This window comes from Actinophytocola sediminis (genome assembly GCF_054779715.1).
The window spans coordinates 1-52,865 of the sequence record NZ_BAAGXS010000045.1; the positions used below are offsets into that span (position 1 = coordinate 1).

Genomic DNA, 52,865 nt, shown 5'->3' on the forward strand with positions numbered 1-52,865 from the left:
CCTGGCCGGTGGCGCGGGGACCGCGACCGGTGCCCGCGCTACGCCGCCGATGATGCCGCCGCAGTCCGGCGCGGCCGGTGCCGCGGCCGCCAGGACGGCTGGCGGGATCAAGCCGGGGAACAGCGACCGCACCGAGTCCCGGCCACGACCGCGTCGTGGCGCGGTGACCGGTCCGGTGACCCCGGGCGTCGCGCTGGCCGGCCGGGCGGGCGCGAGCCAACCCAGGCCGGCGGCGCGACGCGGCTGGGACAGCGACAACGACGCACTGCGGGTGCTCGACGAGCACCTGTGGCAGGTGACCCCTCCAGAGGAGCAGACCGATGAACAAGATCGACGGCGACCCGGCCGCGATGGCCATGACCGCCCAGCAGCTCACCGCGCCCCCGATGCCGGGCTCGTTGGGCCGGGTGGGCGCGCCGATCAACCCACCAGGGCTCGTTGAGGGCTTCGCGATGTCCATTGTGGACAAGATGGCGTCGGTGGCCGCGGCGGACTACCTGACCAGGGTCACCAACGACATCATCAGCCACGCCACGAACGTGCACCACATCTCGCTGGAGTACAAGTGGGCCGACCTGGCCTCGGCCGCCGAGATCGTCGGCGCGGGGACCAAGGTCGCCAACCAGGGGATCAGCCTGGTCAAGACCGTGACCGGCGCCGGCGCCGGTGGCGCCGTGCCCGACACCACCCCCGCCGAAGCCGACCCGGCCGCCGGCACCGCCTGACCGCAGGACGAACCCGAACAGGAGTGACGGCCATGGCCATCCCGTACAACCTGCTGCCGATGGAGATGCTCGTCGCGATGAGCACCGCCGAGGTCGCCAACGCCCCGGGTTACCTCGACGCGGCGCGGATGTGGACCGAGGTGCGCGGCTGGATCGACAGCGCGCGCACCGAGTTGCGCACCAGGTCGGAGTCGCTGCTGCCGCACTGGCAGGACCAGGCGGCCCAGGACTGGGCGACCAGGGTCCAGGCCGACGACGCCGAGCTGGCCTCGTGGGGCGCGCGGATCGACGCCTCCCAGGTGTCCGCGACGCTGACCACGCTCTCCGGCGCGATCGCCAGGACCCACCAGGAGGTGCTGGCCCTGCAGACGCAGTACTACGCCGCGCTGTCCTCCCCGCTGACCCAGTGGGCCGCGTTGGGGTTCCAGCAGGCGGCGGGCGCGGTGATGACCGCGCTCGGCGCGGAGTTCGACATGGCGATCGCGAAGACCGCGTCGGCGGCCGGGGTCAAGCGGCCGGACATCCCGACCGTGGACATCAAGCCGTCGGCCGATGGCAACTCGCCGGAGGACATCGTCAAGGCGCTCACGGCGACCTCGGGCGCGATGTCGGAACTGGAGACGCTGGCCACCACCATGGGTTTCGGCCAGGCGGGCGGTGGTGGCGGCGCCGCCGGGGACTACGCCGGGAGCTATGGCGGCGGGGGCATGCCGTCGCTGGCCGGGTTGGACACCATGTCGGCGACCGGGGCCAACCTGACCTCCGGCGCCGGCGCGCCCGGTGCGGGCAACGCGCCGACGCTCAGCGGCTCGTCGCTGCCCTACGGCACGCTCGGCGGGAGCGGGCTGCCGGGGGTCGGCAAATCGCTGGCCGCCAAACGCGCGCCGGTCGCCGCGGCGGATGTCAGCCCGGGGGTGCAGACCGCGTCCGGCGGGGCGGCGGCCAAGACCGGGCCGGCCGGGTCGCCGATGATGCCGCCGATGGCCGGGCAGGCGGCGGGCACCGCGGTGCGGCCGGCCAGTGGCACCAGCCCGACCGGCCGCGCGCGCACGACCAGGAAGTCGACCGACGCGACCGACGCCGTGCCGACCGGCCTGCGTGGCCGCTCCACCGCGACCCCCTGACACCTGCCCTGAATGGGTCATTGAGGACGTTGAGCGTCCCCAATGGCCCATTCAGGGCATGGGTGTGGCTGTCGCACTAACAGGTGACATTCCGGTGTTCACCGGTAACGGAGACGTGGGTGGTGACGACTTGCTCGCCAGTAGGAACTACTGGGGAGGAAACGTGACCAATTACCCGCAACAACCGCAGGGCTACCCGGCGCCTGGACACTATGTGCCGCCCACCAACGGGATGGGGGTCGCGTCGCTGGTGCTCGGCATTGTCGGGTTGCTGTTCTCGTTTCTCCCGTGGATCGGCGTGCTCGCCTGGCCGATGGTGATTCTCGGGACCATCTTCGGCGGGGTCGGCATCTCCAAGGCCGGCCGCACGCCGGGAATGCCCAAGGGCCTGGCCATCGCCGGACTGGTCTGCTCACTGGTCGGGCTCGTGATCTGCGTGCTCTGGGCCTCCGCCTTCGCCTCGGTGAGCTGACCACCTACCCGGGGTCGAGTACGTACCTGAGTGCCGCCCTGGCCGCCGTCGCGGACGTGTCCGTGGCGACGGCCAGGAGCGCGGCCCGCCACGCCGCGGCGAGCACGTCCGCGGCGGGGGCCTTGTGTTTGGTCAGCAACGGTCGCAGCGCGCCGGCGACCGGATCGGCGCGCTCCACCGGCGGCCGCTCGCCCAGGATCCGGCACACGGTGAACCGGACGGCGGCGTCGAAGGCCACCAGGAGCGCGGCCCGTACCGCGGGGTGCCCACGATCCCCCGCGGTCGCCGCGGCGCCCGCCATGCGTTCGACGATCCGCTTCTCCATGTCCTCACGGACGGTCAGGTAGAGGCCGAGCTTCGAGCCGAAGTGGTGGTACAGCGCGCCGGTGGTGACGCCGGCCTTGCTGGCCAGGTCGACGACGTTGACCGCGTCGTAGCCGGTGACCTCGAACTGGTGGATGGCCGCCTCGATGAGCCTGGCCTTGACCGAACCGGGGATGGGGACCCATTCGCGCATCCCCCGAGCATAACCGGTTGACGGGTTTCCGTAATGCGATTACGGTCATCCACATGAAGCTGACGTTCCTGTACCAGCCGGTCAAGGACATCGGGGCGTCGGTCGCCTTCTACCGGGACACCCTCGGGTTCGACGAGTCCTGGCGGGAGGGTGAGTCGACCGCCGCGTTCGCCCTCCCCGGCACCGAGGTCGAGCTGATGCTCGACGTGCCGCCGGAGGCCGGACCCCGCTGGGGCGCTGGCGGTTTCTACGCCGTGGACAGTGTGGACGCCTTCCGCGAGGCGCACCCCGAGCTCGACTGGCAGGGCGAGATCGACATGCCGGGCGGCAAGGGTGCGACCTTCCTCGACCCGAGCGGCAACGCGGTCCACCTGTTCGACCAGAGCGCCCCCGAGTAGCCACCGCCGGCCGCGGCGTCGAGGACGTGACCGGCTCGCACGTGACGCACCCGCCGGAGGACGTCCTCCCGCACGTCAGGCCGGAGTCGGCGCTCGCGCGTCCCGACCCGGTCCCTCCGGCCAGGGAGATCAGACCGGGCGCCGGCGAACTCGGGTCATGATCACTGCCCGTCGTCACTGCCCGTCGCCGGCGCCGTCCAGCTCGCGGAAGGTCTGACCAGCTCCTCGGTCGTCGACGTGGCGACAGCAGCTTCAGGCAAATACCGATGTTTCTTTACACACCGCGCCCGGACGATGACATAATCCGCCCTTGATCCTCATCAGACGGATCCCTACGGTCGCCACGAACCCGTCGTCGGGATCACTCAAGCCGAAGGAGATCCCGTGAGCGCGGCGCACAACCGACAACCGCACGTGTCGCGCTGGCGCGCCTTCAGGAACCGAATCGTACAGTGGCGCAACTGGCCACTGCTCGTGAAGCTGGGCATGGTGCTGGTCCTGCCAGTGGTCGGTGCGCTGGTGCTCGGCGTGCTGCGAGTCACCGCCGACGTCCAGCTCGCCAACTCCTACGACGACATCGAACGTGTCGCCAACCTGCGGGTGGAGCTGGTGCGGACCCTGTCCGCCGTGCAGCGCGAACGCAACGCGGCCGTATGGCCGGACGGCGACTTCACGGCCGTGACCCGCACGACGGACACCGCTCTGGCCACCATGCGGGACACCGTCCGGGACACGCCCAACCTCGGCGAGAACGCGTCGCAGCGCTACCGCGAACTGTCCGGGATGATCAGCGTGCTCGGCTACGCACGCCAGCAGTTGACCGGCGACGACGAGCAGAGTGCGCTGAACGCGCAGGACGCCTACGCCGGGCTGACCGGTGCGGTGTTGGAGTTCGACCGCTCCCTGGTCGGGCGGTTCCCCGACGAGTCGCTGGCCAACACGGCCATCGCGCTCAACGAGCTCCAGTCCGCCCGGGAGCAGGTCAGCCTCCAGCAGGCCACGGGGCTCCTCGGCATGGACGACGGCTCGCTGTCGGACAACGGCAAGGAGACCCTCGCCGAGGCCGAGATCCAGCTGAACACCAACCTCGAGGAGTTCCAGTCGGTCGCCCCCCAGCAGTTCCTCGACCGGTACGACGGGACGGTGACCGGCTCCGCCCAAACCGAGCGGACGCTGCTGGTGGTCGAGGCCCGCGGCTCCGAGGAGGTCGGCCTGCCGTTCACCCCGGAGCAGTGGCGTGACACGTTCGGCACCTCCGCGAGCCTGACCACCGAGGTCACCGGGTACGTGGCGACCGAGCTGCGTTCGGAGTCGGCCAGGCTGGCCAACAGCTACCAGGTTCGCTGGGTCATCGTGTCGGTACTGCTGGTCCTGGTGGTCCTGCTCGCCGTGGGCATCGGCGGCGGGCTCGGCCGGTACCTGCTGCGGTCGGTCGGCCAGCTGCGCCGAACCGCGCTGGACGTGGCGGACAAACAGCTGCCGGCCGCGGTGCGGTCCATCCGGGCCGGACAGAACGTCACGATCCCCCCGGTGCCGCTGCGCACCACCGAGGAGTTCGGCCAGCTCGCCAGGGCGTTCGACACCGTGCTCGGCCAGGCGGTCAGCTCGGCGGGTGAGGAGGCGCGCCTGCGCGGCACCCTGAGCGACATCCTCACCAACCTGTCCCGCCGCAGCCAGAGCCTTGTGCAACGCCAGCTGCGGCTGATGGAACAGCTGGAACAGGGCGAGGAGGATCCCGACAAGCTGTCGAACCTGTTCAAGGTCGACCACCTCGCCACCCGAATGCGGCGCAACAACGAGAACCTGATGATTCTGTCCGATGGCGCGCTGCACCGGCAGTTCGCCGACCCGGTGCCGCTTGGCGACGTGTTGCGCGCCGCGGTCTCGGAGATCGAGCACTACGAGCGCACGATCATCCAGTCCGCGCCGCAGGATCGGATCGCGGCGTTCGCCGTTGGCGACCTGATCCGGTCGATCTCCGAGCTGATCGACAACGCCGCGGCGTTCTCGCCGCCGGACAGCCAGGTCGTCATCTCCGGCTGGGTGACCGATGACGGCGGGGCGGTCGTCGAGATCCTCGACGAGGGCTTCGGCATGGCGGAGGCTGAGCTGCGCGAGGCGAACCGTCGCGTCGCCATCAGTGGGACCGACGTGCCGGCGTCGCGGCAGCTGGGCCTGTTCGTGGTGGGCCGGCTGACCGCCAAGTACCGCATTCGGGTGCACCTGGCCCCGCGTCAGGACGGCATGTCCGGCCTGCGGGCGAGCGTGCTGGTACCGACCGAGCTGGTGATCGTGGCCGGCCAGGCGCCCGACCGCCGGGCCGACCGACCGGCCGGCCCGGCGGCGAAGCCCGTCGCCGCCGTGGTCGGCCAGCTCGAGTCGGCGGGGATCAACGTGCGGCTGCCGGAGTTCCCGTCGGCCCGCACCCCCGCTTCCGTCCTCTTCGCCGCGCATGTCCCGGCCGAGCCCGAGCCGGCGGAGTTCACCTGGCTCAGGCAGCGGTCCGGCACGCCGAGGGGGGCGACCGCGCGGCCGGTCACCACCCAGCCCTCGACGGGCCCGCCATCGACGGGCCCGAACGGACTGCCCAAGCGAGTGCCGAAGGGGCAGCTACTCGCCAGCCCGGCAAGCGAGCCGCCGGCCACGCCGTCCAGGGACGCCGCGCGGAATCGCGGCTTCCTGAGCGGTTTCCAGTCCGGGATCCGTAGTGGGCAAAGGGAAGAGGGGGACAGTAGGAGATGACCGAGGCCGGGAAGCAAGACGACCGCCAGGTGGGCCGCTTCGGCTGGCTGATAGACACCTTCGCCGACAACGTGCCCGGTGTCGCGCACGCGTTGGTGATCTCCGTTGACGGCCTGGTGCTGGCCTTGTCCGCCCGGCTGCCGGCGGAGCGAGCGGACGAGTTGGCCGCGATCTCCGCGGGCATCACCAGCCTGAACCTCGGCGCGTCCAGGACCTTCGACGCCGGCCGGGTGGTGCGCACGATCGTGCAGATGGACGAGGGCTCGTTATTGATCACGTCGATCCGCGACGCCGCAGCCCTCGCGGTACTGGCCGAGCGTGACTGCGATATCGCGCAGTTGGCCTACGAGATGACCGTGCTGGTTGACCAGGTCGGCCAGATCCTCACCCCGCAGCTGCGTGCCGAGCTAGCCGCCGGCTGATGAACGCCGGCGACTGGACGGCTCGTGACGATGAGGAGCCATCGGCCGTCCGCGCGTATGCGTGGACCGGCGGGCGGACGAGGTCCCGGAGCGACCGGAGCGAACTGGGGATCGAGACCCTGGTGTCCACGTCGGCGCGCGCCGAGGAGCTGCTGGACACCCTGCGCAGCGAGCACCGGTCGATCGCCGTGCTGTGCCGCCGATCCAGGTCCGTCGCCGAGGTCGGTGCGCTGATGTCCCTGCCGCTCGGCGTGGTGCGGGTGCTGCTGGATGACATGGCCGGCCTCGGTCTGATCGACGTGCACCGCAACCAGGTCGACTACGCCGCCCGCCCCGACCTGCCGCTACTCGACCGTGTCCTACGTGGACTGCAGAACCTGCCCGTATAGCAGCCTGTCCGTCGAATCTTTGCGCGAAGTCCGGCCCTGATCAGCAGTTACCTCAGGGAACGTGACGCAATCCAGCCACCATCCACCTCGACAACCGCAGCCCGCGCTGGGACGCAACCAACACCTAAAAATCCCGGGGAGGCGGACCAGTGGTCGCGATCAGCGTGGCGACGTCGTCGAGTTCGGCGACCCGCCAGGCCAGCGCGGCCAGCTCCGTGGCCCGGCCGGCGCCGAGCACGGGGACGGCGACGTCGAGCAGCTTGCGTTCCAGCTCGTCGTCGGTCATCGGGTTGTCCGGCGTGCCCCGGTTGTCCCGCACCGACTCGCGGAGCACCCGGCCGTCGGCGAGCACGACCTCGACGGTCGCCGACCGCTTGCCGCCGTCCTGGTCGACGACCGGCTCGACCAGGCCGCGCAGCCGGACCACCTCGGGGTCGCCGACCACGTCGGGCTCGAAGTCGGCCGGGGTCAGCCTGCCGGACCGCACGGCGACCGCGACGCAGTGCTGCAGGCTGAACTTCGCCTGTGTCTTGGTCGTCGGCGCCGGGTTGCCGGTCACCGTCGCGGCGTAGGGGTGCACCGTCGCGACGACCCGGACCACGTCGCCGGCGGCGAAGCCGTCGCGCGCACGGATGGCGAGCACGGCGTCGACCGCCGGATGCGTGAGCGAGCCGCTGGCGTAGGCCTTGTACCCGTTGGCCGCCAGGTGCCACGACGAGCCGAGCCCCTCGGTCAGCCACGCCGGATCGGGGTCCGGGCTCAACACCCGCAGCAGGCCTCTTGCGCCCTCGATGCTGGTCGGGGTCGCGGTGAAGCCCTCCTGTGCCAGCAGTGCGGAGACCAGCCCGTCCATCCCGGCCTTGGCGGGGTGCAGTGCCTTGCAGTCGCTGCCGTACAGCTCCTTGAGGCCGGCCGCCTGGGTGGCAGACGTGCCGAGCGCGTGCACGGTCGGCGCCGCGTCCAGCCCGAGCACGCGGGCGGCGGCGGCCGCGGCACCGACGTGGCCCGCGGTGCCGGTGACGTGCCAGCCGACCTCGTAGTGGGCCGGGCCGGCCGCGGCCGCCACCCGCGCGGTGGTCTCGAACCCCGCCACGTACGCGGTGACCGCGAGCCTCCCGTCCACTGTGGACTCATCCTCGCTCAGCGCGAAGATCACCGGCCAGGTGACCGAGCCGCCGTGGATTGTGGTGCGCGCCGGGTTGTACGTGTCGTCGAAGTCCAGCACGTGCGCCGCGTACCCGTTGAGCAGCGCGGCGTACGGCACGGTGGTCCGCTCGGTCGTGCCGACCACGGTGGCCCTCGGCACCGGCGCCACCCGCCGCGCCACCGCACGCAACCGGGCCGACCCCGGCTCCGCCGCCCCGGCGAGGGTGACCGCGAGCCAGTCGACCAGCGAGCGGGCGACCTCGTGCCGGACGTCGTCCGGGACGTCGCCGTAGGCCAGGCCGGCGGCGAACTCGGCGAGGGTGGCGGTCGGGGTGGTCACGCTGTCATTGGTCCTTCCGCAGGCCCAGGTCCTCGAGCAGCCCACCGAGCACCTCGCGCTGCTGGGTGAGGTACTCCCCGAAGTCCTTGCTGTTGCGGTAGTCGGTCACCAGGCCCTCCTCCGCCGCGTGCTCCTTCCACGCCTCGGTGTCGAGCATCTTCTTGAAGACCTTCTCGTAGTAGGCGATCGCTTCCTTGCTCACGCCGGGCGCGCCGAGGATGCCGCGGAACTGCAGCGGCAGATCGCCGGTCGAGATGCCGACGTCCTTCGCGGTCGGCGCGTCCGGGAACTCCGGCAGTTTGTCGTCGGTCAGGACGGTGATCACCTTCAGCTTGCCGGCCCGCACCTGCTCGCTGAAGTCACCCGGGCTGCCGAGCATCATGTCCGCGTCGCCACGCAGCAGCGCCGTGAGGCGCGAGCCGGTCTCCTCGAAGGACAGGAACTTCCACTTCGCCTCGGTCGACTTCTGCAGCGCCAGGCCGGTGAGCGAGTCGCTCGCGGTGGTCGAGCCGCCGGTCTGGATCAGCGTGCTCGGGTCTTCCTTGGCCGCGTCGACGAAGTCGCTGAGCGATTCGTACGGCGCGTCCGCCCGCACCGCGACCACGGTCGGCTCGTTGACCAGGCCGACGATCGGGGTCAGGCCGTCGATCGACACGTCACTGTCCGCCACGGTCATCGGGGTGACGATCCAGGTCGGGGTCATCGTGGCGATCTCGTTGTCCTGACCCTCCTGGGCGACGAGGTAGGACATCGCGCCGATGCCGTCGCCCGCCGGCACGTTGCGCACCGGCCAGTTCGCCGAGATCACCTGCTCGTCATACATGATCTTGAGAACGCCTCGGATGAACTCGTCGCTGCCGCCGCCCGCCTTGGTGTGGCACACCACCTCCACCCGGTCGGGCTCGCCGGTTTTCGCGTCGCTACCGCCTTCCGCGGTGCTACACGCGGTCGGCGCGAGCAGTGCCACGCTCGCGAGCGCGGCGGTCACGGTCTTCTTGCGCATCTGGACTCTCCTTGTTGGAGCTGATCAGTCGTCGTTCTCCAGTACCCGGCGCCGCAACCGACGCGACTTCCCCAGCAAGAGACTGGCCAACACCAGCACCGCGAGTCCGATGAAGACGGCGGAGATCGGGCGCTGGAGGTAGATGAGCGGGCTGTTCGAGGAGATGATCAGGGACTGGCGGATCGAGTCCTCGGCGATCGGTCCGAGCACGAACGCGAGTACCAGCGGTGCCGGCGGGATCGCCAGCTTCTTCAGCACATAGCCGAGCAGGCCGAAGAACGCGAGCATCCACACGTCGAACAGCGACTGGTTCACGCTGTACACGCCGACCACGGAGATCACCAGGATGCCCGGGTAGATCACCCAGTACGGCAGCTTCAGCAACCGCGCGAAAAACGGCACCAGCGGCAGGTTGAGTACCAGCAGCGCCACGTTGCCGAGGTACATGCTGGCGATCACCGGCCAGACCACCTCGGGGTTCTCGGTGAACAGCAGGGGGCCGGGCTGGAGTCCGTAGAGGATCAGGGCGCCGAGCAGGACGGCGCCGGTGCTCGAACCCGGGATGCCGAGCGTGAGCAGCGGGATCATCGCGCCGCCGGTCTCGGCGTTGTTCGCCGACTCGGGAGCCGCGACGCCCTCGATCGCGCCCTTGCCGAACTCCTTGCGCCGCTTGGAGGTGTTCCGCGCGATCGTGTAGGAGACGAACGAGGCCACAGTGGATCCGGCGCCCGGCAGCAGGCCGACGAAGAAGCCGGTGACCGAGCCCTGCGCGATCGGGCCGCGGGAGCGACGCAGGTCCTCCCGGCTCGGCAACAGCTCACGGAGCTTGGTCGGCACCGTAAAGATCGACCGGCCGGTCTTCTCCTCCACGTTGACCAGCACCTCGCCGATCGCGAACAACCCGATCGACAGCGCGATGAACTCCAGCCCGCCGGCCAGCTCGATGGTGCCGAAGGTGTAGCGCTGCTCGCCGGAGAACAGGTCGACACCGACGGTGGACAGCAGCAGGCCGATCGCCATCGAGATGAAGCCCTTGAGCAGCGACTCGCCGGCCAGCATGATCACCAGGATCAGCGCGAACAGCATCAGCGCCGAGTACTCCGGCGGACCGAACTCGATCGCCACGTCCGCCACCACCGGCGCGAGGAACGTCAGTCCGAGCACGCCGATCGTGCCGGCGACGAACGAGCCGATCGCGGCGATGCCAAGGGCCGGCCCGGCTCGGCCCTGCTTGGCCATCTCGTAGCCGTCCAGGCAGGTCACCACGGACGAGGACTCACCGGGGATGTTCAACAGGATCGACGTGGTCGAGCCGCCGTACTTCGCGCCGTAGTAGATGCCCGCCATCATGATCAGACCGGTGGACGGGTCGAGGTTGGTGGCCAGCGGCAGCAGGATCGCGATCGTCGCTGGTGGACCGAGGCCGGGCAGGATGCCGACCAGCGTGCCGGTGATCACGCCGATCATCAGCCAGAACAGGTTGACCGGGCTGAACGCCGTACCGAAGCCGTCGAGGAGGCCCTGCATCGCGCTCATGTGGCGAATCCCCACACCGGAAGCGGGACCTCGAGTGCGACCGCGAAGACCAGGTAGATGGCCACCGGCAGCACCAGCACGGCGGCGATCGCCTTGACGTTACGCTGTTTCTCCATCGCCAGTACGAGGACGCCGACCAGGAGCAGTGTCGCCGGCAGGAACCCCACGAGGGGCAGTAGCACCACCATGATCACGAAGCACGCCCAGACGACAGTCGCCCGACCCATCCGCGTGCGATCGAGGTCGAGCCGCTCCATATGCTCCACGTGGCGCCGGTTGCCGATCAGGTAGCTCGCGGACAGCGCGAGCCCGAGCAGGATCAGCAACCCGGAGAGCAGCGCCGGAAAGAGGCCCGGTCCCGGCTCGCCGTTCGTGCCGACAAAGGCGAGGCTCAGCGCCTGGAGCAGCGCCAGCAGTCCGACGAGCGCGACCACCCCGCCGGTGGCCACGTGCACGAGGCGCACTACACCATCACCTTATGTCTGTCATAGAGACAAGATGTCCGATAAGAGGACGCCTACTGTAGGAATTGGGTGATCATCTGTCAACACTCTGTGCCCACAGTTCGCCGCAGATGCGTATTGGTCTTACGATGCGTCTGTTATGCAGACGCAGAGTCCGGATAGCGACCCGTCACCGCCGAACTATCCGATGTCGTCGGTGAACAACGCGCTGCGGTTGATCCTGCTGTTCCGGGAGCAGCCGTCGGTGCGGCTGATGGAGGCGCGCGAGTACCTCGGCGTCGCGCACTCTACGGCGCACCGGCTGCTGGCGATGCTCGCCTACCACGGCTTCGTGCGGCAGGACCCCGAGTCTCGGGCGTACCACGCCGGCCCGGCGCTGATCGAGGTCGGCCTCACGGTGGTGCGGAAGCTGGACGTCCGCGAGCAGGCGCGGCCGTATCTGGAGAAACTCGCCAAACGTTTCGGCGAGACCGCGCACCTCGCCGTGCTCGAGGGGCGGTTGGTCCGGTACCTGGACGCGGTGGAGAGCGACAAGGCGCTGCGGGTGACCGCGCGCACCGGGGCGCTGCTGCCGGCGCACTGCACGTCGCTGGGCAAGACGCTGCTCGCCGAGCTGGACGAGGCGGCGCTCGGCCGAAGCTATCCGCCGGACACGGAGCTCGAGCGGATCACCGAGCACTCGATCGCGACGGTCGACGAGCTGCGCCGCGAGCTGGCCCAGGTGCGCCGGCGCGGGTACGCGGTGAACTCGTCGGAGTCGGAGGAGGGCGTCGGCTCGGTGGCCATGGCCTTCCGCGACGCGACCAACCGGTGGGCGGCGATCGCGATCGCGGCCCCGTTGAACCGGCTCTCCCTCAAGCGAACCGAGGAGATGGCCGACGCGTTGCGCGATACTCTTCCGCCTCCCCGGGATTTTTGAGTGTTGGTTGCGTCCCAGCGCGGGCTGGGGTTGTCGAAGTGGATAGTGGCTGGATTGCGTCACGTTCCCCTGAGGTGGCTGTTGGGTGGGTGGGGACTTCGCACAGGGATTCATGGGGCGGGGTTGGTTCTTGGGTCCTGGCCGTGGCGGGCCACTGTGGCGGCGCTGACCGCGAGCACGGCGGCGAGCAGGTAGAACACCGGTGAGATGCCGGCCGCCCCGGCGAGCAGCCCCGCGAGGCTCGGCACCGCGACCTGGCCGAGCCGGTTGCCGGCCAGCCGCAGGCCGAGCGCGCTGCCCCGGCTGTCCGCCGGCACCAGCGCGACGACCCAGACCATCGTGATCGTCTGGGTGAGCGCGAGCAGGAATCCCAGCACCGCCATCGGTGCGGCGAGCAGGACCGGCACGCCGCCGAGCGGCAGCAGCGCCACACACACCGCGCTCACCGCCATGCTCACCACGACCAGTCGCACCCACGCCACCCGACGCACCAGCCACGGCATGGCCGCCCGCGACAGCAACGACGCCGCGGCGTGCACGCTCAGCAACACCCCGACGCCCGTCGCGCCGATGCCCAACGCCGCGCCGAGCAGCGGCAGGTACGCGAGCAGCAGGTCGGCGGTGCCCTTCGACGCGAAGCTCACGAGCAGTGCGGCCGGCATCCCGGCGATGCGCACCATGCGGTTGGCCGGCAGCGGCCGCTGCCGCTGCCGGCCAACCGGCGCGCGGGCGAGCAGCAGCGTGGCCACCGCGGCCGGCAGCGCGACGAGCCCAACCAACCCGCCGACGGTGAGGCTGCGTGAAGTCGACGCGAGGTCAGCGCCGCCGGCCAGCAGGCCGCCCAGCAGCGGGCCGGCCATCTGGCCGAGGGCGGCGGACAGCGTCAGCAGGCCGAACCGGTTGACCCCTTCGTCCACAGTGGATCTCTTGGCGACGAGGCTCTGCGTGGCGACCACCGTGCCGAGGTGGCCGAGGCCGAGCACCGCCGTGCACACGCCGATCCCGACCACGGACGTCGCGGTCGCGGCCAGCAGCGTCGCGCCGCTCGCGAGGGCCACGCTCACGATGAGCATCAGGCCCGGGTGCGAGTGGTCCGACCACCGGCCGAGCCGCACCGCGAGCAGGAGCGGCGGCAACGCGAAGGCGGCCGCGACGACACCCACCGCGGTGGCGTCCGCGTCGACAGCGAGCAGGCGGTAGGTGGACATCGGCCGGGCAAGCGTGACCGCGACTTGTACCAGCGCGTTGCTGGCGAAGGTCGCGGCCAACCACGCGACGGGCCGGGCCGGCACCCGGCGTCAGGCGATGCGCCAGCTGCGGTCCGGCGTCGCGACGTCGACCTCGACACCGTCCGGGTCGCGGAACTTGAAGAACCGGGGTGGGTCGGCCCGCTCGGCGCCGTAGATCTCCACGCCGAGTTCAGCGAGCACCTCGACCACCCGGCCCGTGTCCTCGATCTCCACGCCGACGTGGTTGGGCCCCATCGCGCCCTGCGACCACGCCGACCGCTCGATGTCCTCCCGCGGTTGCAGCAGGGAGTAGTTGATCTCGCCGTCGGTCAGGTCGAGCGCCTTGCCTGGAAAGTGGCCGGGAGTGCGGACGTCGCCCAGCCGCTTGAAGCCGAAGACCCTCTCGTAGAACGTCGCGCTGCGCTCGAGGTCCGCGGTGACGATGCCGATGTGCCGGATCCGCACGATGTCCTCCATACAGACGGATAGTCCGTTATATGGACGTGAGGATAGCCATCGCCGAAAACCACCGTCAATCAGACGCGATGTCTGTATAGCAGAAATCGCGGCGCCGTCAGGCGCCGAGGTGGATGCCGCCGTTGACGTTCAGCGTCTGGCCGGTGACGAATGCCGCCTCGGGAGAGGCGAGGTAACACACCGCCGCGGCCACCTCGTCCGGAGTACCCTGCCTGCCGACCGGGATGTGCTTTTCCTTGTGGTGGTGGGGAACGCCGGTCCGGACGGTGTCGATCAGGCCGGGGGACACCGCGTTCACCGTGACCCCGCTCGCGGCGTACTCGACCGCGAGTGCCTTGGTGAGGCCGATGATCCCGGCCTTCGCGGTCACCACGTGCGCCCGCATCGCCGCGCCGGTCTGCCCGGTGACACCGGCGATGTTCACGATCCGCCCGTCCCCGCGCTCCACCATGCCGGGCAGCACCGCCGCGCTGCAGTGGAACGCGCCGTCGAGCACGATGCCCAGGATCTCGTGCCAGTCCTCGATGCCGATCTCGCCGAACGGCTGCTCCCGCCGCACCGCCGCGTTGTTCACCAGCACCCCGATCGGACCGAGCGCACCGGCCACTGTGGACACCGCGGACCGGACAGCGGCGCCGTCGCGGACATCGGCGAGCGACACGTGCGCCCGCCTGCCCATCGCCGCCACCTCGGCCGCCACCCGTTCGGCGCCCTCCCGGTCCGTGCGCACGAGCAGCGCGACGTCGTGGCCGACGCGGGCGAGGCCGAGCGCGATCGCGCGGCCGATGTTGCGGCCGGCTCCGGTCACCAGTGCGGTCATGATGGGCTCCCTCGGTCGAACCGGGCCCGACGGCCTGGCGGCGACCAGCTCTTCACGCGGCCGGGGTTCCGGCGGTGAGCAGCTCGGCCACGGAGGCGGCCGTCGGATCGAAGGCAAGAGCCACGAAGTCCGCTGCCCGGTCGCCGAGCACCGGCTCGGTCAGCCCGAGAGCCATGCGCTGGACCCCGGCCGCGTCCAGGATCGCGTGGCCGGCCACACCGCACGCGTACGGCCTGGTCTCGTCGCGTGCCAGCTCCCAGCGAACACCCAGCCCGTCGACCATCGCCACCGGGTCGACCCGACCCACGTGCAGCGCGAGCAACCCCCGGCGCCCTTCGATCGGCGCCGTCGGCCCGTCGAGCCCGTGCTCGGCGAGGACCGCGGCCTCGAACCCCACCGCCGCCGCCTTGCCGGGCGGGAGGGACTTCGCCATCGTGCCGAACGCCTCGACGAGCCCGGCGGACTGGGTCGCCGCGAGCCCGACCGCCGCGCGGAGCCGGGCCGGGTCGAGCCCGAGCAGCCGACCGGCCGCCACCGCGGCCCCGACCGGCCCAGCGACGCCGGTCAGGTGCCACCCCCGGTCCCGCGCCTCGGGCACGAGCGCGCGCCCGACCCGCAGCGTGACCTCGACCCCGGCGGCGACCGCCGCGAGCAGCTCCACGCCCGTGGAGCCGGACCGCGCAGCCGCCGAGAGGGCGGCCGCGACCACCGGCGCTCCGGGATGGACGACCATCGTCGGGTGGGTGTCCTCAGAGTCCTCAGAGTCCTCCACGTGCCCGGCGATCCCGTGCGCGAGCGCGGCCCACATGCCGGGCAGCCGCTCGCGCCGACCGAGCAACGGAACGGAGCCCGGTCCGGACAGCACCCCGAGCGCGTCGACCGCGGCGTCGACGGCCGGCTGCCGGGCTGCGCCGACCATGAGGCACAGCGCGCTGCCGGTGGTGGTCGCGGTGGCCGAACGCGCACCAGCCGGCAGGTCGGCAAACCGCAGCTCGTACGCGAACTCGCACAGCGCGGCGCTCACGCCGCGCGAGTCCCCACCGCCGAACCCGCGAGTCCCCACGCCGCGACCCACGAGTCCCGGTGTCGTGACCCGCGCGGGGGCGGCGGCGTCCAGGAGGGGCTTGAGGCTCGGCGCGTCCGGCAGGGCGTGCACGGCGGCGGCGAGGCCGGCTGCCCGGGTCCCGAGCACCGGCTCGGCGAGGCGGCGGCCCTTGTCGGCCAGTTCCTCGTCGGTCATGGGGCGGGCGAGGCTGCCGCGGGCGTGCTCGACGTGGCGGCGGTGGGTGGTGCCGTCCTCCAGCGTCACGGTCAGCATCGCTTCGTCGCGGCGGCAGGCTCCGTCCGGGGCGACGGTGATCGCGCGCCGTAGGGCGGCGACCTCCGGCGCGGTCGCCCGCTCGTCGCTGTACTGCGGCAGGCCGACCGCACCGTCCAGCAGGCCGGTCGCCACCCCGTGCACGGTGCTGAACCGTGCCTGTAAGCCGGTCCCGGGGTCCGGGTTGCCGGTCAGCTCCGGCACCAGCGGGTGACAGCGCAGCTCCCCGGCCACCACCCGCCGGCCGGCCAGCACGGGGTGCAGCTCGATCGCCGCGTCGATCGCCGGGTGGCAGACGATCCCGCACGGGTAGGGCTTGTAGGTGTTGTCGAGCAGGTGCCACCGGGTACCGAACCCGTCCAGCACGATCGCTCGCGCGGCACTGCTCGTCAGCACCGCGAAGAACCCGCGCGGTCCGTCGAGGCTCGTGGCCGGTGCGGTGAAGCCGGTGCGGGCGAGGAGCACCGACAGCACTCCGTTCGCCGCGGCCTTGCCCGCGTTGATCGGCTTCACGGAGCTGCCGAAACCCTCGCGGTGGCCGACCGTCTGGCTGACCGCGAGGTCGATCGCCCTGGTGAGCAGCTGCTCGTCGAGGCCGGCGAGCAGGCCGGCGGTGACCGCGGCGCCTACCACGCCGCAGGTGCCGGTGATGTGCCAACCGGCGTCGTAGTGCGCCTCGGTGAGCGCGAGCCCGAGCCGCAGCTGGACCTCGACGCCGAGGCCGACCGCGTGCAGGAGCTCCGGCCCGCTCACGTCACGGCCGAGGCCGATGGCGAGCCCGGCGCCCAGGCAGGCCGCGCCGGGGTGGATGACCGTCGCCAGATGGGTGTCGTCGTAGTCGTCGAGGTGCGCGGCGGTGCCGACGGCCAGCGCGGCGGCGTGCGGGTCCAGTCTTTCGGTCCGGCCGAGCACGGGCACGCCGCCGGTGCTCGGCTCGTGGGTGCGCACCACGCCGTCGACGATCGGGTGCCCGGCCGCGCCGACCGTCGTGTGCACCACGTTGAACACGGTGCGCAGGGTCTCGGCCCTGATCGGCGGCGGCAGCCTCGTCGCGAGGACCACCGAGGCAAGCTCGCCCGACATGTTCCGGATCAGGGGATCTGTGACCACGTGGACAGGCTAGGTGACGAGTTGACCGGAGTACGACGTCGCCGTCGGGATCTCGGTCAACTCGCGCGGGACAGCCGGGCGGCCAGGGTGGCGATGTGCGCGACGAGTTCTGGCGGCTCGTGCACCTGGAAGTCGAAGCCCTTGGTCGTCACGTAGATGGCCAGCTCGTCCAGGGAGTTCGACCCGGTGCGCAGCGTGCAGCGGTGCTCGTCGATCGGTTCCAGCGCGCCGGTGGTCGGCGTGATCCGCTCCGCCGCCGTCTCGGCGCTGACGTGCAGGGTGAACCTGGCCTGGTAGCGGTAGGCCGAGGTGGAGATCGCCCGTGAGGTGTAGCCGCTGAGGTCGGGGTCGGGCGGGGTGCGCGGGGTGAACCGGGGACCGGTCGGGGTGCGCGGGTCCAGGCGGTCCACCCGGTAGGTCCGCCAGTCCTCCCGGTCGACGTCCCAGCCGATGAGGTACCAGCGCCTGCCGGTGTGCACCAGGCGGTGCGGCTCGGTGACGCGCATCCCGGTCCGCCCGTCGTGGGCGCGGTAGTCGAACCGCAGGCGCAGCGAGTCGCGGCAGGCGGCGGCGATGGCGGTGAGCGTGCTCGGGTCGACGGTGGGGCCGGTGTTGGCCAGCGGCACGGTCACCGACTGTAAGGCGTTCACCCGGTGGCGCAGCCGGGACGGCAGTACCTGTTCGAGTTTGGCCAGCGCCCGCACCGACGTCTCCTCGATCCCGGTGATCGACCCGCCCGCCGCCGTGCGCAACCCCATCGCGACCGCGACGGCCTCGTCGTCGTCCAGCAGCAGTGGCGGCAGGTCCGCGCCCGCCGCCAGCCGGTAGCCGGCGGTGCCCGCGCTGGCCAGCACGGGATAGCCGAGGTCGCGCAATCGGTCGACGTCGCGGCGGACGGTTCTGGTCGTCACGTCCAACCGGTCGGCCAGTTCGGCACCCGACCAGTCACGGCGGGTCTGCAGCAGCGAGAGCAGGCGTAACAGGCGCGCCGAGGTTTCCAACATGGGTACAGCCTGCCAGCCGCCTAGGACCGAACCTGTCCTAAGTGGTCCGTACGGTCGACGGCATGGAGCACAACAGCGAGATCCGGCCCTTCACCATCGACATCCCCCAGGCCGACCTGGACGATCTGCGGGACCGGCTCGCCAGGACCCGGTGGGGCACCGACCTGCCGGACGTCGGCTGGAGCCGAGGGGTGCCGGTGAGCTACCTCAGGGACCTGGCCGAGTACTGGCGCGACGGCTACGACTGGCGCGTCCACGAGCGGGCACTGAACGACTACCCGCAGTTCACCACCGAGATCGACGGGCAGCTCATCCACTTCCTGCACGTGCGCTCCCCCGAGCCGGACGCGCTGCCGCTGATCGTGAGCCACGGCTGGCCGGGCTCGATCGTGGAGTTCATGAAGATCATCGGCCCGCTGACCGACCCGAGGGCCCACGGCGGCGACCCGGCGGACGCGTTCCACCTGGTCATCCCGTCCATCCCGGGCACCGGGTTCTCCGGGCCGACCACCGCCACCGGCTGGGACACCAACCGGGTGACCAGGGCCTTCGCCGAGCTGATGGACCGGCTCGGCTACGACCGCTACGGCGCGCAGGGCGGCGACACCGGCGCGGTCATCTCCCCCGGGCTCGGCCGGCTCAACCCGGACAAGGTCATCGGCGTGCACGCCAACGGGCTGTCCGCGTTCAGCGATGTCCGCGCGGACGAGGTGGCCGAGCTGACCGACGCCGAGCGGACCCGGCTGGACACCATGACCTACATGAAGACCGAGCAGTCCGGCTACGTGATGATCCAGATCTCCCGTCCGCAGACCCTGGCGCACGGGCTGACCGACTCGCCGGTCGGCCAGCTGGCCTGGATCGTGGAGAAGTTCCAGGAGTGGACCGACCCGGCCGCGAAGCTGCCGGAGGACGCGGTCGACCGCGACCAACTGCTCACCAACGTGACGCTGTACTGGCTGACCGGCACCGCCGGCTCGTCGGCCAACAGCTACTACGAGACCGCGCACGCCGGCGCCTGGGGCGCGAGCGCCCGGTCGACGGTGCCCACCGGGGTCGCGGTGTTCCCGATGGACGTGTCGATCCGGCGCACGATCGAGCTGGAGCACACCGTCACACACTGGTCGGAGTTCGACCGTGGCGGCCACTTCGCCGCCATGGAGGCCCCCGACCTGCTCGTCGAGGACGTCCGGACATTCTTCGGCACGCTGCGCTGAGCTACCCCGTCGCGGCGCGCCAGAAGTCGGCGTAGCGGCCACCACGACCGAGCAGCTCGTGGTGGCCGCCATCGGCCACCACCCGGCCGCCGTCGAGGAGGACCACCCGGTCGGCCCGTTCGACGGCCAGGAGCCGGTGGGCCACCAGCACCACCGTCCGGCCGACCAGCAGGCGCTCGATCCCGTCGTGCACGGCCGCCTCGTTGACCGGGTCCAGCGCGGAGGTCACCTCGTCGAGCAGCACGACCGGGGCGTCCTTGAGCAGCGCACGGGCGATCGAGATGCGCTGGCGCTCGCCGCCGGACAGCAGCGCGCCGCCCTCACCGACCTCGGTGGCCCACCCGCCGGGCAGCCGGTCGATCACCTCGTCCAGCCGCGCGGCGGTCGCGGCCGCCCGGACCTCGGCCTCGCCGGCGTCCGGGCGGCCGAGCCGGACGTTCTCCGCGATCGTGCCGGCGAACAGGTAGACGTCCTGGAATACGATCGCGACCCGCGACATCAGCACGTCGGTGGCGATCGACCGCACGTCCACCCCGCCAAGGCGCACCGCGCCGGCCGACACGTCGTGGAACCGGGCGAGCAGCCGCAGCACCGTGCTCTTGCCGGCGCCGGACGGCCCGACGACGGCGATCCGCTGTCCCGCCGGCACGGACAGCGACACGCCGTCGAGCACCGTGCGATCGCCGTGGCCGAAGACGACGGACTCGAACTCCAGGTCGTGGCCGCGCGGCTGGACCGGGTCGGGCGGTTCTGGCAGCGGCTCGGTGGCCAGGATGGCGTCCAGGCGCGCCAGCACCGACCGCGCGCCGCGCAGCCTGCCGCCGATCTCGGCCAGCGACAGCAGCGGGTCGGCGGTGCGGGCGGCCAGGACCAGCGCCGCGAGCAGCTCCACCGCGCCGAGGTGCCCGCCGAGCGCGAGGACGGCGCCCAGGACCAGCACCATGGTGAACATCGCCTGCACCACGATGGTCAGGCCGACGACACCGGGCAGGGTCGCCAGCGTCGCCCGGCGGGACGCGCGCCGGACCGCGCGCAGCGAGTCGTCGAGCAGCCGGAAGCGTTCCTCGGTCCGGCCGCCGGTGCGCAGGACCGGCTGGGCCTGGAGGTACTCGATGACGCGCGCGGCGGCGTCCTGATCGCGGGCGGTGGTGTCCGCGTCGCCGGCGGCGGTCGCGCGGCTGGTCCAGACCTGGATCATGGCCACGACCGGCGCGGCGGCCAGCGCGGCCAGCCCGAGCTGCCAGCTGACCACGAGCAGCACGACGACGATCGTCAGCGGAGTCACGCAGGCGGAGATGAGTGGTGCCAACAGATGCGCCAGCACACTCATCGCCTGCAGCAGGCCGCGGCCGGCCAGCACGGAGACCTCGCCGACCCGGCCTGCGCTGTGCCAGCCGATGGGTAACCGGGCCACATGGTCGCCGAAGCGGTAGTACAGGCCGCGCAGCATGGTGCTGCCGACGCGGAAGCCGGCCAGATCACTGCGGTAGCGCAGTACCGCGTACCCGGCGACCGCGGCCCCGAAGGCACCGAGCCAGGGCCAGGCGGCCGCGGGATCGGACCCGAACAGGGCACCCAGCACGGGAACCAGCAGTGCGTAGGACAGGCCCTCGGCGATCGCGGCCGAGGTCATCAGCGCGATGGTGCGCCGAACCGGCCGGGCGTGTTCGCGCCCCAGAATCCTGGTCAACGTGTAGATCATCGCTCTCCCCCACGGCCGGCAATGCCCTGAATGGGGCATTCGGGACGCTCAACGTCCTGAATGGACCATTCGGGGCGTTCGCGGCTTCGCCAGAAGGCGGCGAACTTTCCGTTCTGTGCCAGCAGGGTGGCCGGCGGGCCGTGTTCGGCGATGGTGCCGTTTTCCAGTAGCACCACGGTGTCCGCGTCGGCGACGGTCTCCAGGCGGTGGGCGATGACCAGGATCGTGCGATCGGCCGGCAGGGTCGCCAGCGCGTCCCGCAGCGCATGTTCGGTCACCGGGTCGGCGAAGGCGGTCGCCTCGTCGAGCACCAGCACGGGTGCGTCGGCGAGCAGCGCGCGGGCCAGCGAGATCCGCTGCGCCTCGCCGCCGGACAACGCGGTCTCCTCGCCGAGCACTGTGTCGTAGCCCCGGGGCAGCTCGAGAATCCGGTCGTGGATCCTCGCCAGCCTGGCCGCGCGCACGACCGCGTCGACGTCGGCCGCTGGCACCGCGAGCGCGATGTTGTCCAGCACCGACGCACGCACCAGCCGGACATCCTGGAAGACGAAGGACACCGTCCGGTACAACGCCCGGCTGCCCAGTGCACGCAGCTCGACCCCGCCGAGGGTGATCGAACCGCTCGTCGGGTCGAAGAACCGGGGCAGCAGCCGCACCAGCGTCGACTTCCCGCTGCCCGACGGCCCGACGACCGCGGTCACCGTCCCCGGTGCCAGCACCAGATCGATCCCGCGCAGCACCTCGTGCCCGTCCGCATAGCCGAACCGCACCCCCCGCAGCTCGACCCGATGCCCCCTCGGCGACTCCGGCCGCGCCGGCTCGGGCAGCGGCGCCACCGCGAGCACGTCCCGGATCCGGCCGACCGCGCGCCGGGCGGCGGCCAGCTCGTCGAAACCGTGGCCGAGCGCGGCCACCGGCGCGGTCAATCCCAGGCCGAGCACCAGGAACGGCAGCAGGTCGACGGGCGCGAGCCCACCGCTGGTGATCAGCCAGGTACCGCCGAGCAGCACGACCAACAACACGAACGGCGGCGACAACGCCAACTGCATCCCCGCGGCGATCCCGGAGATACCGCGCACCCACCGGAGAAAGACCTCGACGAAACCGTCCACCGCCGAGGTGAACCTGCGGTGCGCCCGCCCGGACTCCCCGAACGCCTTGACCACCGCGATCCCCTGCACGAACTCGACCACCGAACTCGAGATCCGCCCCATCGCGGCGTCGAACTCCTCCTGCTCGCGCAGGCGCGGTGGCCGCATCATCAGCGGCACCAGCGCCACCGCCAGCACCACCGGGACCAACGTGATCAGCGTCAGCCGCCAGTCCACGGTGACCAGATAGGCCAGCGACACCACCGGCACCACGAACGCGGACACCAACTCCCCCGGACTGTGGGCGATGAACGGATGCACCGCGTGCACGTCCTCGCCGACGACCTTCGCCAGCTCACCGGTCCGCCGCCGGGAGAACCAGCCGATCGGCACCCGCCCGAGGTGGGCCGCCAGCCGCCGGCGCACCGCCAGCTGCACCCGGCCGTCCAGCAGATGCCCGACCCCGGCCGACGCGGCGGTGAACACCAGCCGGACGAACAGCCCGGTCGCGCCGACGAGCACCGCGAACCAGACACGGTCCTCATCGACGGGACCTGGCGCGAGCAGCACCCGGCCGAGCTCGACCACCGCCAGCAGCGGCGCCAACCCCGCGATGGCGCCGATGACCTGCAGGATCACCACGACCGCGAAACTTCCCGCGAACGGCCGCAGCAGCCCGGCGGTACCGCTCACGGCACCAGTGCGCGGCGCAGGGCCGCGCCGAGCGCGGCGAGCTGCCGCTGGGACACCTCGGCGGACACGATCGCCTGCGACCCGTGGAACGTGCCGGCCCACTGGTGCAGCTCGACCGACACCCCCGCCTGCAGCAGCCGCTGCGCGTAGGCGATGTTCTCGTCCCGGTTCGGGCAGTACTCCGCGGCGGCGATGTAGGCGGGCGGCAGGCCCGACAGGTCCTCGGCCAGCGCGGGCGCGGCGTAGGGCGTCGCCGGCGACGAGCCGAGGTAGTGGCGCCACGCGGTGGCGGCCTTCTCGCTGGTCATCCAGGGCGTGTCGGTGAAGTTCCTCGCCGACCAGGTCACCTGCCGGTTGTCCAGGCCGGGCTCGTTGAGCAGTTGGAAGCAGATCGCCGGCCCCTGCTGGTCCCGCGCCCGCAACGCCACCCCGGCCGCGATCCCGCCACCGGCGCTGTGCCCGCCGACCGCGATCCTGGCCGGGTCGATGCCCAGCTCGGTGGCGTTGTCGGCGGCCCAGGTCAGTACCGCGTAGACGTCGTCAAGCGCGGCGGGGAACGGGTTCTCCGGGGCCAGGCGGTAGGCGACCGAGATCACCACCGCGCCGGAGTTGTCCGCGAGCCGGGTGGCCCACGGGTGTTCGGTGTCCAGGTCACCCATGACCCAGCCGCCACCGTGCAGCCAGATGATGGCGCCGCCCTGCGCGTCCCGAGGGCGGTAGACGCGCACCGGCACGTCCGGCTCGGAGGGCACCGTGTGGTCGGTGATCTCCAGGCCGGGGATGGCCGGCGTCGGCACCCCGGCCGCCAGCGCGGCCATGCCCTTGCGCGCGGCGGGCGGGTCGGTCAGGTCGGCCTTCGGGAACAGCGGGACGAATGCGGCCAGTTCGGGATCCATGCCGACCATACTCCGGACCGCCGCCCCCGAGATCACCCGCCACCCGTCGGGCATCCCGCCGATTTGCGCGCCGATCGTCGCCTACCCTCGGCAGGATGGAGGTCCTGATCCAACGACTGTCACAGCTGGACGCGCACGCCGAGGGCGCGATCAGGGTGGTGATGTTCTACGACACCCTGATGCGCAGCCGGGTGGACCTGCCGGCCCTGGCCAGGGCGTCGGCCAGCCTGGCCGAGTGCGTCGCCGGCATCCGGCTGCACGGCACCGGCCAGGCGATCCGGGTCGCGCCCAACGGCGGGGAGACCGACGCCCCGCACCAACCAGCGTCCACCTCGATGCCGATCACCCTCGACGAGGAGGAGATCGGCACCGTCTGGCTGGAACGCCCCACCGAGCCGCGCGCGCTCGACGAGACGCTGCTCGAGCGGCTGGCCATCGCCGCGGCGACCGTCGTCGAGCGCTACGCCCCCGCCCGCACCACCATGGCCGACCCGGCTCTGGTCGAGCTGGTGATCAGCGCCGATGGCGACGAGGCGGCCAGGGCGCGGGCGCTGCGGCTGCTCGGGTTCGCCGCCGGGCCGCCGGTCCGGGTCCTCGCCGTGCGCTCGGCGCTGCCGCTCGACCAGATCGCCAGCGCGGTCTGCCCGGCCCGGCTGGTGAAGGCGGCCCCGCTGGCCGGTGTCGGGGTCATCCTGGCCGCCGCCATGGACCCGGCGACGCTGCCGGCGGGCGTCCGCGCGGGCATCGGCGCCGCCGAGCGTCCCGACCTGTCCTGGCGGGAGGCCCGCACCGCGCTGCGCTTCACCACCGCGCGCCAACCGGTCGTGCACTACGCCGACCTCGGCGCGTTGACGCTGCTGGCCGACGTGCCCCAGGAGGTCGTACGGGACAACGCCGACGTGGCCGCGATCGCCGCCCTGGCCGCCAACCCCGACGAGCTGGACACGCTGGACGCCTACTGCGCCACCGGCTCGGTTCGCCAGGCCGCCACCCGGCTCCACCTGCACCACAGCAGCGTCGCCCGCAGACTCGACCAGCTCAGCCGAACCACCGGCATCCACCTCACCACCCCCACCGGCCTCCTCCGCGCCAACCTCGCCCTCACCACCTGGCGCCTACTCGATCCACCGCAGTGAAGGGACCCTTCGCTGCGTCTACCGCAGTGAAGGAGCCCTTCGCTGCGGTGGGCGGGCCCGGGCGGCGGGGCCTCAGTCGAGGAGGTCGAGGTCCTTGGGGGTCAGGGCGGTGGAGCGGACGAGTTCGCGGAGCAGGTTGTCGTTGAGGGTGTTGCCGACCGGTTCGCCGACCTCTTCCCTGGTCAGCTGCGGCACGCCACGGCGGGACAGCCGGTCGCGCACGCCGCTGACCCGGCGCTCCAGCTTCTTGGGCGTCCACTCCGCTTCCGGCCGCAGCTCGGCCAGTTGGCGGGCGGCTTCCTTCCACGTCAACGGTTTCGGGTTGGGTTCGCGCAGCAGGTAGTGCTGGCCGAGGATCACCAGCATCAGCTTCTCGTCCTGGCTGAGCGCGTAGGGCTGCGGCGGGTCGGTGTCGTCGCCGTGGCGCGACCGGGGCTGGTCGCCGTCCGCGCCGGTCACGTAGATCTCCAGCAGGTGCTCGCGGTCACGCGAGCCCGGCACGTGCAGCGGGGTGTAGCCCTCGGCCAGCGGGATCGCGCCCTCCTCGGCGAACAGCCACTGCGCGCGCGGCAACCGGATCGGCCGCCGGCCCGCGTTGCGTAACCACCACTGGCCCCGGTAGTGGGTCAGCTCGCCGTGTCGGCGGCTGACCTGTTGGTCGTCCTCGCCGATGCAGACGTGCACCAGTGGCCGGTTGCGTCCGAAGTAGACGGTTCGACCCTCGCGCGGGCCGACGGTGTACCCACCGCCGAGGGCGAGCGCGTGCACCGACCCCGGCACCGCGCGCGCCACGCCGCGCGCGAGACTGTCGTGTCCCTTGGGCAGCAGCAGGCCACCCGAGTGCTGCAGTTCCCGCTCCACACCGGCCTCCTTACTCGTGGCAGACCGCGCCTCGTACGGACCTGGTCTGGCTTTCGTGAATCTCCGGACCGTTGGTGCCCCGCACCAGGAAGCAGTACCTGCTCGCCGGCGCCGGATCGACGGGCACGGTCATCGTGTGGCCGTACTTGGCGACCACCGGCTCGCGCTCCGGCTCGCCCTCTTCCCAGTACACGACGGCGAAGTACAGCTCGTCGTCGTTGGCCGTCCAGGTGAGCTCCACCCGGTCCTTCAGGTCGGTCGGCGCGTGCAGCTCCACCACGGTGCCCGCCGTCCTGGTGATCGGCGGGGGCGCCGCCGCTGGCGTCTCCGGTGGCGGGTCGGCCGGCCAGAGCACGACCGCAAGCACGACGGCCAGCGCCACCACCGCGGCCGCGGCCGTCGCGTACCAGCGGCCCCGCCCGGACCTGGCGGGCGCGCGCTCGGCGGTGACCTCGGACGTGGACGGCAACGAGCGCAGCTGCGGATCGGGCGCCAGCATTCGACCGATCACAGTGGACAGTCCAACCGGGACATCCGGCCGGCTGATCGCGGGCACCGGATCGCTGAGCACGCGCAGCAGCCGCTCGCTGGTCGGCTCCCCGATCCGCTTGGGATGCGGCGACTGCCCGGTCAGCGCGAAGTGCAGCACCGCGCCGAGGCCGTACACGTCGGTCGGCGCCGCCCGCTCGCCCGAGCGCAACGACTCCGGCGACACCCACTCGATGCCGGCCAGCGCGTCGCGGCGGAACTCCTGCCGCTGGGCCACCCCGAAGTCGGCCAGCACGGCCATGCCGTTCGCGCGGAACAGCACGTTCGCCGGGCTGACCCCGCCGTGCAGCACGCCGCGCGCGTGGACGGCGGCCAGCGCGTGCGACAGCGACGCGCACAGCGCGGCCACCTCCTCCGACGGCAGCGGCCCGTCGCGGCGCACCCGGCTGGCCAGCGAGTCGACGCACAACTCCATCCGCAGCGCGTGCCGGCTGCCGCCGAGCACCTCGATCCCGTCGAAGGGCAGTACCGGCACCGCCAGGTCGGCGAGCTTGACCCGTTCCCGTTCGATCGTGGCCAGCGTGCGCCGGTCGAACTTGCCGGGAAAGACCTTCAGCGCGCGGCCGTCGACGGCGTACACCTCGGCCACCGGGCCACTGCCAAGCAAGTGGTTCATCGGAACACGAACACCGCCCGCAGGCGGGCGCCGAACGACCGTCTGGCGAGCGTGCCTCGGATCTCCTTCACCGCCGTCCATGCCGCCGCCACCGTGCCGTCGTTGGCCCCGAAACCGGACCACAAAGCCAGGTCCAACTGAACCGCCAACCGCTGCAGACTGTCCACAACGGACCCGTCGGAGACCGAGGCGAGGTCGCGGGCGGTCATCCCCGGGGTGATCCGCGCGCCGTGTGCGGCCAACAGGTCCCTGGCCTCCCACCAGGCGCCGACCACCCCTCGGGTGCCGGAGAACCGCCTGCGCCGCACGGTACGCACGAGTTTGGCCACCGGAATGGCCAGCACCAGCAACACCATCAGCGCACCGAGACCGGCCGCGCCCCACAGCACCACCGGCCAGGCGTCGAACCCCGGACCGCCGGCCGTGTCCTGCTCCGGCTCGGCCACCGGCGGGTCGGGCAGTTCCTTGTCCGGTGCCGGCAACTCGGCCCGCGCCCTGGCCGTGGCCTCCGCCAGTGTGGACGGCGCCGCCCCGGCACCGCTGGCCGTGCCGACCGGGTCCAGCGGCACCCAGCCGAACCCGTCCACCGCGACCTCCGGCCAGGCGAGCACGTCCTCGTTGCGCACCACCAGTTCGCCGTCGCCCGGCCCGCCAGGGGCGCGATAGCCGACGGCCAGCCGCGCCGGGATGCCGACGATCCGCGCGAGGACCACATAGGACGCGGCGAACTGCTCGCTGGTCCCCCGCTTGTCCCCGAGCAGGAACTCCCGCAGCTGCGGCCAGCCGCTCCCGGTCGGCAACGAGTCGCCGGTGGCGACCTTGTAGTTGTCGCTGAGGTACTGCGCCAGCGTGAGCGCCGTACGGAACGTCGGCCGCGCCTCCCTGGTCGCCTTGTGCGCCAGCTCGATGACCTCCGGTGGCACGTCGCCGAGGTCGCCAAGCGGCACGTCGGCGGACACCGCCGCGTCGGCCAGGCCGGACAGGTCGCCGGCGTGTTCCCACCAGCGCAGGTCGTACTCCAGCTGCCCGCCGGGCTCGGCCAGCAGCAACGTGCCGGTGTCCTGGACGATCAGCGGCGCGGCACCGGTCACCGACGCCGGCATGGCCTGGCTCGGCAGCCAGCGCTCGCCGTCGGGGACGGTCAGCCGCGCGGTGTGCGACTCGGTCGGCACGGTCACCTCGGCCGGCGGCCCGACCTCGGCGCCGAGCCGGCGGAACTGGTCGCTGGCCGTCCACCGCACGCCGTCGAAGGCGTCGAGCACCACCATCCGCCAGCGGTCGACCGGCACGTCGCTGGTGTAGCTGAACACCGGGGCGTCCGGGTCGGCCAGTCGGCCGGCGAGCTCGCTCAGCGGGTTGACCTGCCTGCTCAGCGGCACGTGCGCGGACTGGTTGCGCTGCACGGAGTACGCCGATCCGGTCTGCACCACGACGGTGGCCGCCCCCGCCACCACGCTCAGCGCGACGGTCAGCGCGACCGCGGTGCGCACGCGGGAGACGAACAGCCCGGCAAGGCAGGCCGCGTAGACCAGCCCCACGCCGGTGGCCACCGCGCCGGACACCGCGACGAAGGCCTGGCTGACCAACAACAGCGCGAGGCTGGGCAACGCGGCCACCGCGGGCCAGCGCAGCAGCTCGACGCCGATCATGGCGGTGAACAACACCAGCAACGGCACGAACAGCAGCAGCTCGGCCTCCGGGCGCACCGGCCAGGTCGACTGCAGGGTCAGCTCCCACGAGTCGGTCACCCCGGCGAGCAGCGCCCGCAGGCTGTCCATTGTGGGCAGTCCGCTGATCGTGGTGTCGAACAACGCCACCTCGACCAACGCGAGCGCGCCGACCAGCAGCGCGAGCACCGGCCGCCACGGCCGCAGCGCGGGAAACCGTTGACACAGCTCGAAAACCAGATAACAGGCGACCAGCACGGCGGCGATCGGCGCCACCAGCGCCCACACGTCGAACACCGGGGCGAACAACATCCCCGGCACCGCGGTGGCCAGCAGTACCCAGATCGCGAGTCCCCGGTTCACGCGATCACCGTCTGCCACTGCCGAATGGCGTCCACGGCGGTGGGCGCGCCAAGCACCCGAACCCCGGGAACCGGTGGCGTGCCCCGGCCGATCGCCAGCACGATCACATCTCCGTATCTCGGTCGCATCCCGACCAGCGCCGCGCCGTCAGCGGCCGAGACCACCGAGGAGATCACCACGAGCGTCCCGCCGCCCGCCCCCGCCAGCGCGCCGGGCACCAACGGCAGCCCGGTCCGCTCGGCCTGGGTCACGACACACAGCTCCTCCAGGTACCTCGGCATGGCGTCGGGCCCCGAGGTGGTGACCACGTCGACCCCGTTCGGGGTCGCCAGCTGACACCGGTGGTCGGCGTTGACCGCGGCGACCACCAGCGAGGCCGCGAGCTCCACCGCCTCCTCGAAGTCCGGCCCGCCGATCTCCGGCCGGTCGTCGAGCAGCACGGTGAACCGCGGCTGGTGCGGGTCGGCGTAGTCGCGGATCATCAGCTGCCCGGTGCGCGCGGTCGCCTTCCAGTGCAGGTGACGGACCTCGTCGCCGGGCTGGTAGGGCCGCACCTCGCGCAGGTCCAGCGACCCGCGCGGCGAGGTCTCGGTCGCCTCGCCGTCGTGGTGGTGCAGGGGAAGCCCGCCGGCCAGCGCCCGGACCGCGTGCGTGCGCGGGTAGACCCACAGCGTCGCCAGGTCGCCGAGGGACAGCTCCGAGCGGCCGAGCCCGAGCGCGTCGGCCCGGAACAGCGTCAGCGGCCCGACCTCGTGCCGGCCGCGCCGCCTGGTCGGCAACTCGTTGATATAGGGCTGTTCCGCGCCGGCCGCCAGCGGTCGCACCGAGACGGTCACCCGGTCCTCGCCGACCCGGTCGACCGCGATGAACCCGGCCTGGCGCCGCGAGCCGGGGTTGTGCACCCGCAACGTGATCACCGCCCGCGCGTCCCGCTCGACCCGGTCGGGGAACAGCTCCCGGATGACCTCCACCCGAGGCTTGCGCCCGGCGACCAGCAGCGCGGCGACCACCGCGCCGACCGCGACCGCGCCGAGCGTGACCAGCACCGGGTACCCCGCGACCAGCCCGAGGGTCACCAGCACGGCCGCGGCCGCGAGGGTGCACCCACCACGCCGGGTCAGCCGCATGCTCAGGCTCCCTGCGGGCTCGTCACCGCGACCGGGACCGGGATCTCGGCCAGCAGGTCGGTCACGATGTGCTCGCCAGTGCGCTGGCGCAGCTCGGCCTCCGGCCTGAGGATCAGCCGGTGGTCGAGCACCGAGTGCGCGACCTCCTTGATGTCGTCCACGGTCACGAACGGCCGGCCGTAGGTGGCCGCGATCGCCTGTGCCGCGCGGACGAGCGCGATCGTGCCGCGCGGGCTCGCGCCGTACCTGACCTCCGAGTGCTGCCGGGTCGCGGAGGTGATGCTGGCCGCGTAGTCGACCACCGCGTGGTCGATCCGTGCGTCCCGCACCTGCTCCACGGTGGCCCGCAGCGTGGGGATGTCCACCACCGCCGGCAGCTCGTCCGGGTCGACCCCGGCGCAGTCGCTCATCACCACCATCACCTCGGACGCCCGGTCCGGGTAGCCCATCCGCAACCGCATCAGGAACCGGTCCAGCTGCGCCTCGGGCAGCCGGTAGGTGCCCGCCATCTCGATCGGGTTCTGGGTGGCGATCACCAGGAACGGCCGGGGCACCTCGTGGCGCACCGAGTCGACGGTCACCTTGCGCTCGGCCATCACCTCCAGCAGCGCCGACTGGGTCTTCGGCGTGCCGCGGTTGATCTCGTCGGCCAGCACCACGTTCGCGAACACCGCGCCCTGGTGGAAGGCGAACTTCTCCTCGTTCTGGTGGTAGATCTGCACTCCGGTGATGTCGCCTGGCAGCAGGTCCGGGGTGAACTGGATGCGGTTCCAGCTACCGCCGATGCTGCGCGCCAGACAGCGCGCCAACGTGGTCTTGCCGAGCCCCGGCACGTCCTCGATGAGCAGGTGTCCCTCAGAGAACAGCGCGGCCACGGCCAGCCGGACGACCTGCGGCTTGCCGCGCACGACCCGCTGCACGTTGGCGGCGATCCGCTCGTACACCTGACCGGGTGTCTGATTCACGATTTCCCTTTCCCCCTCAACACTCACCACACCAGTGGATTCGACTCGACCGGGCCGTAACCCGGAACGTCCACCGTGACCCAGACCGTCTCGCCGGGACCGGCGTAGGCGAAGGCCTCCAGATCGCCGCCGCCGTCGGCGTCGGTCGTCTTCGTGTGGCCCTCGTTGAAGTAACCGCCCTCGCGGTCGCTGTGCGGGATGAAGAGGTACTCGGTCCCGGGCGCGAAGCCCGACAACACGAGATACATCCAGGCGCAGCCGTCGTACTCCCCGCAGTGGTCCTCGGTGAGCGGGCCCTTGCTCAGGTTGATGGCCGGCGCCATCCGGGTCCCGCCCTCCCAGGTGATCGGGTCGGACTCGATCCAGCCGCTTGACGTTTCCACCGAGACCCACACCTGGTTGCCCGGCACGTCATAGTTCAGCTGGTTGTAGGTGCCAGCTCCGCTGGCGTCGGTGGTGAAGTTCTCGGTCACCACGTTCTCGTTGTCCTGTGAACTCAACCTGATGCGGTGGCTGGTGTTCGCCTCGAACCCGGACATCGTGGCGTTGACCCAGAAACAGTTCGGGGGACCGCAGTTGCCCGTGCTGGACTCCCCGCCCTGGGCGATCTGGACCACCGGAGTTGGCACCTCGTCCTCGTGGGTCGCCGTCGCCGGGGCGCCGACGAGGGTCTGCCCGGACGGGGACTTGGTCACCGCGCGAACGGTGAACGTGATGACCTCGGTCGCCTCCACGTTCGGGTATTCGTGCGTGGTCGCGGTCACCGTCTCCATGGGCCGGCCGCCGGTCGCGCTGACCTGGTAGTGCACTAGCGTGCCGCCGCCGAGCGCGGGCTGGTCCCAGGTGAGCGTGACGGTCCTGGTCGGCCGGTCGTCCACGTCGAAGGTGGCGACCAGGTTGACCGGCGGCGCGGCCGGGGAGACCGGCGTGGTCGGGGTCACCGGGGCGGCCGCCGCGGCCGGGCCGGCGCCCATCCGGTTCGTCGCGGCCACCGAGATCACGTAGCGGACGCCGTCGGTCAGGCCGGGGACCGGCGCGCTGCGCACGCCCCCGCCGACGGTCACCGACCCGGTCTGGCCGTTGCTTCCCCGCCAGGACACCACGTAGCCGGTGATCGGGGCGCGGTTGTCCGCCGCGGCGCCCCAGGTGACGGTCGCCGAGCCCTGTCCCGGCCGGGCGGTGACCCCGGGCGGCGCGCCGGGCCGGCTTGGCGGCAGCGGGGGCGGGGTGACCGTCTCCTCGTCGGGTGGGCGGGGATTGACCGGCGGTGGGCCGGCCGGCCCTCGGGCGTCCTCGTCCGGCGCGTCGGTCTCGTCGGGCACCCCCGGACCCCGCTCCGGCGTGCCTTCCGGCTTGGCGTCCGGCTTGGGCGTCGCCGGCTTGCCGACCACGTCGACGTCGGTCACGTCGCCGTCCTCGTCAACCACCAGCACCTGGCTGCCGTCGGCGTCCTCGACGTAGATCCGCTCGTCCTCGCCCTGGGACAGTCGCGGCTCGCCGTCCTTGTCCTTGAGCGGCTTCTCGTCCTTCTTCTCACCGTCGGTGTCGAAGGTCAGCACGGTGCCCTGCTGGCGGTCCACCAGGGCGATGACCTCACCGGTGGACACCGGGCCGTCGAAGTCACCCGAGCGCAGCGTCACCGTCTTCGACGTGGCCGGGGAGGTCCGCAGGTCCACCAGCACCAGGCTGCTCTGCGCCGGGCCCTGGTCCAGGATCGCCAGCCGGCCGTCGGTGTCCCTGGCGGCCGGGCGGGCGTTGGGCGAGAGCGGCACACCGAGCTCGACCCCCTGGTCGAGCGTGTCGCCGTCGATGGTGTGCAGCGTGCGGGTGAACAGGTCCAGGAAGGCCGGCCGCTCGCCCACGATGGTCATCGCGCCGGGGTGGTCGGGCTGCGCGGACACCGGGCAGCCGGCGAGCGTGACCCCATCCAGCTCGACCGTGCAGATCTGGTTCCTGCCGACGCGGTGGAACCACAGCGTGCCGTCCTCGGTGACCACCGGGTCGCCGATCGGGCCGTCGGTGGGGATCGACGCGGCCGGGTCGCCGAGCCGGACGATGTGGCCGCTCTCGCGGTAGACCGCGTACGGCCCGCCGACGACCTCGATGCCCAGCGGGGTCTCCTTGGCCGGCGGCGCGATCGACTGCTCCTCCTCGAGGGAGGCCTTGTCGAACTCGGTGATCCGGTTCTGTCCGACCACGAAACCACTGGTGTCGCTCTGCAGGACCTGGCTGCCCTGGTCGGCGTCCAACGGGAGCTGGGCGTCGATGTTGGCCGTCGCACCGTCTACATGGAACACAATGCCCTTGAGAGAGTTGTAGACCCAGTGGCCGGTGTTGGCGAACTGCGCGGCCGACAGCGGTTGGGTCACGCCGACCACAATCGCGGCCACGACCACCGCGGACAGAACGGCGAGCAGGATGAACGGCCGGCTCGCGTGCTTGTTGGACACGAACCGGGATGCTAGTCATGACGGTTGGGGACCGGTCCCCAACCTCGCTGCCCGCGTCGTCATCCGCACCCCGAGAACTAACTCAGCAGGAAACTGCCCCGGATCTTCTTGATCAACGGTTCGGCCGCCGCCCACTGCTCGTCCAGGGTTTTCGCGTCGCTGGCATACAGCGAGAACGTCAACTGATAAACCGCGCCAGAGGTGATCGCCCTGGTCTGCGTGTGGTAGTGGTATCCGCCCCGATTGAAGGTATATACGAGATCCGCCGACGTGTCGTTGCCGTCCGGGCCGGACTGTTCGTAGTCCATGGTCCCCTGGCGCGCACGCTGGCTGGCGCCCTCGTCGTCGAGGAAGTCGCGGGCCGACACCCCGGGCTTGTCGGTGTCCCGCCGCACCACCACGGTCAGCGGACCGACCCACGAATCGGTCGGCTCGCTCGTCCAGACCACGGAGCTGACCGGGCCGTCGATCGAGGAGCTGCGCGCCCAGCCGACCGGCACGTCGATCTCGAAGCCGAGCCGTTCCGACTGCTTCTCCAGCGGGACATCCGACTCGATCATCGGTGTGGCGCGCGGCGTGCTGCTCGGCTTCGCCGCGCTGCCCTGGCCTTCGCTGGACTGGTTGGTCAGGATCACCGTCAGCACCACGGCGGCCACCACGATGACCGCGGCGGCCACGATCAGCGGACCGCGCGCCGACCGCGGTGGGCGCGCCGGCTGCCGGCGCGGGTAGGGCCTCGGGTCGAGCGTCGGCGCGTCCGGCGCGACCGGCACGGGGGTATGCGACCGGGGCATGAACGGCGGCGCCTCGGTGCGGGTGCTCGGCACGGTCTCGTCGGCGACCGTGAGATCACCCGCCGGATTGTCCGACCGGGTGGGGAACTCCAGCCGGACCCGCATCCCCAGCGGGGCGGCCGAGGGCAGCGCGGTGATCTCGGTCAGCTTCTCGATGGCGTTCCTGGCGGTCATCCGCTCGGCCGGCCGCTTGCGCAGCAGCCCGTCGATCACCGGGGCCAGCCGGCCGACCTTCGGATCGGGATCCGGCTCCACCGACAGCACCGCGCCCAGCGTGGCCTGCACGTCCCCGCGGTGGAACGGCGTGCGGCCGACGACCATGCCGTAGAGCATGATGCCCACCGACCACAGATCCGCCGCCGGCAACGCCTCCTCACCCCGGATCCGCTCCGGCGAGATGTACTCCGGCACCCCCGGCAGCTGCCCGGTCGCGGTCAGCACCGAGTCCCCGTCGATCACCGCGATGCCGAAGTCGGTGAGCACCGCCTGGTCGTCGACCAACATCACGTTGCCCGACTTGATGTCCCGGTGCAGCACACCGTTGTTGTGCGCGTAGTCCAGCGCGCTCAGCACCTGCGCGCCGACCCGCGCCGCCCGGTCCACCGACATCGGCCCGTCGCTCTCCAGCGTCTCGCTCAGCGAGCGGCCGGCCAGCAGCTCCATCACGATCCACGGCAGACCACGACCGTCGGTCACCACGTCGTGCACGGTGATGATCCCAGGATGCTTGCTCAGCTTCGCCGCCGCACGCGCCTCCCGCAGCGCCCGCCGCACCTCCGGGTCCTCGGCCCGCAGCTCGCGCCCACCGGGCCGGATCTCCTTGACCGCCACCTCGCGGTCGAGGAACTCGTCATGCGCCAGCCAGACGACACCCATCCCACCCCGACCGAGCGACCGTCGCAGGCGATACCGCTCCGCGACCAGTCTCCCCTCTCCCTCAGTCACCACTGCAATGTACCGACCACAATCCGTGGCGGGGTAGCTTCCCCTCATCCACCGGCGGCGGACCCCCGGAAGCGCCGTAACCGCAGGCTGTTGCTGACCACGAACACCGAACTGGCCGCCATCGCCGCGCCGGCGAGCATCGGGTTGAGCAGCCCGGCCGCGGCCAGCGGCAGGCCGGCGACGTTGTAGGCGAACGCCCAGAACAGGTTGCCCCTGATCGTGCGCAGGGTCCGCCTGGCCAGCCGGATCGCGTCCACCGCCGCCAGCAGGTCGCCGCGGACCAGGGTGAGGTCGCCGGCCTCGATCGCGACGTCGGTGCCGGTGCCCAGCGCGAGCCCGAGGTCGGCGGTGGCCAGCGCGGCGGCGTCGTTGACCCCGTCGCCGACCATCGCGACGACCCGGCCCTCGGCCCGCAGACGCTCGACCACGGCCACCTTGTCCGCCGGCAGCACCTCGGCGATCACCTCGGTGATGCCGACCTCGGCGGCCACCGCGTGCGCGGCGGCCGCGTTGTCGCCGGTCAGCAGGACCGGGGTCAGGCCGAGCGCGCGCAGCCGGGCCACCGCCTCGGCGGAGGTCGGCCGGACCGTGTCGGCCACCACGATCACCGCGCGGACCCGCCCGTCCCAGCCGACGGCCACCGCGGTCCGGCCCTGTTGTTCGGCGGCGGTCCGCGCGGCGGCGAGGTCGGGGGGCAGGTGCAGGCTCCAGTCCGCGAGCAGCGCCGGGCGGCCGACGAGCACCGCGTGCCCGTCGACGATCCCGTGCACGCCGCGGCCCTCGATGGCGGCGAAGCCCTCGACGGTCGGCAGGTCGCCGAGCCGGTCGCGGGCCGCGCCGGCGATGGCGCGGCCGATCGGGTGCTCGGCGGCGTGCTCCACCGCGCCGGCCAGCGCGAGCACCTGGTCCCGGGTGACCCCGTCGGCCAGCGCGATGTCCACCACGGACATCTGGCCGGTGGTCACCGTGCCCGTCTTGTCCAGCACCACGGTGTCCACCCGCCGAGTCGACTCCAACACCTCCGGACCCTTGATCAGAATCCCCAACTGCGCACCCCGACCAGTACCCACCAACAACGCCGTCGGCGTCGCCAACCCCAACGCACACGGGCAGGCGATGATCAACACCGCCACCGCCGCGGTGAACGCGACGACCGGCGACGCGCCGGTGCCCAGCCAGAACGCCAACGTGCCGAGCGCCAGGGCGATCACGATCGGCACGAACACCGCCGAGATCCGGTCGGCCAGCCGCTGCACGGCCGCCTTGCCGGCCTGCGCGTCCTCGACCAACGTGGCCATCCGCGCGAGCTGGGTGTCCGCGCCGACGAGGGTGGCACGCACGACCAGCCGGCCGCCGACGTTCACCGTCGCGCCGACCACGGGCTGGCCGGGACCGACCTCGACCGGAACGGACTCGCCGGTGAGCATGCTCGCGTCGACCGCCGAACCACCCTCCTCGACCACGCCGTCGGTGGCGATCTTCTCCCCCGGCCGGACCACGAACCGGTCGCCGACGACGAGGTCCTCGGCCGGGATCCGCTCCTCCCGGCCGGCGCGCAGCACGGCGACGTCCTTGGCGCCGAGCGCGAGCAGCGCGTGCATGGCCGCGCCCGCGCGGCGCTTGGCCCTGGCCTCGAAGTAACGCCCGGCGAGGACGAAGGTGGTCACCCCGGCCGCGACCTCGAGATAGATGTTGCCGGCGCCGTCGGAGGGCGCCACGGTCAACTCGAACGGGTGAGTCATCCCGGGTTCGCCCGCGGTGCCGAACAGCAGCGCGTAGAGCGACCAGGCGAACGCGGCCAGGGTGCCCAGCGAGATCAGCGTGTCCATGCTGGCCGCACCGTGGCGCAGGTTGCGCCACGCGACCCGGTGGAACGGCCAGGCCGCCCAGACCAGCACCGGCGCGGCCAGGGTGAGCGAGATCCACTGCCAGTAGGTGAACTGCCAGGCAGGGACCATGGCCAGCGCGATCACCGGCACGGACAGCACCAGCGAGCCGATCAGCCGCTGCCGCACCGGGTCGGTGGCCGGTTCGGGCGCGGCCGGAGCCGGTCCGGGCAGGGTGGCGGTGTAGCCGGTGGCCTCGACCCGCTCGACGAGCACCGCCGGGTCGAGGTCGCCGGAAAGGGTGACCCTGGCCTTCTCGGTGGCGTAGTTGACCGTGGCGTGCACCCCGTCGAGCTTGTTGAGCCCACGCTCGATCCGCGCCGCGCAGGAGGCGCAGGTCATGCCGCCGATGGCGAGCTCGAGGTCAGCGGTGGCCATGGTCGCCTCCGTGGGTGGGCACGGTGAACTCGGCGGTGCGCACGACGCCGTCGTGCTTGAAGTCGAGGAACAGCCGGTAGGTAGCGGCGGTGGGGACCTCGGCGAGGAACCGGATGCCGTTGTCCGCCCCGGCGTCCGGGTGAACGTGCAGGTAGGCGAGGTCGCCGCCGCGCAGGGCAACCAGGTGGCCATAGGCGCCGAGATAGGGCTCGAGGTCGGTGACCGGCCGGCCGTCGCGGCGCACGGTCAGGGTGACCGCCGATGACCTGCCGGCGACCAGGTCGCCGTCGAGCCGGACCTCGTAACCGTCGACCGTGGCGACGCGGGAGGGCTGGTGGGTGGCCGGCTGGAAGTCGCCGGGAACGGCCAGGTCGACGCCGAGGGTGGTGCCGGCGCCGCCGGTGGGGGTGAAGTCGGCGAAGGCGCGGTAGCTGCCCGGCTCGGTGAGGGTGAGCTGGACGGTCCAGGTGCCGTCGGCGGCCAGTTCTGGATGGACGTGCTGGAACCCGGCGGTGTCCCGGCGGACCACGATCAGGTGCATGCGCTTCTCGTGCTCGACGTCGAAGCGGGTCACCGGCCGGTCGTCCGGGCCGGTGATGTGGAAGGCGAAGGCCGTCGGCGTTCCCGGGGCGATGGTCGTGCTGGTGGGCGTGAGGGTGTAGCCGCCAAGGGACGACGCGAGCCCGGGTGGTGGTGCGGTCTCCGCAACGGTGTCGCTGTGGGTGTCCCCGTGGCCCGCGGCGTCGGCGCCGCGAGCGGGTTGGTCGAGGGGACCGACAGCGCTGCCGACCGCCCAGGCGCCACCGGCGACCAGAGCGAGCGCCACACCGTAGGCGGAGAGCCTCGTTGCGGTGTTCATGGTTTCCATTGATACCCTACGGGGGTATCGTTTACAAGGGCGATGTTGACCGCCCGACCGTGGCTGACCAGCCCCGCTGGTCGATACTGGGCAGACCACACTGTCTGAGCGTTGTCACCCCCGGATTGGACGATTTCGTTGCTCGACCACGCGGTAGTCGACTCGTTGTTCCCCGCCGACCTGCCAGAGCCAGCGCACTGGGAACAGCGGTACCCGCCCCGGCAGCTGCCGGCGGGCGCCGAGGTCACCCGCTTCGGGCCGTCCCCGACCGGGTTCGTGCACATCGGCGGGGTCTACGTCGCCATGATCGACCAGGACGTCTCCGCGCGATCGGACGGCCGGTACCTGGTCCGGGTCGAGGACACCGACCAGTCCCGCGAGGTCGGCGGCGCGCTGGCCCAGTTCGAGCGCGCCTTCGACTACTTCCGCATCCAGCCGACCGAGGGCGAGGGCGCCGGCGGCGAGTACGGGCCCTACCACCAGTCCGCCCGCGAGCAGATCTACCTGACCTACGTCCGGCACCTGCTCCGCGCCGGCAAGGCCTACCTGTGCTTCGCCACCCGCGACGAGCTGGCCGACATCACCAGCCGCCAGCAGACCGCCAAGGTCCCGCCCGGCTACTACGGCCGCTGGGCGATCTGGCGCGACGCCGAGCCCGACCGGGTGACCGCCGCCCTGGCCGACGGCACCCCGTACGTCGTGCGCTTCCGCGCACCGGACGACGCCATCGGCAAGCGCGTCCGGTTCACCGACGAGATCCGCGGCGCACTGGAGCACGAGGCCAACCGCAACGACGTGGTCATCCTCAAGTCGTCCGACCAGCCCGTCCGGCTGCCGACCTACCACTTCGCACACGCCGTGGACGACCACCTGATGCGCACCACGCTGGTCATCCGCGGCGAGGAGTGGATCTCCTCGGTGCCGCTGCACCTGCAGCTGTTCGCCGCACTCGACTTCGCCACCCCGCGCTACGCGCACATCGCGCCGCTGATGAAGCAGATCTCCGGCGGCAAGCGCAAGCTGTCCAAGCGCAAGGACCCCGAGGCGTCCGTCGACTTCTACATCGCCGCCGGCTACCCCGCCGACGCCGTCCTGTACTACCTACGCGGCCTGGCCAACGGCCGCCTCGCCGAACTGCCGCTCGACCAGGCACTCACCGAACCGATCCGACTGGCCGACTGCGGAGTCGCCGGCCCGCTGGTCGACCTGGTCAAGCTGGAGGACATCTCCGCCGACCACATCGCCACCCTGACCGGCGAGCAGATCCTCGACGCCCTGCGCCCCTGGGCCGAGGCACACGACCCGGAGATCGTCACCGTGCTGGACGCCAACCGCGACCTCGCCCTGCGCGCGCTGGCCGTCGAGCGCGACGGAGTCGACAACCCGCGCAAGGACCTACGGAAGTGGTCGGACTTCCGACCCGCGTACGGGTTCTTCTTCGCCGAGTTGTTCGACCTGGTCACCGACCCGGCCGACGAGCGGTTCGGCGGCCTGGACCCGGAGTTGGTCCGCACCTTCCTCGCCGACTTCGCCGAGGCCTACCAGCCACTGACCGACGGCGGGGAGTGGTTCGACCAGATCCGCCAGCTCGCCGCCAAACACAACTTCGCCCCGAGCCCCAAGGAACACAAGAAGAACCCCGGCACCTACCCCGGCTCCATCCGCGAGGCCGCCACCATGGTCCGGGTAGCACTCACCGGCTCCACCCGCAGCCCCGACCTACACGCGGTAGCCACCACCCTGGGCCCCGACGAGGTCCGCCGGCGCCTACTGAGCCTGACGCGCTGAAGTAGTCAGGGTGCCGCAGTGACCGCGTCGGAATCCGCTGATGTGCTGCCCGTGGAGCAGTACGTGGCGAGCTTGGCCCGCAAGCGCATGGCCGCCGGAGTGTTGTTCCGTGACGAGGATGGGCGAGTGTTGTTGGTCGAGCCGTCGTACAAGCCGAACTGGGAGATCCCGGGTGGCGCGGTGGAGGCCGATGAGTCCCCGTGGGCGTCGGCGACCCGTGAGCTGACCGAGGAGTTGGGCTGGGACCAGCCGTTGGGGCGGCTGTTGGTGGTGGATTACGTACGTCCGCAGGACTCACGACCCGAAGGCGTGGTGTTCGTCTTCGATGGCGGCGTGTTGGACGTGACCTCCTTGGTGGGCATGGTGTTCCCCGACAGAGAGATCCTCTCCGCTGGGTTCCACTCGTTGGCGGAAGCCCGGAACAAGGTCAAGCCGCTGTTGGCCGACCGCCTAGCCGCGGCGCTGGACGCCGTGGAACTGGGGACGACCGTGTTGTGCGAGCAGGGACAGCGCATCGCCTGACAGGGTGATGCGTGGTTCCCGCCGATATCCGCGCTATGCGGTCATCGGGATGGCGTGATGTTTGCCCGCGGTTCGGTAGAGGCTGTCGTGGATGCCGTCGGCGTAGAGCAGACCGCTCAGGTCACGGCGAGCCTTGACGGTCTGGCTGTCGGCACGGAACCCGGCCGCGCCCAGCAGTAGCGCCAGTTCGGCAGCGGTGGAGTTGGCGGTGTCGACGCCATGTGCCTTCATCGCCGCGCTCCACAGTCGCCAAGCCGATCGATGAGTCGCGGAATCATCGGCGACGACCGCGCGAATGATCTCGCGGTCATTGTTTCTCCAGATTACTGTTTGGTTGAGTAAATATTCCGGCGGCATATCCGGACCGGAACTCGGGAGCCGTGGACGCCGGTGCCTTTCGGCGCCGGTATCAATGAGAACTGGGCGCCGTGCTCGTCGGGGCCGGGGAGCGTGAGCAACGCGCGCAGTACCCATACCATGCCGACCCCAGGAAGCGTTTTTCCTGGCTCAGCGGTGGTGCCGCCGTACCACCAGTACACGTGCATCGGGGCGAACACATCGGTGGTTGGGTTGGTGGGCGTGCGGTAGGCGTGCGAGCGGTCATTGTCGACGAGGACCAGGACGTCGGCGCAGGCGCGCCACTGGAACACGCCGGCGAGCACTTCTGGGCCGTGCCGATCTATACGGAACTGGTGCCACATGAAGCCGCGTCTCGCGGCTTTCTCGATGAGTGCGTCCAGCTCGCAGATACCGGCAGGCGCACCAAGACTCACAATCATCGTCACGGCCCAGTATCGAGTGCGCCGTGGAGTTTGGCATGACTGGAGCCGCCTCGTTGTTCCGCGAGAACGCGGGACACACGACTGGGGCTCCAGTTCAGCTCCCGGGCGATCCCACTTGCGTGAAACCCACTTCGCCCCATGACTCGGCGAAGCCTCTCGCCCAGCTCCCGACTGCGGACAGTCGGCTCCCGATCCCGCACTGCTCTTCACACCTTTCGTTGGTTGTTGTGGGCTATCACGTTTCCGCGATGAGCTGCTCGTACGGAATGCCGTCACCGTAGCGGGCTGTCACCCTGCAAATCACCTTGATGCGACCCGGTCGCATCGGGTCGATCCCGTTTACCACGTTCCGCATCGTGCCTTCCGGGAAGACGTCCTCACCTATGCTGCTGCATTCTTTGGCGAGACGGCCGACGGTCCAGTTGTGGTCTTCCAGCCAGGTTCGGATGCGGTCGCGGTTTAGTTTGGGCATTGCGGCGGACCCTTGTTCATGATGCGCACTGGGAATGGTGCGGTGACTGTGGGACGGGTGGGGCTCGAACCCACGGCTCCGGGATTATGAGTCCCGCGCTCTGCCAACTGAGCTACCGCCCCGCACTCCCCCCGTGCCCCCTGAAGCTACTGGCGCAGGCCGATGTCGGACTTCTCATCGTCGGTCCACACGAGTCGCATCGGCATGACGTGCTCAAATCGAGCCAACGCCATCTCCGGAGACACGGTGTTCGCCAACGTCGCGAACCCAGAGGTGGGATCACGACGAAAAGTAACGACTTCCTGACCACCGCAAGGACGAGTGATCGACATACCGACCGCGTAAACACTGCCCTCGCCATCATCGACAGTTTCCAAAGTGAAGGTCCGAATATCCAACGCATTACTCCAAATATCATAGATCGATGATTTATCAGTTAGAAATTTGCGGCTTTTCACCAGCAACTCAGACGAGCCAACGTTCTATGTCAGGCATGACGTGCCGCCTGACGTTCAGCACGCCGCACCGCGCGTTGACGACAGGCATCACACGCCCGGTGCCGGTCCAGCCGGTCTGCCCAAAACACCGACCAGCGCCCAAGCGGAGGACCGATCAGGGCGCCGACGAACACACCCACGACGAGCGTCTCGACGTACTCGGCGGTGGTCACGGCCGGGCCGCCCGGTCCTCGACGCGCCTCGACGTCCAGCCGGTGTGCGAGCACAGCGCCGTCGACAACCGCTCGCCGTGATCCCAGGAGCGACGCCAACGCAGGTGTGTGGATGTCTGCCCAGCCATGACATGAGCATCGGCCTGGCGAGCATGGTCAGACAGTGGCCAAGCTAGGGGCCAAACTCAGACGGCCACCACGTACACGCGAGCGAACCACGTTCCGATCTGCGCGGCGTGCAGGTGCCCGGAGATCGCCCGGTCACCTTCGACCGCCATCACCGCATGCACGTGAGGTTTGCCGTCAACGACCTCGCCGGTGGCGCTCATCTCGGCCGGCAACGCGTACTCCGTGACGACGTCCTTGGTCGCGTCGTCGGCAGGCATCGTCGAGATCGTGAACGAGTCGGCACCGCCGATCATCGACACGATCGCGCCGCGTTCGATGCCGCGCTCAGCAAGTTGGTCGGTCAGCTTCTGCATCAGCTCACCGTCATTGATCTCGATCACGTGCACGATCGACTCCGCTCAGGATCAGGCCGATAGTTCGCACGTTCTCTCGCACGGGTTCTCGGCGCAGCGCGTCGGTCAGCGCGCCCTGCGCTGCCGGACTGCCATCCTGGCCCAGGAGCCACGCGGCGCACCACCTGGCGCCGGCATCCCTGGGATTGACCACCTCGGTGGCTCGAGCCGCTCAGCTCGCACAGCACCTCGGCGAACCGAGCCTGGGAGTAGCCGAGCGCCGTCCGCAGTTCGCGGATCAGACACCCGAGCGTGTTATCGCCCGCGTCGAGCATGAAATTTCTCTCTTCGCCGAAAGACCTCTTCGCGCCCCGGTCCGTCGACCCGGGGCATTCCGTCGGCGAAGAAGTACAGGTTCAGGCTACCCCTGAGTGTCGTTCGCGCATGCTGTTGCCGGTGCGTGAGCCGGAGCGGATTCTCCGCCCGGCTGACGGCCAGGCAGTTCAACTGACGCGCGGTCGAGCGCCACCGACTCGGCCTCGGTTGTCCGGCTGGCATACAGCCTTGGCGGCGTCGCGGGTGTCGGCGGCTACCGGGACCTGGTTGGTCCACTGCACGCCATCCCGCCACCGGGACCGGCCGTTCGCGTCGCCGCAAATCGGCCAGCGGCACGACGGTCGGCGGCATCAGCGTTGGATCTACTCGACGTCTCTAGGAGGCAAGGTCGAGGGGATGGATCTCGGCGAGTTCGGCACCGATCTTGTCGCGTTCGCGTTCGAGGTCGTAGTGAGCCTGGAGATTGACCCAGAATTGGTCGGAGGTGCCGAAGAAGCGGGCGAGCCGCAGGGCGGTGTCGGCGGTGATGGCGCGCTTGCCATGCACGATCTCGTTGATCCTGCGCGGTGGAACGTGGATGTTGACGGCCAGCTTGTGCTGGGTGAGCCCGAAGGGGACAAGGAACTCCTCGGCGAGGATCTCACCGGGGTGGATCAGTGGGAGCCGGTCGTCGCTCATGGTGCTCTCCTTCCGATTGGTGGTAGTCGCGGATCTCGACGTCGTTCACCGCGAGATTCGGCACCGAGACCGCGCTGACCAGCTTCCTCGACCTGGTGCTGCGATACCCCGGCAGAACCTCGACCGTCACCATGTTCCTGAAACCTCGCGGGTACAGGCCGGCTCGACTCGACCGGACACAGCCACCAATGGCTGACCCAGGGTAATCTCGGCCGCGATGACCTGCCGCTGGTCATGGACCCCTACAACCCCGAACACGCGAGGTTTCCACGGGAGTCCTTTATCTCCGCGAAACGGCCCTCCACAGCGCATTCGGCGACACCCTTCCGCCGGATGCGGCAACGTAGAGGCCAGCGACCGAAGACGAAGTGGGCTGGCCCGTCGGCGCCAGCCACTAGATAGGTGATCGGCCCTTGACGGTGTCCCCGACCTCGACATCCGCGACGCGGTCACCGACCGGCGCTCGGCGGCCACGGGCGGGGCATGGGGAGTGGCTGGGCAACCCTGGCCGACTCCGGGTTAATTCCACGACTTTCCGGCGACCATTCCGGAAATACGCTGGCAGCGGCCGTCGCTCGTCCACAGTAGACTTATCAAAAAGATGATATGGTGACAGTGGTGCGCCGGGAAGCCTGGTCGGCAACTGGATTCAGTGCGTCCCGGCTTGGGGTAACCATGGAACTGTGGCTCATCTGGTTGGTCGTCGCGGTGGTGCTCGGAGTGGTGGAGATCTTCACCCTCACCGCGGCTCTCGGGGTGCTCGCCGGCGCCGCGCTCGTGCCCGCCGTGCTCGCAGCCGTCGGCTTGCCGCTACCCATCCAGCTCATCCTGTTCGCCGCCGCGGCCACCGCGGGGGTCGTCCTCGTGCGGCCGGTCGCGCTGCGCCACCTCCGCCAACCGCAACCGGAGCCCTTCGGCATCGAGGCGCTCGTCGGCAAGCGGGCCTACGTGGTGCGTGAGGTCTCCGACCGCGACGGGCTGGTGCGCATCGACGGCGAGGAGTGGACCGCCCGCGCGTTCGACGAGACGACGGTGATGCCCACCGGCGCCGCGGTCGACGTCATGCGCATCAGCGGCACCACCGCCTACGTCTACCCCCGGGAGTGAACAGATGGACATCTTGACGCCGTTGCTCATCGCGAGCGTGCTGGTCGTGCTGCTCGTGGTCTTCACCGTGTTCCGCGCGGTGCGCATCGTGCCGCAGGCCCGCGCGCGCAACGTGGAGCGTCTCGGCCGCTACCACCGCACCCTGCAGCCGGGCCTGAACTTCGTCATCCCCTACATCGACCGCGTCTACCCGACCATCGACCTGCGTGAACAGGTGGTGTCCTTCCGGCCGCAACCGGTGATCACCGAGGACAACCTCGTCGTGGAGATCGACACCGTCCTCTACTTCCAGGTCACCGACCCGCGCGCGGCCGCCTACGAGATCGCCAGCTACCTGCGCGCGGTCGAGCAGCTGACCGTCACCACGCTGCGCAACGTGGTCGGCTCGATGGACCTGGAGAGCGCGCTGACCTCCCGCGACACCATCAACAGCCAGCTGCGCGGCGTGCTGGACGAGGCAACCGGGAAGTGGGGCATCCGGGTCAACCGGGTGGAGATCAAGGCGATCGACCCGCCCAAGACCATCAAGGACGCGATGGAGAAGCAGATGCGCGCCGAGCGGGACAAGCGCGCCGCGATCCTGGCCGCCGAGGGGCAGCGTCAGTCCCAGATCCTCACCGCCGAGGGCGACAAGCAGTCGGCCGTGCTGCGGGCCGAGGGCAACCGCACCGCCCGCATCCTCAAGGCCGAGGGCGAGGCCAAGGCGATCGACGAGGTCTTCCAGGCCGTGCACCGCAACGACCCCGATCCGAAGCTGCTCGCCTACCAGTACCTGCAGACGCTGCCGCAGCTCGCGCAGGGGCCGGGCAACACGTTCTTCGTCATCCCGAGTGAGGTGACCGCGGCGCTGGGCAGCGTCTCGCGGGCCTTCGCCGAGAACCTGCCGCAGTCGCCGGCCACCCGCGAGGCCACCCCCGCCGACGAGCTCACCAGCACCCAGGCCGCCGCCGACGCGGCCAAGGCGGCCGAAGCCGCGGCCGAGGCGGTCGCCGACGCCGACGCGGCCCGGCGCCCGAAGTAGTCCGACCGCAGCGAAGGGGCCCTTCGCTGCACTGGGCGCAGTGAAGGGACCCTTCGCTGCGGGTGGTCAGAGACCCTTGACGGCGGCGACGAGTTTGCTGAGGGAGTCCTTGGCGTCGCCGAACAGCAACGTCGTCTTCTGGTCGAACAGCAGCTCGTTCTCGATGCCGGCGAAGCCGGGGCGCATGGACCGCTTGAGGAACACGACCGACCCGGCGTCGGCCACGTCCAGGATCGGCATGCCATAGATCGGCGAGCCGGGCGAGGTGTGTGCGGCCGGGTTGACCACGTCGTTGGCGCCGACCACGAGCGCCACGTCCGCGGTGCGGAACTCCGGGTTGACCTCGACCATCTCCTTGAGCTTCTCGTAGGGCACGTCGGCCTCGGCGAGCAGCACGTTCATGTGCCCCGGCATCCGGCCGGCGACCGGGTGGATCGCGTAGGCCACCTCGATCCCGCGCCGCTCCAGCTCGTCGGCCAGGTCGCGCAGCGTGTGCTGGGCCTGCGCGACCGCCAGCCCGTAGCCGGGCGCCACGATGACCTTGCGCGCGTAGCCGAGCAGGATCGCGATGTCCCCCGGTCCCGCCGAGCGGACCGGACGGTCGGACTCGGTGGTACTGCCCAGCGTCGACCCGCCGGCGAACGCGCCGAACAGGATGTTGACCAGCGAGCGGCCCATGGCGTCGGCCATCATCTTGGTCAGCAGCGTGCCGGACGCGCCGACCAGCGTGCCGGCCACGATCAGCAGCGTGTTGGACAGCACGTAGCCGCTGGCCGCGACGGTGATCCCGCTGAACGCGTTGAGCAGCGAGATGACGATCGGCACGTCCGCGCCGCCGACCGGGAGCACCAGCAGCAACCCCAGCCCCAGCGTGAGCACCGCCAGGATCACCGCGCCGGGCACCGAGCCGGCCAGCGTCACCCACACCCCCGCGGCCAGCGAGCCGGCCACCACGGCGACGGCGACCCACCGCATGCCGGCGAACAACACCGGCCGCCCGGTCACGATCTCCTGCAGCTTGGCGAAGGTGAGCACCGAGCCGGAGAACGTGATCGACCCGATGAGCACGGTGAACGCGGTCACCGCGAGCCAGGCCGGATCGTCGGCCCCGCCCTCGGCCAGCTCCAGCAGCGCCACCAACGCGCCCGCCGCGCCGCCGACCCCGTTGAACAGCGCGACCAGCTGCGGCATCGCGGTCATCGCCACCCGCCGCGCGGTCACCGTGCCGATGACCCCGCCGACCGCGATGGCGACCAGGATCCACGCCAGCCGGTCCGGCCGCTCGGCGGCGAACACCACGAGCACCGCCACCAGCGCGCCCGCCGCGCCGATCACGTTGCCCAGTCGGGCGGTCTTCGGCGAGGAGAGACCCTTGAGCGCGAGGATGAAACAGACAGCCGCGACCAGGTACCACAGCGCGGTCCAGGTGGCGTTCACGCGCGCTCCCGGTCCTTGCGTCCACGGAACATCCGCAGCATCCGGTCGGTCACCACGAACCCGCCGACCAGGTTGATCGTGGCGAGCACGATCGCGACCAGCTCCAGCACGAAGATCGCGGTCGACTCGGTGTGCGCGGCCACCGCGATCGTGCCGACCAGCACGATGCCCGAGATGGCGTTGGAGCCCGACATCAGCGGGGTGTGCAACGTCGTGGACACCTTGGAGATGACCTCGTAGCCGACGAACACGGCCAGCACGAACACCGTCAGCAGGGCCATTCCGTCCATTTAGGACTCCTCAGTCGCACCGAGCAGCTCGCGGGTCGGCTCGTGCCGCACCTCGCCGGCATGAGTGACACAGCAGCCGGCGACGATCTCGTCGGCGAAGTCCGGCGCCAGCTCGCCGTCGGAATGCATGAGCAGCAACAGGTTCACCACGTTGGTCGCGTAGAGCTGGCTGGCCTGCGCCGGCAGCTGGCTGGCCACGTTCAGCCCGCCGTGGACGGTGGCGGCGCCGATGGTGGTCTCCTCGCCCGGCTTGGCGCCCTCGACGTTGCCGCCGGCCTCCGCGGCCAGGTCCACCACGACCGACCCCGGGCGCATCGCGGCCACCATGTCCGAGGTCACCAGTACCGGCGCGGTCCGGCCGGGCACTGCGGCGGTGGTGATCAGCACGTCGGCGTCGGCGACGTGCGGCGCGAGCAGCTCGCGCTGGAGCCGGGAGCGGTCCTCGGTCATCTCCCTGGCGTAACCGCCGCTCCCCTCCAACACCGGCAGGTCCAGCTCGACGAACTCGGCGCCGAGACTGCGCACCTCGTCGGCGGACGCGGCGCGCACGTCGTAGGCGCGCACGACCGCGCCAAGCCGCCGCGCGGTGGCGATCGCCTGCAGCCCGGCGACCCCGGCGCCGAGGACCAGCACCCGCGCGGGCGGAATCGTGCCGGAAGCGGTCATGGACAACGGAAAGAAGCGCGGCAACCGCTCGGCGGCGATCAGCGCGGCCCGATAGCCGGCGACGAAAGCCTGTGAGGACAAGGCATCCATGGGTTGCGCGCGGGAGATCCTCGGCACCAGCTCCATCGCCAGCGCGGTGTGCCCGGCGTCGCGCAGCACGGCGACGAGCTCGAGCTCCTGGGCGGCGGGCAGGAAGGAGACGGTGATCGCGTTCGCGGCCAGCCCGCGCACCTGGCGCGCGGTCAGCGGTTGCACCGACAGCACCACCCCGGCGCCGGCCAACGCGTCGGCGGCGACCTCCGCGCCCGCCTCCCGGTAGGCGTCGTCGGTGAACCCGGCGGCCTTGCCCGCGTCCGGCTCGACCACCACCTGCTGACCCGCGTCGGTGAGGCGGGACACCAGGCCGGGCACGAGCGCCACCCGGCGTTCGTGCGGCCGCGTCTCGCCTGCTATGGCGATCTTCACACTGGACACCATAACCCCTGGTCGGGCCGAACCACACCCTCCGTTTTGGCGTCCACTGAGGACAGTGCTAGGGGTCCCGGCGCCAGGTCATGGACACCTCGGTGCCGTGCTCGCCGGTGGAGATCTCGGTGTGGTCCGGCAGCTCCCGAATGAGCGGAAGCCCGTGACCAGGCCGGACGGCCGGCGCGCGCCGCCAGCGGCCGCGGTCGGCGACGGTCACGGTGAGGGTGCGCCGGGAGAGCCGGGCGCGCAGTTCCAGCATGCCGAGGGTGCCGCGCGGATAGGCGTGCAGCACGGTGTTGGCCATGGCCTCGTAGGCGGCCAGCCCGATGTCGCGGGCCAGGTCGGCCCGCATCGGCACGGCCCGCGCCCACCGCATCAGCTCCCGGCGCAGGACGGTCGCGCGCTCGGCCGAGGCCCGTCCCCGGCGGCGCAACATCGATCCATCGCCACCGCTCATGCCTTTCGAGTACCCCTCGCCCGGCCGATTGAACCCCGGCGGGGCCCCGTCCGTATCTGCTGGTGTGACGCGCCACCCCGCACGGCTGCTCGTCGCGTGCCTGGCCGCCGCCATGCTGCTGGCCGGCTGCGCTGGCGAGCTGACCGAACAGGACAAGCAGGCCGCCGCCGACTACGGCGAGCACCAGCAGAACCAGGCTGGCCACCGCCCGAACAGGTCCCTGTCGACCAGCTCCCTGCCATCGAAGTTCCTCACCTGGCAACAGCTGGCCGAGACCGTCGGCTGCCGGGCGGAGCTACAGGGCAAGGCGGCGGACTTCCGCCAGGCGATGTGTGTCAAGGACGAGGACGCGTTCGTCTTCCTCGACTTCGACACCAAGCGGGGACAACGTGACTGGCTGGAGTACGCGGTGGGATATGGCGGTATTTATCTCGTCGGCGACCGCTGGGTGGTTTCCGGCAGGTCGCGGGAGTACCTGGAAGGGCTGCGCAGGGAACTGGGTGGCGGTATCGAGGAAAGCGACGAGCACAGCGGGCCAGCGTAGGGAAACCACGACCGGGTATCCGGTGCGGGTTGAGCGGTGCCCTACCGCCCCCAAGCCGTATTGGCACACACCCGCCCGACCGGCGTCCCGGACTTCTTCGGCAATGAGCCGGAATGACCGGTGGCACCGGCGGTTGCGCCGCGACCGCCTAGCCGGGCGGTGACCGCCAGTGCGCTACCAGTTGTCCGACTCATCGTCCGCATTCGGAGATATTCGGCTCGGCTACACATGGTTTTGGTCACCTCCCCGGGTGGCCTGGGGATTGTTTCTTGTAAGTCAGATCCGGTGGATCTTCGATCCGTTCCAGGATAGCCCAAGATCTTTGTTCCGGAATTCGCCGTTCGGTCCACGTGCCCGGCCATTTCCGGCGCCGCTCGCGGCCGGTGCGGGTGCGGGCGCCGTCCAGCGACACCGTCGTGTTCGTGCCGAAGTCGACCTCGCCCTCGAACGTGGCGCCACGGAAGGGTTTCGGCTCCTCGCCGAAGCTCACCCGGCGAAAGTCCGCCAGGCCGAGGAACCGGGTCTCGCGGAAGTCGGCCACCTCGGCGATCCGCGCGCCCCGGAAGGTCGTCGGGCCGACGAAGGTCGCGCCGGGGCACCGGATCGCGCGGATTTCGCCGTGGTTGAGGTTGAGCCGGGTCAGCGTGGCGCCGGTCAGGTTCAGCTCGGTCCCCGGCCAGTACGCCTCACCCGGCCGCAGATGCCGGGCCAGCAGGTCCTGGGCCGCCCGGCGGACCTCGGTCTCCTCGTTGCCCCGGCCGGTCACCGGCGCGGCCGGCATCCGCAGGTAGGCACAGATCAGGTCCACGATCGTCTGCCGGTGCGCCGGGTTGGCGTTGGCCAGGCGTTCCAGCGCGTACAGGCCGGCGAGCCGGACCGGCGCCTTGTCGCTGCCCAACTGGTCAGCGGCCTTGCCGTACAGCTCGGTCACCCGGCGTTCGGTGGCGTCGAAGTCGCGCTGTTGGACGTCCAGCTCGGTGACCCGCTGGCGACGCGCGGCCAACAACAGCGCCGCGGCCCCGCCGGTGCCAACGACGATGCTGGCCGCGGTGCGGATCACGTCCAGCCGCACCGAATCCCGCGAACCGCCGTCGCCGAGCAGGAACCACAGCAGGACCACCACGACGCCGGCCAGCACCAGCAGGCCGGCCGCCCACAACGTGATCGTCGTCGTGGACAGAATCTTGTGTCCGTCGTCGCGCTTCGGAATCATGAGTCCTCTCAGTAGTCAAATGGTAGCGGAAAGCCAGATTCCGCCGTCGGGCTTAGGGTGATTGACCGTGACCACCGCGGACGGGGGCTGGCAGCCTGGTGCGACCGTGCTCGGCGAGTTCGCCGTCGAGCACGCGCTGCGCGGCGGCGGTGCCTGGCGGGTGGCTCTCGTCCGCGACGGCCACGGCGAGCGGCACGCGGTCAAGCGCGTGGTGGTCGGTGACCTCATTGCCCAGCAACGGTTCCTGGCCGGGATCGACCGCTGGCTGCGGCTGCCGGCACACCCCCACCTCGCCGCGTGCCGGTTCGTGCGCGCCCTGGGCGACGAGCTGCTGGTGTTCAGCGAGTACGCCGACGGCGGCTCGCTGGCCGACTGGATCCGCGACGGCCAGCTCTACGCCGACGCCGACCCGACCGGCACCGTGCTGCGGGTGGCGACCGAGGCCGCGTGGGGCCTGGACGCCGCGCACACCATGGGCCTGCCGCACCTGGACGTGAAGCCGGCCAACGTGTTGCTCACCGCGGCCGGCTCGGCCAAGCTCACCGACTTCGCCACCCCGCGCGAGCCGGACCACCTGCGCCATCTCGAGGTCGACGGCACGATCCAGGCGGCTCCCGAAGGGGCCTACGCGGCACCGGAACAGGCGGAGGACCAGCCGGTCGGCCGGGACGCGGACGTGTGGAGCTGGGCGGTCACCGTGCTGGAGATGTTCGCCGGCGAGCGGACCTGGCCCTCCGGCGCGCTCGCCGACGCGGTGCTCGAACAACTGGTCACCAACGACCGCTGGCGGGTGCCGATGCCGGCTGCGGTCGCCGAGGTGCTGCGCACGTGCCTGCGGTTCGACCCGGCGCGGCGGCCGCGCTCGTTCGCCGAGCTGGCCGGCACGCTCACCGAGATCGGCGGCGCGCTCGGCCTGCCGCGGCGGGCGGAACCGGCGCGCCCGTCGGTGCTCGGCCATCCGCCCCACCGTGGCTGGAGCGACCCGAGGGCCTGGCTGACCCTCGCCTACGAGACCGCCGGGCTCGACCCGAGATCGGCCGCGGTGTTCTTTCCCGCAGGCCACATCCACCCGGCTCCTGAGGACCTGCGCGCGTTCGCGGTGGCGCGGCGGGTACTCGACCAGGCGGGCGCGCCGGTGTGGCCGCGCGCCCGGCTGCGCGCGGACACCGGCCGGGTCGCGTTGCGGGTCGGCGACACCGGCACCGGCGTGGCGAACCTGCTCGCCTGCGCGGACCTGCTCGCCGGCCGCGAGGACGACGACTCCCGGCTGCTGCTGGCCAGCGTGCTGACCGACCTCGCGGTCGCCGGCGACGGCGATGGCCCGGCCGACGCGCACGACCAGGCGGTCGCGGCGGCCGAGGAGCTCACCGACCACCCCGAGGTGCTCGGCGCCGCGCTGCTGGCCAAGGCCGAGCACCTCGGCGACCCCGACCTCTACGCCGGCGCGCTGACCGCCTTCCAGCGGGCAGGCGACGCGCCGCGCACGGTGACCACGGCGATCGCGATGGCCAGGGCACTGCACGCGGCCGACCTGCCCGACCCGGCGGCGCGGGCGCTGGCCGCCATCGACCCGCCGACCGACGCGCTCGCCGAGCTGGTCGGG

The 52,865-nt window shown here is 71.2% G+C and carries 52 protein-coding genes, 1 tRNA gene and 1 pseudogene; 16 read left to right on the top strand and 38 right to left on the bottom strand.

Annotated elements, in window-relative coordinates; all coding sequences use genetic code 11:
* Positions 1-258 (bottom strand): annotated as a pseudogene (locus tag ACYVIP_RS26240) (hypothetical protein); the annotation flags it as partial.
* A 62-nt stretch (positions 259-320) separates the two neighbouring features.
* On the opposite strand from ACYVIP_RS26240, the gene ACYVIP_RS26245 reads away from it, so the two are divergent.
* From ACYVIP_RS26245 to ACYVIP_RS26255, 3 genes are all read left to right on the top strand, one after another.
* Positions 321-725 carry a hypothetical protein gene (locus tag ACYVIP_RS26245; protein WP_460400932.1) on the top strand — a complete coding sequence of 135 codons (405 nt, stop codon included), beginning with the start codon at positions 321-323 and terminating at the stop codon, positions 723-725.
* Positions 726-757: 32 nt separating this feature from the next.
* A complete protein-coding gene (locus ACYVIP_RS26250; protein WP_460400934.1) occupies positions 758-1,849 on the top strand; it encodes a hypothetical protein in 1,092 nt (363 codons plus the stop codon).
* 163 nt (positions 1,850-2,012) lie between these two features.
* A complete protein-coding gene (locus ACYVIP_RS26255; protein WP_460400936.1) occupies positions 2,013-2,321 on the top strand; it encodes a DUF4190 domain-containing protein in 309 nt (102 codons plus the stop codon).
* A 4-nt stretch (positions 2,322-2,325) separates the two neighbouring features.
* Here the strand turns inward: ACYVIP_RS26255 and ACYVIP_RS26260 are convergent, their stop codons facing one another.
* A complete protein-coding gene (locus ACYVIP_RS26260; RefSeq protein ID WP_460400938.1) occupies positions 2,326-2,838 on the bottom strand; it encodes a TetR/AcrR family transcriptional regulator in 513 nt (170 codons plus the stop codon).
* Between the two features lie 53 nt (positions 2,839-2,891).
* Between ACYVIP_RS26260 and ACYVIP_RS26265 the strand changes: the two genes are divergently transcribed.
* The 4 genes from ACYVIP_RS26265 (at position 2,892) to ACYVIP_RS26280 (ending at position 6,789) form a co-directional block, all read left to right on the top strand.
* Positions 2,892-3,236, top strand: a complete 345-nt coding sequence (locus ACYVIP_RS26265; protein ID WP_460400940.1) for a VOC family protein — start codon at positions 2,892-2,894, stop codon at positions 3,234-3,236.
* Positions 3,237-3,710: 474 nt separating this feature from the next.
* On the top strand, positions 3,711-5,978 hold the full coding sequence (locus ACYVIP_RS26270; RefSeq protein ID WP_460400942.1) for a sensor histidine kinase: 2,268 nt from the start codon (positions 3,711-3,713) through the stop codon (positions 5,976-5,978).
* Positions 5,975-6,400: a roadblock/LC7 domain-containing protein gene (locus ACYVIP_RS26275; RefSeq protein WP_460400944.1), complete on the top strand. Its 426-nt coding sequence runs from the start codon at positions 5,975-5,977 to the stop codon at positions 6,398-6,400. Before ACYVIP_RS26270 ends, ACYVIP_RS26275 begins: the two co-directional genes overlap by 4 nt.
* Complete coding sequence (locus ACYVIP_RS26280; RefSeq protein WP_460400946.1) at positions 6,400-6,789, top strand: DUF742 domain-containing protein; 390 nt, start codon at positions 6,400-6,402, stop codon at positions 6,787-6,789. The genes ACYVIP_RS26275 and ACYVIP_RS26280 overlap by 1 nt, the downstream gene beginning before the upstream one ends.
* Positions 6,790-6,913: 124 nt before the next feature.
* Here ACYVIP_RS26280 and ACYVIP_RS26285 read toward each other — a convergent pair whose 3' ends face one another.
* Genes ACYVIP_RS26285 through ACYVIP_RS26300 form a run of 4 tightly spaced genes read right to left on the bottom strand, consistent with a single transcriptional unit; the run spans position 6,914 to position 11,269 of the window.
* On the bottom strand, positions 6,914-8,275 hold the full coding sequence (locus ACYVIP_RS26285) for an MmgE/PrpD family protein (protein WP_460400948.1): 1,362 nt from the start codon (positions 8,273-8,275) through the stop codon (positions 6,914-6,916).
* A gap of 4 nt (positions 8,276-8,279) precedes the next feature.
* Positions 8,280-9,278 (bottom strand): tripartite tricarboxylate transporter substrate binding protein, encoded by a 999-nt coding sequence (locus ACYVIP_RS26290; protein ID WP_460400950.1) that lies wholly within the window; start codon positions 9,276-9,278, stop codon positions 8,280-8,282.
* Positions 9,279-9,302: 24 nt separating this feature from the next.
* Positions 9,303-10,814, bottom strand: a complete 1,512-nt coding sequence (locus tag ACYVIP_RS26295; protein ID WP_460400952.1) for a tripartite tricarboxylate transporter permease — start codon at positions 10,812-10,814, stop codon at positions 9,303-9,305.
* Complete coding sequence (locus tag ACYVIP_RS26300; RefSeq protein WP_460400954.1) at positions 10,811-11,269, bottom strand: tripartite tricarboxylate transporter TctB family protein; 459 nt, start codon at positions 11,267-11,269, stop codon at positions 10,811-10,813. The genes ACYVIP_RS26295 and ACYVIP_RS26300 overlap by 4 nt, the downstream gene beginning before the upstream one ends.
* 205 nt (positions 11,270-11,474) lie before the next feature.
* Here ACYVIP_RS26300 and ACYVIP_RS26305 point away from each other — a divergent pair, with 205 nt between their 5' ends.
* Complete coding sequence (locus ACYVIP_RS26305) at positions 11,475-12,197, top strand: IclR family transcriptional regulator (protein ID WP_460400956.1); 723 nt, start codon at positions 11,475-11,477, stop codon at positions 12,195-12,197.
* A gap of 110 nt (positions 12,198-12,307) precedes the next feature.
* Here ACYVIP_RS26305 and ACYVIP_RS26310 read toward each other — a convergent pair whose 3' ends face one another.
* The 5 genes from ACYVIP_RS26310 to ACYVIP_RS26330 form a co-directional block, all read right to left on the bottom strand.
* Entirely contained in the window at positions 12,308-13,489 is a 1,182-nt protein-coding gene (locus ACYVIP_RS26310) for an MFS transporter (RefSeq protein ID WP_460400958.1), read from the bottom strand.
* A gap of 6 nt (positions 13,490-13,495) precedes the next feature.
* Positions 13,496-13,903 carry a VOC family protein gene (locus ACYVIP_RS26315; RefSeq protein ID WP_460400960.1) on the bottom strand — a complete coding sequence of 136 codons (408 nt, stop codon included), beginning with the start codon at positions 13,901-13,903 and terminating at the stop codon, positions 13,496-13,498.
* 97 nt (positions 13,904-14,000) lie between these two features.
* Positions 14,001-14,723 (bottom strand): 3-oxoacyl-ACP reductase FabG, encoded by a 723-nt coding sequence (fabG, locus tag ACYVIP_RS26320; RefSeq protein WP_460400962.1) that lies wholly within the window; start codon positions 14,721-14,723, stop codon positions 14,001-14,003.
* A gap of 52 nt (positions 14,724-14,775) precedes the next feature.
* Positions 14,776-17,151 (bottom strand): MmgE/PrpD family protein, encoded by a 2,376-nt coding sequence (locus ACYVIP_RS26325; protein WP_460400964.1) that lies wholly within the window; start codon positions 17,149-17,151, stop codon positions 14,776-14,778.
* A 56-nt stretch (positions 17,152-17,207) separates the two neighbouring features.
* The gene (locus ACYVIP_RS26330; RefSeq protein WP_460400966.1) at positions 17,208-18,155 is read right to left on the bottom strand and encodes a helix-turn-helix transcriptional regulator; all 948 of its coding nucleotides are present in this window, start codon (positions 18,153-18,155) and stop codon (positions 17,208-17,210) included.
* Positions 18,156-18,217: 62 nt separating this feature from the next.
* On the opposite strand from ACYVIP_RS26330, the gene ACYVIP_RS26335 reads away from it, so the two are divergent.
* Complete coding sequence (locus tag ACYVIP_RS26335; protein WP_460400968.1) at positions 18,218-19,372, top strand: epoxide hydrolase family protein; 1,155 nt, start codon at positions 18,218-18,220, stop codon at positions 19,370-19,372.
* Between the two features lies 1 nt (position 19,373).
* Here the strand turns inward: ACYVIP_RS26335 and ACYVIP_RS26340 are convergent, their stop codons facing one another.
* The 3 genes from ACYVIP_RS26340 to ACYVIP_RS26350 are packed head-to-tail and all read right to left on the bottom strand — an operon-like array spanning position 19,374 to position 23,754.
* Positions 19,374-21,074, bottom strand: a complete 1,701-nt coding sequence (locus tag ACYVIP_RS26340) for an ABC transporter ATP-binding protein (RefSeq protein ID WP_460400970.1) — start codon at positions 21,072-21,074, stop codon at positions 19,374-19,376.
* Complete coding sequence (locus ACYVIP_RS26345) at positions 21,071-22,858, bottom strand: ABC transporter ATP-binding protein (RefSeq protein WP_460400972.1); 1,788 nt, start codon at positions 22,856-22,858, stop codon at positions 21,071-21,073. The genes ACYVIP_RS26340 and ACYVIP_RS26345 overlap by 4 nt, the downstream gene beginning before the upstream one ends.
* Positions 22,855-23,754: an alpha/beta hydrolase gene (locus ACYVIP_RS26350; protein ID WP_460400974.1), complete on the bottom strand. Its 900-nt coding sequence runs from the start codon at positions 23,752-23,754 to the stop codon at positions 22,855-22,857. Before ACYVIP_RS26350 ends, ACYVIP_RS26345 begins: the two co-directional genes overlap by 4 nt.
* 95 nt (positions 23,755-23,849) lie before the next feature.
* Here ACYVIP_RS26350 and ACYVIP_RS26355 point away from each other — a divergent pair, with 95 nt between their 5' ends.
* The gene (locus ACYVIP_RS26355; protein WP_460400976.1) at positions 23,850-24,890 is read left to right on the top strand and encodes a helix-turn-helix domain-containing protein; all 1,041 of its coding nucleotides are present in this window, start codon (positions 23,850-23,852) and stop codon (positions 24,888-24,890) included.
* A gap of 72 nt (positions 24,891-24,962) precedes the next feature.
* On the opposite strand, the gene ACYVIP_RS26360 is transcribed toward ACYVIP_RS26355, so the two are convergent.
* The 9 genes from ACYVIP_RS26360 to ACYVIP_RS26400 all read right to left on the bottom strand — a co-directional run bounded on the left by ACYVIP_RS26360 (position 24,963) and on the right by ACYVIP_RS26400 (position 38,350).
* Positions 24,963-25,751: an FHA domain-containing protein gene (locus tag ACYVIP_RS26360; RefSeq protein WP_460400978.1), complete on the bottom strand. Its 789-nt coding sequence runs from the start codon at positions 25,749-25,751 to the stop codon at positions 24,963-24,965.
* A gap of 10 nt (positions 25,752-25,761) precedes the next feature.
* Positions 25,762-26,916, bottom strand: coding sequence for a serine/threonine-protein kinase (locus ACYVIP_RS26365; protein ID WP_460400980.1), 1,155 nt, complete (start codon positions 26,914-26,916; stop codon positions 25,762-25,764).
* Complete coding sequence (locus ACYVIP_RS26370; protein ID WP_460400982.1) at positions 26,913-28,946, bottom strand: transglutaminase family protein; 2,034 nt, start codon at positions 28,944-28,946, stop codon at positions 26,913-26,915. The genes ACYVIP_RS26365 and ACYVIP_RS26370 overlap by 4 nt, the downstream gene beginning before the upstream one ends.
* Positions 28,943-30,073: a DUF58 domain-containing protein gene (locus tag ACYVIP_RS26375; RefSeq protein ID WP_460400984.1), complete on the bottom strand. Its 1,131-nt coding sequence runs from the start codon at positions 30,071-30,073 to the stop codon at positions 28,943-28,945. Before ACYVIP_RS26375 ends, ACYVIP_RS26370 begins: the two co-directional genes overlap by 4 nt.
* Before the next feature lie 2 nt (positions 30,074-30,075).
* Positions 30,076-31,038, bottom strand: a complete 963-nt coding sequence (locus tag ACYVIP_RS26380) for an AAA family ATPase (RefSeq protein WP_460400986.1) — start codon at positions 31,036-31,038, stop codon at positions 30,076-30,078.
* A gap of 23 nt (positions 31,039-31,061) precedes the next feature.
* Positions 31,062-33,488, bottom strand: coding sequence for a fibronectin type III domain-containing protein (locus tag ACYVIP_RS26385; protein ID WP_460400988.1), 2,427 nt, complete (start codon positions 33,486-33,488; stop codon positions 31,062-31,064).
* 77 nt (positions 33,489-33,565) lie between these two features.
* Positions 33,566-35,227: a serine/threonine-protein kinase gene (locus ACYVIP_RS26390; RefSeq protein ID WP_460400990.1), complete on the bottom strand. Its 1,662-nt coding sequence runs from the start codon at positions 35,225-35,227 to the stop codon at positions 33,566-33,568.
* A 44-nt stretch (positions 35,228-35,271) separates the two neighbouring features.
* On the bottom strand, positions 35,272-37,491 hold the full coding sequence (locus ACYVIP_RS26395; RefSeq protein ID WP_460400992.1) for a heavy metal translocating P-type ATPase: 2,220 nt from the start codon (positions 37,489-37,491) through the stop codon (positions 35,272-35,274).
* Positions 37,478-38,350, bottom strand: a complete 873-nt coding sequence (locus ACYVIP_RS26400) for a hypothetical protein (RefSeq protein ID WP_460400994.1) — start codon at positions 38,348-38,350, stop codon at positions 37,478-37,480. The genes ACYVIP_RS26395 and ACYVIP_RS26400 overlap by 14 nt, the downstream gene beginning before the upstream one ends.
* A 138-nt stretch (positions 38,351-38,488) precedes the next feature.
* On the opposite strand from ACYVIP_RS26400, the gene ACYVIP_RS26405 reads away from it, so the two are divergent.
* Together ACYVIP_RS26405 and ACYVIP_RS26410 are read left to right on the top strand one after the other, a co-directional pair.
* Positions 38,489-40,138, top strand: coding sequence for a glutamate--tRNA ligase (locus ACYVIP_RS26405; RefSeq protein WP_460401054.1), 1,650 nt, complete (start codon positions 38,489-38,491; stop codon positions 40,136-40,138).
* An 18-nt stretch (positions 40,139-40,156) separates the two neighbouring features.
* Positions 40,157-40,660, top strand: coding sequence for an NUDIX domain-containing protein (locus ACYVIP_RS26410; RefSeq protein WP_460400996.1), 504 nt, complete (start codon positions 40,157-40,159; stop codon positions 40,658-40,660).
* A gap of 33 nt (positions 40,661-40,693) precedes the next feature.
* Here ACYVIP_RS26410 and ACYVIP_RS26415 read toward each other — a convergent pair whose 3' ends face one another.
* The 10 genes from ACYVIP_RS26415 to ACYVIP_RS26460 all read right to left on the bottom strand — a co-directional run bounded on the left by ACYVIP_RS26415 (position 40,694) and on the right by ACYVIP_RS26460 (position 44,059).
* The gene (locus tag ACYVIP_RS26415) at positions 40,694-40,891 is read right to left on the bottom strand and encodes a hypothetical protein (RefSeq protein WP_460400998.1); all 198 of its coding nucleotides are present in this window, start codon (positions 40,889-40,891) and stop codon (positions 40,694-40,696) included.
* Between the two features lie 92 nt (positions 40,892-40,983).
* The gene (locus tag ACYVIP_RS26420; RefSeq protein ID WP_460401000.1) at positions 40,984-41,445 is read right to left on the bottom strand and encodes a hypothetical protein; all 462 of its coding nucleotides are present in this window, start codon (positions 41,443-41,445) and stop codon (positions 40,984-40,986) included.
* Complete coding sequence (locus ACYVIP_RS26425) at positions 41,442-41,642, bottom strand: helix-turn-helix domain-containing protein (protein ID WP_460401002.1); 201 nt, start codon at positions 41,640-41,642, stop codon at positions 41,442-41,444. Before ACYVIP_RS26425 ends, ACYVIP_RS26420 begins: the two co-directional genes overlap by 4 nt.
* 35 nt (positions 41,643-41,677) lie before the next feature.
* Complete coding sequence (locus tag ACYVIP_RS26430; protein WP_460401004.1) at positions 41,678-41,914, bottom strand: hypothetical protein; 237 nt, start codon at positions 41,912-41,914, stop codon at positions 41,678-41,680.
* Positions 41,915-41,963: 49 nt separating this feature from the next.
* Positions 41,964-42,036, bottom strand: a tRNA-Ile gene (locus ACYVIP_RS26435).
* Between the two features lie 24 nt (positions 42,037-42,060).
* Complete coding sequence (locus ACYVIP_RS26440) at positions 42,061-42,372, bottom strand: hypothetical protein (RefSeq protein ID WP_460401006.1); 312 nt, start codon at positions 42,370-42,372, stop codon at positions 42,061-42,063.
* 29 nt (positions 42,373-42,401) lie between these two features.
* Entirely contained in the window at positions 42,402-42,584 is a 183-nt protein-coding gene (locus tag ACYVIP_RS26445) for a hypothetical protein (RefSeq protein ID WP_460401008.1), read from the bottom strand.
* Complete coding sequence (locus ACYVIP_RS26450; protein WP_460401010.1) at positions 42,581-42,712, bottom strand: hypothetical protein; 132 nt, start codon at positions 42,710-42,712, stop codon at positions 42,581-42,583. The genes ACYVIP_RS26445 and ACYVIP_RS26450 overlap by 4 nt, the downstream gene beginning before the upstream one ends.
* 57 nt (positions 42,713-42,769) lie before the next feature.
* A complete protein-coding gene (locus ACYVIP_RS26455; protein ID WP_460401012.1) occupies positions 42,770-43,099 on the bottom strand; it encodes a PCC domain-containing protein in 330 nt (109 codons plus the stop codon).
* Between the two features lie 657 nt (positions 43,100-43,756).
* Positions 43,757-44,059 (bottom strand): HigA family addiction module antitoxin, encoded by a 303-nt coding sequence (locus ACYVIP_RS26460; RefSeq protein ID WP_460401014.1) that lies wholly within the window; start codon positions 44,057-44,059, stop codon positions 43,757-43,759.
* A 675-nt stretch (positions 44,060-44,734) separates the two neighbouring features.
* Here ACYVIP_RS26460 and ACYVIP_RS26465 point away from each other — a divergent pair.
* Both ACYVIP_RS26465 and ACYVIP_RS26470 read left to right on the top strand, forming a co-directional pair.
* Positions 44,735-45,166: an NfeD family protein gene (locus ACYVIP_RS26465; RefSeq protein WP_460401016.1), complete on the top strand. Its 432-nt coding sequence runs from the start codon at positions 44,735-44,737 to the stop codon at positions 45,164-45,166.
* Positions 45,167-45,170: 4 nt separating this feature from the next.
* The gene (locus ACYVIP_RS26470; protein WP_460401018.1) at positions 45,171-46,187 is read left to right on the top strand and encodes an SPFH domain-containing protein; all 1,017 of its coding nucleotides are present in this window, start codon (positions 45,171-45,173) and stop codon (positions 46,185-46,187) included.
* 66 nt (positions 46,188-46,253) lie between these two features.
* Here the strand turns inward: ACYVIP_RS26470 and ACYVIP_RS26475 are convergent, their stop codons facing one another.
* Genes ACYVIP_RS26475 through ACYVIP_RS26490 form a run of 4 tightly spaced genes read right to left on the bottom strand, consistent with a single transcriptional unit; the run spans position 46,254 to position 49,505 of the window.
* A complete protein-coding gene (locus ACYVIP_RS26475) occupies positions 46,254-47,624 on the bottom strand; it encodes an NAD(P)(+) transhydrogenase (Re/Si-specific) subunit beta (protein WP_460401020.1) in 1,371 nt (456 codons plus the stop codon).
* Positions 47,621-47,914 carry an NAD(P) transhydrogenase subunit alpha part 2 gene (locus ACYVIP_RS26480; RefSeq protein ID WP_460401022.1) on the bottom strand — a complete coding sequence of 98 codons (294 nt, stop codon included), beginning with the start codon at positions 47,912-47,914 and terminating at the stop codon, positions 47,621-47,623. Before ACYVIP_RS26480 ends, ACYVIP_RS26475 begins: the two co-directional genes overlap by 4 nt.
* Entirely contained in the window at positions 47,915-49,057 is a 1,143-nt protein-coding gene (locus tag ACYVIP_RS26485; protein WP_460401024.1) for a Re/Si-specific NAD(P)(+) transhydrogenase subunit alpha, read from the bottom strand.
* A 55-nt stretch (positions 49,058-49,112) separates the two neighbouring features.
* Positions 49,113-49,505: an ATP-binding protein gene (locus tag ACYVIP_RS26490; protein WP_460401026.1), complete on the bottom strand. Its 393-nt coding sequence runs from the start codon at positions 49,503-49,505 to the stop codon at positions 49,113-49,115.
* 64 nt (positions 49,506-49,569) lie between these two features.
* Between ACYVIP_RS26490 and ACYVIP_RS26495 the strand changes: the two genes are divergently transcribed.
* A complete protein-coding gene (locus ACYVIP_RS26495) occupies positions 49,570-50,049 on the top strand; it encodes a hypothetical protein (protein ID WP_460401028.1) in 480 nt (159 codons plus the stop codon).
* Positions 50,050-50,287: 238 nt separating this feature from the next.
* On the opposite strand, the gene ACYVIP_RS26500 is transcribed toward ACYVIP_RS26495, so the two are convergent.
* A complete protein-coding gene (locus ACYVIP_RS26500; protein WP_460401030.1) occupies positions 50,288-51,262 on the bottom strand; it encodes a pentapeptide repeat-containing protein in 975 nt (324 codons plus the stop codon).
* A gap of 67 nt (positions 51,263-51,329) precedes the next feature.
* Here ACYVIP_RS26500 and ACYVIP_RS26505 point away from each other — a divergent pair.
* Positions 51,330-52,865 (top strand): protein kinase domain-containing protein (locus ACYVIP_RS26505; RefSeq protein WP_460401032.1); only part of this gene is annotated, 1,536 nt, incomplete at its 3' end.

Coding starts and splice junctions, on each gene's coding strand:
- ACYVIP_RS26245 (WP_460400932.1), top strand. CDS start 321: ATGAACAAGATCGACGGCGACCCGGCCGCGATGGCCATGACCGCCCAG.
- ACYVIP_RS26250 (WP_460400934.1), top strand. CDS start 758: ATGGCCATCCCGTACAACCTGCTGCCGATGGAGATGCTCGTCGCGATG.
- ACYVIP_RS26260 (WP_460400938.1), bottom strand. CDS start 2,838: ATGCGCGAATGGGTCCCCATCCCCGGTTCGGTCAAGGCCAGGCTCATC.
- ACYVIP_RS26265 (WP_460400940.1), top strand. CDS start 2,892: ATGAAGCTGACGTTCCTGTACCAGCCGGTCAAGGACATCGGGGCGTCG.
- ACYVIP_RS26275 (WP_460400944.1), top strand. CDS start 5,975: ATGACCGAGGCCGGGAAGCAAGACGACCGCCAGGTGGGCCGCTTCGGC.
- ACYVIP_RS26280 (WP_460400946.1), top strand. CDS start 6,400: ATGAACGCCGGCGACTGGACGGCTCGTGACGATGAGGAGCCATCGGCC.
- ACYVIP_RS26290 (WP_460400950.1), bottom strand. CDS start 9,278: ATGCGCAAGAAGACCGTGACCGCCGCGCTCGCGAGCGTGGCACTGCTC.
- ACYVIP_RS26295 (WP_460400952.1), bottom strand. CDS start 10,814: ATGAGCGCGATGCAGGGCCTCCTCGACGGCTTCGGTACGGCGTTCAGC.
- ACYVIP_RS26315 (WP_460400960.1), bottom strand. CDS start 13,903: ATGGAGGACATCGTGCGGATCCGGCACATCGGCATCGTCACCGCGGAC.
- fabG (WP_460400962.1), bottom strand. CDS start 14,723: ATGACCGCACTGGTGACCGGAGCCGGCCGCAACATCGGCCGCGCGATC.
- ACYVIP_RS26330 (WP_460400966.1), bottom strand. CDS start 18,155: ATGTTGGAAACCTCGGCGCGCCTGTTACGCCTGCTCTCGCTGCTGCAG.
- ACYVIP_RS26335 (WP_460400968.1), top strand. CDS start 18,218: ATGGAGCACAACAGCGAGATCCGGCCCTTCACCATCGACATCCCCCAG.
- ACYVIP_RS26340 (WP_460400970.1), bottom strand. CDS start 21,074: ATGATCTACACGTTGACCAGGATTCTGGGGCGCGAACACGCCCGGCCG.
- ACYVIP_RS26350 (WP_460400974.1), bottom strand. CDS start 23,754: ATGGATCCCGAACTGGCCGCATTCGTCCCGCTGTTCCCGAAGGCCGAC.
- ACYVIP_RS26355 (WP_460400976.1), top strand. CDS start 23,850: ATGGAGGTCCTGATCCAACGACTGTCACAGCTGGACGCGCACGCCGAG.
- ACYVIP_RS26365 (WP_460400980.1), bottom strand. CDS start 26,916: ATGAACCACTTGCTTGGCAGTGGCCCGGTGGCCGAGGTGTACGCCGTC.
- ACYVIP_RS26375 (WP_460400984.1), bottom strand. CDS start 30,073: ATGCGGCTGACCCGGCGTGGTGGGTGCACCCTCGCGGCCGCGGCCGTG.
- ACYVIP_RS26395 (WP_460400992.1), bottom strand. CDS start 37,491: ATGGCCACCGCTGACCTCGAGCTCGCCATCGGCGGCATGACCTGCGCC.
- ACYVIP_RS26400 (WP_460400994.1), bottom strand. CDS start 38,350: ATGAACACCGCAACGAGGCTCTCCGCCTACGGTGTGGCGCTCGCTCTG.
- ACYVIP_RS26415 (WP_460400998.1), bottom strand. CDS start 40,891: ATGAAGGCACATGGCGTCGACACCGCCAACTCCACCGCTGCCGAACTG.
- ACYVIP_RS26430 (WP_460401004.1), bottom strand. CDS start 41,914: ATGCCCAAACTAAACCGCGACCGCATCCGAACCTGGCTGGAAGACCAC.
- ACYVIP_RS26450 (WP_460401010.1), bottom strand. CDS start 42,712: ATGGCTGGGCAGACATCCACACACCTGCGTTGGCGTCGCTCCTGGGAT.
- ACYVIP_RS26460 (WP_460401014.1), bottom strand. CDS start 44,059: ATGAGCGACGACCGGCTCCCACTGATCCACCCCGGTGAGATCCTCGCC.
- ACYVIP_RS26465 (WP_460401016.1), top strand. CDS start 44,735: ATGGAACTGTGGCTCATCTGGTTGGTCGTCGCGGTGGTGCTCGGAGTG.
- ACYVIP_RS26470 (WP_460401018.1), top strand. CDS start 45,171: ATGGACATCTTGACGCCGTTGCTCATCGCGAGCGTGCTGGTCGTGCTG.
- ACYVIP_RS26480 (WP_460401022.1), bottom strand. CDS start 47,914: ATGGACGGAATGGCCCTGCTGACGGTGTTCGTGCTGGCCGTGTTCGTC.
- ACYVIP_RS26485 (WP_460401024.1), bottom strand. CDS start 49,057: ATGGTGTCCAGTGTGAAGATCGCCATAGCAGGCGAGACGCGGCCGCAC.
- ACYVIP_RS26490 (WP_460401026.1), bottom strand. CDS start 49,505: ATGAGCGGTGGCGATGGATCGATGTTGCGCCGCCGGGGACGGGCCTCG.
- ACYVIP_RS26500 (WP_460401030.1), bottom strand. CDS start 51,262: ATGATTCCGAAGCGCGACGACGGACACAAGATTCTGTCCACGACGACG.